Annotated in this window: 57 protein-coding genes and 2 pseudogenes (2 of these 59 cut by a window edge); 15 read left to right on the forward strand and 44 right to left on the reverse strand. The window is 45.4% G+C overall.

Annotated features, from left to right (window positions below; translation table 11 throughout):
- Nucleotides 1–333 carry the 5' portion of a 5-bromo-4-chloroindolyl phosphate hydrolysis family protein gene (locus tag GK047_RS24680; protein WP_163952779.1) on the reverse strand. It extends 264 nt beyond the left edge of the window, so 333 of the gene's 597 nt are visible here — the first part of the coding sequence; its start codon is at nucleotides 331–333; its stop codon lies beyond the left edge, outside the window.
- Nucleotides 330–1973: a VWA domain-containing protein gene (locus GK047_RS24685; RefSeq protein ID WP_163952781.1), complete on the reverse strand. Its 1644-nt coding sequence runs from the start codon at nucleotides 1971–1973 to the stop codon at nucleotides 330–332. The genes GK047_RS24680 and GK047_RS24685 overlap by 4 nt, the downstream gene beginning before the upstream one ends.
- A gap of 188 nt (nucleotides 1974–2161) precedes the next feature.
- On the opposite strand from GK047_RS24685, the gene GK047_RS24690 reads away from it, so the two are divergent.
- Entirely contained in the window at nucleotides 2162–2353 is a 192-nt protein-coding gene (locus GK047_RS24690) for a hypothetical protein (RefSeq protein ID WP_163952784.1), read from the forward strand.
- Nucleotides 2354–2644: 291 nt separating this feature from the next.
- Here GK047_RS24690 and GK047_RS24695 read toward each other — a convergent pair.
- From GK047_RS24695 to xylA, 7 genes and pseudogenes are all read right to left on the reverse strand, one after another.
- A pseudogene (locus GK047_RS24695) lies at nucleotides 2645–2899 on the reverse strand (sensor histidine kinase); the annotation flags it as partial.
- A gap of 20 nt (nucleotides 2900–2919) precedes the next feature.
- Complete coding sequence (locus GK047_RS24700; RefSeq protein ID WP_163952786.1) at nucleotides 2920–3861, reverse strand: alpha/beta hydrolase; 942 nt, start codon at nucleotides 3859–3861, stop codon at nucleotides 2920–2922.
- A gap of 199 nt (nucleotides 3862–4060) precedes the next feature.
- A pseudogene (locus GK047_RS24705) lies at nucleotides 4061–4300 on the reverse strand (sensor histidine kinase); the annotation flags it as partial.
- Nucleotides 4301–4562: 262 nt separating this feature from the next.
- A complete protein-coding gene (locus tag GK047_RS24710; RefSeq protein ID WP_240344200.1) occupies nucleotides 4563–5105 on the reverse strand; it encodes a DoxX family membrane protein in 543 nt (180 codons plus the stop codon).
- Nucleotides 5106–5614: 509 nt separating this feature from the next.
- The gene (locus tag GK047_RS24715; protein WP_163952788.1) at nucleotides 5615–5755 is read right to left on the reverse strand and encodes a hypothetical protein; all 141 of its coding nucleotides are present in this window, start codon (nucleotides 5753–5755) and stop codon (nucleotides 5615–5617) included.
- A 185-nt stretch (nucleotides 5756–5940) separates the two neighbouring features.
- Nucleotides 5941–7434, reverse strand: coding sequence for a xylulokinase (gene xylB, locus GK047_RS24720; protein WP_163952790.1), 1494 nt, complete (start codon nucleotides 7432–7434; stop codon nucleotides 5941–5943).
- 32 nt (nucleotides 7435–7466) lie between these two features.
- Complete coding sequence (xylA, locus tag GK047_RS24725; protein WP_163952792.1) at nucleotides 7467–8780, reverse strand: xylose isomerase; 1314 nt, start codon at nucleotides 8778–8780, stop codon at nucleotides 7467–7469.
- 160 nt (nucleotides 8781–8940) lie between these two features.
- Here xylA and GK047_RS24730 point away from each other — a divergent pair, with 160 nt between their 5' ends.
- On the forward strand, nucleotides 8941–10140 hold the full coding sequence (locus GK047_RS24730; RefSeq protein ID WP_163952794.1) for an ROK family transcriptional regulator: 1200 nt from the start codon (nucleotides 8941–8943) through the stop codon (nucleotides 10138–10140).
- A 164-nt stretch (nucleotides 10141–10304) separates the two neighbouring features.
- Here the strand turns inward: GK047_RS24730 and GK047_RS24735 are convergent, their stop codons facing one another.
- Nucleotides 10305–11639: a glycoside hydrolase family 30 protein gene (locus GK047_RS24735; protein ID WP_163952796.1), complete on the reverse strand. Its 1335-nt coding sequence runs from the start codon at nucleotides 11637–11639 to the stop codon at nucleotides 10305–10307.
- Nucleotides 11640–11760: 121 nt separating this feature from the next.
- Here GK047_RS24735 and GK047_RS24740 point away from each other — a divergent pair, with 121 nt between their 5' ends.
- Nucleotides 11761–12654, forward strand: coding sequence for an AraC family transcriptional regulator (locus GK047_RS24740; RefSeq protein WP_163952798.1), 894 nt, complete (start codon nucleotides 11761–11763; stop codon nucleotides 12652–12654).
- Between the two features lie 47 nt (nucleotides 12655–12701).
- Here the strand turns inward: GK047_RS24740 and GK047_RS24745 are convergent, their stop codons facing one another.
- The 15 genes from GK047_RS24745 to GK047_RS24815 form a co-directional block, all read right to left on the reverse strand.
- Nucleotides 12702–13526 carry an ABC transporter permease subunit gene (locus tag GK047_RS24745; protein ID WP_163952800.1) on the reverse strand — a complete coding sequence of 275 codons (825 nt, stop codon included), beginning with the start codon at nucleotides 13524–13526 and terminating at the stop codon, nucleotides 12702–12704.
- On the reverse strand, nucleotides 13523–14407 hold the full coding sequence (locus tag GK047_RS24750) for a carbohydrate ABC transporter permease (protein ID WP_163952802.1): 885 nt from the start codon (nucleotides 14405–14407) through the stop codon (nucleotides 13523–13525). Before GK047_RS24750 ends, GK047_RS24745 begins: the two co-directional genes overlap by 4 nt.
- An 88-nt stretch (nucleotides 14408–14495) precedes the next feature.
- A complete protein-coding gene (locus tag GK047_RS24755) occupies nucleotides 14496–15779 on the reverse strand; it encodes an ABC transporter substrate-binding protein (RefSeq protein ID WP_163952804.1) in 1284 nt (427 codons plus the stop codon).
- A gap of 113 nt (nucleotides 15780–15892) precedes the next feature.
- Nucleotides 15893–16963, reverse strand: coding sequence for a response regulator transcription factor (locus GK047_RS24760; RefSeq protein ID WP_163952806.1), 1071 nt, complete (start codon nucleotides 16961–16963; stop codon nucleotides 15893–15895).
- The gene (locus GK047_RS24765) at nucleotides 16960–18771 is read right to left on the reverse strand and encodes a sensor histidine kinase (protein ID WP_163952808.1); all 1812 of its coding nucleotides are present in this window, start codon (nucleotides 18769–18771) and stop codon (nucleotides 16960–16962) included. Before GK047_RS24765 ends, GK047_RS24760 begins: the two co-directional genes overlap by 4 nt.
- Nucleotides 18772–19604: 833 nt before the next feature.
- A complete protein-coding gene (locus GK047_RS24770; RefSeq protein ID WP_163952810.1) occupies nucleotides 19605–21020 on the reverse strand; it encodes a hypothetical protein in 1416 nt (471 codons plus the stop codon).
- A gap of 123 nt (nucleotides 21021–21143) precedes the next feature.
- Nucleotides 21144–21485 (reverse strand): DUF1801 domain-containing protein, encoded by a 342-nt coding sequence (locus tag GK047_RS24775; protein ID WP_163952812.1) that lies wholly within the window; start codon nucleotides 21483–21485, stop codon nucleotides 21144–21146.
- A gap of 30 nt (nucleotides 21486–21515) precedes the next feature.
- Nucleotides 21516–21923: a VOC family protein gene (locus GK047_RS24780; protein WP_163952814.1), complete on the reverse strand. Its 408-nt coding sequence runs from the start codon at nucleotides 21921–21923 to the stop codon at nucleotides 21516–21518.
- Between the two features lie 182 nt (nucleotides 21924–22105).
- Nucleotides 22106–23365: a sigma-70 family RNA polymerase sigma factor gene (locus GK047_RS24785; RefSeq protein ID WP_163952816.1), complete on the reverse strand. Its 1260-nt coding sequence runs from the start codon at nucleotides 23363–23365 to the stop codon at nucleotides 22106–22108.
- The gene (locus tag GK047_RS24790; protein ID WP_163952818.1) at nucleotides 23362–23796 is read right to left on the reverse strand and encodes a YciI family protein; all 435 of its coding nucleotides are present in this window, start codon (nucleotides 23794–23796) and stop codon (nucleotides 23362–23364) included. The genes GK047_RS24785 and GK047_RS24790 overlap by 4 nt, the downstream gene beginning before the upstream one ends.
- A 467-nt stretch (nucleotides 23797–24263) precedes the next feature.
- Entirely contained in the window at nucleotides 24264–24590 is a 327-nt protein-coding gene (locus GK047_RS24795; protein WP_163952820.1) for a hypothetical protein, read from the reverse strand.
- A 203-nt stretch (nucleotides 24591–24793) separates the two neighbouring features.
- On the reverse strand, nucleotides 24794–25417 hold the full coding sequence (locus GK047_RS24800; RefSeq protein WP_163952822.1) for an MBL fold metallo-hydrolase: 624 nt from the start codon (nucleotides 25415–25417) through the stop codon (nucleotides 24794–24796).
- A gap of 36 nt (nucleotides 25418–25453) precedes the next feature.
- Nucleotides 25454–26020: a thioredoxin family protein gene (locus GK047_RS24805; protein ID WP_163952824.1), complete on the reverse strand. Its 567-nt coding sequence runs from the start codon at nucleotides 26018–26020 to the stop codon at nucleotides 25454–25456.
- An 82-nt stretch (nucleotides 26021–26102) separates the two neighbouring features.
- On the reverse strand, nucleotides 26103–26708 hold the full coding sequence (gene uptA, locus GK047_RS24810) for an undecaprenyl phosphate transporter UptA (RefSeq protein ID WP_163952826.1): 606 nt from the start codon (nucleotides 26706–26708) through the stop codon (nucleotides 26103–26105).
- 69 nt (nucleotides 26709–26777) lie between these two features.
- Nucleotides 26778–27704: a LysR family transcriptional regulator gene (locus GK047_RS24815; RefSeq protein ID WP_163952828.1), complete on the reverse strand. Its 927-nt coding sequence runs from the start codon at nucleotides 27702–27704 to the stop codon at nucleotides 26778–26780.
- Nucleotides 27705–27802: 98 nt separating this feature from the next.
- Between GK047_RS24815 and GK047_RS24820 the strand changes: the two genes are divergently transcribed.
- From GK047_RS24820 to GK047_RS24845, 6 genes are all read left to right on the forward strand, one after another.
- A complete protein-coding gene (locus GK047_RS24820) occupies nucleotides 27803–28273 on the forward strand; it encodes an HPP family protein (protein ID WP_163952830.1) in 471 nt (156 codons plus the stop codon).
- A gap of 75 nt (nucleotides 28274–28348) precedes the next feature.
- Complete coding sequence (locus GK047_RS24825; RefSeq protein ID WP_163952832.1) at nucleotides 28349–28795, forward strand: cupredoxin domain-containing protein; 447 nt, start codon at nucleotides 28349–28351, stop codon at nucleotides 28793–28795.
- A 147-nt stretch (nucleotides 28796–28942) separates the two neighbouring features.
- A complete protein-coding gene (locus tag GK047_RS24830; RefSeq protein ID WP_163952834.1) occupies nucleotides 28943–29623 on the forward strand; it encodes a response regulator transcription factor in 681 nt (226 codons plus the stop codon).
- Entirely contained in the window at nucleotides 29620–30999 is a 1380-nt protein-coding gene (locus GK047_RS24835; protein ID WP_163952835.1) for an ATP-binding protein, read from the forward strand. Before GK047_RS24830 ends, GK047_RS24835 begins: the two co-directional genes overlap by 4 nt.
- A gap of 72 nt (nucleotides 31000–31071) precedes the next feature.
- A complete protein-coding gene (locus GK047_RS24840; protein WP_163952913.1) occupies nucleotides 31072–33291 on the forward strand; it encodes an MMPL family transporter in 2220 nt (739 codons plus the stop codon).
- A gap of 98 nt (nucleotides 33292–33389) precedes the next feature.
- Nucleotides 33390–33707 (forward strand): dehydrogenase, encoded by a 318-nt coding sequence (locus tag GK047_RS24845; RefSeq protein WP_163952837.1) that lies wholly within the window; start codon nucleotides 33390–33392, stop codon nucleotides 33705–33707.
- A 50-nt stretch (nucleotides 33708–33757) separates the two neighbouring features.
- Here GK047_RS24845 and melA read toward each other — a convergent pair whose 3' ends face one another.
- Nucleotides 33758–35056 carry an alpha-glucosidase/alpha-galactosidase gene (gene melA, locus GK047_RS24850; protein WP_163952839.1) on the reverse strand — a complete coding sequence of 433 codons (1299 nt, stop codon included), beginning with the start codon at nucleotides 35054–35056 and terminating at the stop codon, nucleotides 33758–33760.
- A gap of 147 nt (nucleotides 35057–35203) precedes the next feature.
- Here melA and GK047_RS24855 point away from each other — a divergent pair, with 147 nt between their 5' ends.
- Nucleotides 35204–36055: an AraC family transcriptional regulator gene (locus GK047_RS24855; RefSeq protein ID WP_163952841.1), complete on the forward strand. Its 852-nt coding sequence runs from the start codon at nucleotides 35204–35206 to the stop codon at nucleotides 36053–36055.
- Nucleotides 36056–36074: 19 nt separating this feature from the next.
- Here GK047_RS24855 and GK047_RS24860 read toward each other — a convergent pair whose 3' ends face one another.
- Nucleotides 36075–37292, reverse strand: a complete 1218-nt coding sequence (locus tag GK047_RS24860) for an MFS transporter (protein WP_163952842.1) — start codon at nucleotides 37290–37292, stop codon at nucleotides 36075–36077.
- A gap of 115 nt (nucleotides 37293–37407) precedes the next feature.
- A complete protein-coding gene (locus GK047_RS24865; protein ID WP_240344201.1) occupies nucleotides 37408–37980 on the reverse strand; it encodes a TetR/AcrR family transcriptional regulator in 573 nt (190 codons plus the stop codon).
- Between the two features lie 124 nt (nucleotides 37981–38104).
- On the opposite strand from GK047_RS24865, the gene GK047_RS24870 reads away from it, so the two are divergent.
- Nucleotides 38105–38464 (forward strand): peptidoglycan DD-metalloendopeptidase family protein, encoded by a 360-nt coding sequence (locus tag GK047_RS24870; RefSeq protein WP_163952844.1) that lies wholly within the window; start codon nucleotides 38105–38107, stop codon nucleotides 38462–38464.
- A gap of 83 nt (nucleotides 38465–38547) precedes the next feature.
- Here GK047_RS24870 and GK047_RS24875 read toward each other — a convergent pair whose 3' ends face one another.
- The 4 genes from GK047_RS24875 to GK047_RS24890 all read right to left on the reverse strand — a co-directional run bounded on the left by GK047_RS24875 (nucleotide 38548) and on the right by GK047_RS24890 (nucleotide 41644).
- Nucleotides 38548–38769: a spore germination protein gene (locus GK047_RS24875; protein WP_163952846.1), complete on the reverse strand. Its 222-nt coding sequence runs from the start codon at nucleotides 38767–38769 to the stop codon at nucleotides 38548–38550.
- Between the two features lie 67 nt (nucleotides 38770–38836).
- Nucleotides 38837–40036, reverse strand: coding sequence for an MFS transporter (locus GK047_RS24880; protein ID WP_163952848.1), 1200 nt, complete (start codon nucleotides 40034–40036; stop codon nucleotides 38837–38839).
- 71 nt (nucleotides 40037–40107) lie between these two features.
- Nucleotides 40108–40776 carry an NAD(P)H-binding protein gene (locus GK047_RS24885; RefSeq protein ID WP_163952850.1) on the reverse strand — a complete coding sequence of 223 codons (669 nt, stop codon included), beginning with the start codon at nucleotides 40774–40776 and terminating at the stop codon, nucleotides 40108–40110.
- A gap of 70 nt (nucleotides 40777–40846) precedes the next feature.
- Nucleotides 40847–41644, reverse strand: a complete 798-nt coding sequence (locus tag GK047_RS24890) for an RDD family protein (protein ID WP_163952852.1) — start codon at nucleotides 41642–41644, stop codon at nucleotides 40847–40849.
- A gap of 140 nt (nucleotides 41645–41784) precedes the next feature.
- On the opposite strand from GK047_RS24890, the gene GK047_RS24895 reads away from it, so the two are divergent.
- Nucleotides 41785–42759 carry a stage II sporulation protein M gene (locus tag GK047_RS24895; protein WP_163952854.1) on the forward strand — a complete coding sequence of 325 codons (975 nt, stop codon included), beginning with the start codon at nucleotides 41785–41787 and terminating at the stop codon, nucleotides 42757–42759.
- Here the strand turns inward: GK047_RS24895 and GK047_RS24900 are convergent.
- From GK047_RS24900 to GK047_RS24925, 6 genes are all read right to left on the reverse strand, one after another.
- A complete protein-coding gene (locus tag GK047_RS24900; RefSeq protein ID WP_163952856.1) occupies nucleotides 42719–44092 on the reverse strand; it encodes a DUF58 domain-containing protein in 1374 nt (457 codons plus the stop codon). The genes GK047_RS24895 and GK047_RS24900 overlap by 41 nt on opposite strands.
- Complete coding sequence (locus tag GK047_RS24905; protein WP_163952858.1) at nucleotides 44043–44963, reverse strand: AAA family ATPase; 921 nt, start codon at nucleotides 44961–44963, stop codon at nucleotides 44043–44045. Before GK047_RS24905 ends, GK047_RS24900 begins: the two co-directional genes overlap by 50 nt.
- Nucleotides 44964–44968: 5 nt before the next feature.
- The gene (locus GK047_RS24910) at nucleotides 44969–46171 is read right to left on the reverse strand and encodes a DUF4350 domain-containing protein (protein ID WP_163952860.1); all 1203 of its coding nucleotides are present in this window, start codon (nucleotides 46169–46171) and stop codon (nucleotides 44969–44971) included.
- Nucleotides 46155–46808, reverse strand: coding sequence for a DUF4129 domain-containing protein (locus GK047_RS24915; RefSeq protein WP_163952862.1), 654 nt, complete (start codon nucleotides 46806–46808; stop codon nucleotides 46155–46157). The genes GK047_RS24910 and GK047_RS24915 overlap by 17 nt, the downstream gene beginning before the upstream one ends.
- Complete coding sequence (locus tag GK047_RS24920) at nucleotides 46801–48054, reverse strand: hypothetical protein (protein WP_163952864.1); 1254 nt, start codon at nucleotides 48052–48054, stop codon at nucleotides 46801–46803. The genes GK047_RS24915 and GK047_RS24920 overlap by 8 nt, the downstream gene beginning before the upstream one ends.
- A gap of 117 nt (nucleotides 48055–48171) precedes the next feature.
- The gene (locus tag GK047_RS24925) at nucleotides 48172–49773 is read right to left on the reverse strand and encodes a sensor domain-containing diguanylate cyclase (protein ID WP_163952866.1); all 1602 of its coding nucleotides are present in this window, start codon (nucleotides 49771–49773) and stop codon (nucleotides 48172–48174) included.
- Between the two features lie 135 nt (nucleotides 49774–49908).
- On the opposite strand from GK047_RS24925, the gene GK047_RS24930 reads away from it, so the two are divergent.
- Together GK047_RS24930 and GK047_RS24935 are read left to right on the forward strand one after the other, a co-directional pair.
- Nucleotides 49909–50679, forward strand: coding sequence for a TSUP family transporter (locus tag GK047_RS24930; protein ID WP_163952869.1), 771 nt, complete (start codon nucleotides 49909–49911; stop codon nucleotides 50677–50679).
- Nucleotides 50680–50792: 113 nt separating this feature from the next.
- Nucleotides 50793–52937 (forward strand): DNA topoisomerase III, encoded by a 2145-nt coding sequence (locus GK047_RS24935; protein WP_163952871.1) that lies wholly within the window; start codon nucleotides 50793–50795, stop codon nucleotides 52935–52937.
- A gap of 53 nt (nucleotides 52938–52990) precedes the next feature.
- Here the strand turns inward: GK047_RS24935 and GK047_RS24940 are convergent, their stop codons facing one another.
- The 5 genes from GK047_RS24940 to GK047_RS24960 form a co-directional block, all read right to left on the reverse strand.
- Nucleotides 52991–53347: a hypothetical protein gene (locus GK047_RS24940; RefSeq protein WP_163952873.1), complete on the reverse strand. Its 357-nt coding sequence runs from the start codon at nucleotides 53345–53347 to the stop codon at nucleotides 52991–52993.
- 101 nt (nucleotides 53348–53448) lie between these two features.
- Nucleotides 53449–53913, reverse strand: a complete 465-nt coding sequence (lspA, locus tag GK047_RS24945) for a signal peptidase II (RefSeq protein WP_163952875.1) — start codon at nucleotides 53911–53913, stop codon at nucleotides 53449–53451.
- Between the two features lie 149 nt (nucleotides 53914–54062).
- The gene (locus tag GK047_RS24950) at nucleotides 54063–54671 is read right to left on the reverse strand and encodes an SAM-dependent methyltransferase (protein ID WP_163952877.1); all 609 of its coding nucleotides are present in this window, start codon (nucleotides 54669–54671) and stop codon (nucleotides 54063–54065) included.
- 74 nt (nucleotides 54672–54745) lie between these two features.
- Nucleotides 54746–55381, reverse strand: a complete 636-nt coding sequence (locus GK047_RS24955) for an HAD-IA family hydrolase (protein WP_163952879.1) — start codon at nucleotides 55379–55381, stop codon at nucleotides 54746–54748.
- Nucleotides 55381–55671, reverse strand: coding sequence for a hypothetical protein (locus GK047_RS24960; protein WP_163952881.1), 291 nt, complete (start codon nucleotides 55669–55671; stop codon nucleotides 55381–55383). The genes GK047_RS24955 and GK047_RS24960 overlap by 1 nt, the downstream gene beginning before the upstream one ends.
- Nucleotides 55672–55834: 163 nt before the next feature.
- Between GK047_RS24960 and GK047_RS24965 the strand changes: the two genes are divergently transcribed.
- Nucleotides 55835–56407, forward strand: coding sequence for a CcdC protein domain-containing protein (locus GK047_RS24965; protein WP_163952883.1), 573 nt, complete (start codon nucleotides 55835–55837; stop codon nucleotides 56405–56407).
- Nucleotides 56408–56560: 153 nt separating this feature from the next.
- On the opposite strand, the gene GK047_RS24970 is transcribed toward GK047_RS24965, so the two are convergent.
- Nucleotides 56561–57671: the 3' portion of an ABC transporter ATP-binding protein gene (locus GK047_RS24970; RefSeq protein ID WP_163952885.1), read on the reverse strand. Its footprint extends 695 nt past the window's final position; the window shows 1111 of its 1806 coding nt (coding positions 696–1806); the start codon falls outside the window, past its right edge — the gene reads right to left on this strand; it ends in the stop codon at nucleotides 56561–56563.

A 57671-nucleotide genomic window follows, 5' to 3' on the forward strand; every position in this document is an offset into this window, starting at 1 on the left:
ATTTTTCTTTTGGATGTATTTGAGTACTTGTTCCGTAATGTTGATGATCTCTGTTACCTGCGTTTTAATTCTTATGTCCGTAATGTAGAGAACAGAGTGTCGGATACCATTGAGCTTTCGATTAGCCTCCTTGATTGTCTGCTCATATAGGCTTACTTGAGGGTCATAAGTTACCAGCAGCAGGTGGATGCCCAAATAGAGGAGCCCGACCAATATGACGGAAAGCGGTATGTTCAATTCCAGGCCGAAAAGAAAGTATAGAAAGGCTAAGCTGCAAACTGCCGTAGAAACGATAATTTTAAACTGCGGAAGAGACGCGAGACGTTTGATCAATTATATCCCCTCACCTTCTTGAACGAAGCAACAAGATCTCCTCCACTTGGGAATACATCTGCTCTTGTTAAATCCGAAATGCTCTTCAATTGAGATTCATCGGCATCACCAAATGTGATTGAGAATACAGGAATATCTTTCTGGATTTTATTATACATGTTAGTGAAATCTTTGAGGCTTCCATTCGATATCCCATCCGTCATGAGGACGACAGACGTTACATACTTTTCTTGATCCACATCCTTCAAAATGTTTAGTGCTTCTATTGCAGGAAGATAGATATTAGTCCCACCATCAGCCGCAAGTTCTTTCACCCTTTTAAGCAGATCTGGGAATTGCTGCGGCCCAACGGCCGTCCACTTTGCAATGATATTCGAATTGAACGGAAGAACGACCACTACATCTTCAGATGATGACTGTAAAAGAGATTCTTTCGCCTTCGCTTGTGTAAGAAGCAGATCCATGGCAGATTTTACACCCTTCTCTCCACCATTCCCCGACATGCTGCCAGAGTAATCGATACAAAAGACCGTAAACGATGGTTTCTTGAAAGTGGTCTGATACAAGTTCAGTGCTTCCAAGGTCACTTCTGGCTCAGGGAAAACGATCGGTGATAGCAACCTAGTTGTATCGATTCCCCAATTTTTATTGAATACAGAAGGATCTGCTCCTGTAACAATTCCCCCCATACCTGTTCTTCGGCCGGTCGAGAGAATCTTCTTCTGTACATCACTCAACATCAGGTAATCCTGAAGTGCTTTAAATCGTGTTTCCTGTTCATCTTTACTGTTATTGATATAACCCAGAGAGTAATCGGCAACCGTCATTCCGTTCACTGGGTAGATCAGATAAAGTGGTTCTTTACCGCTGGCCACAAGGTTGTTATTTGTAGTGATCAAAACCGATTCATAGTTAACCATCGCGTCATAGTTGCTTTTTAAGAACAGATCCTTCAACCATTCAGAACTGCCACTGCCACGGTTGACACCAGATAGCAAACTTCGCATCTTCGGTGCAAGGTCAGATCGATGCAAGTCTTCCATCGTGATCGTTTGAGGGTTGTTTAGCAATGCATACAAGAAACCCATATACGCGGAGGCACCAGAATTAGATTGAGAAGCTGAGGTCATAGCGAACTTCAATTTCTTATTCTGCACCGCATCCGACAGCTGCTGAACCGTTACCTCCTTTCCGATAAAACCAAGTTGCTCGGCAACGCTCTTCTTGATACCCCAAACGACTGGAGAGGTCATGATCGATTTCTGATCCTTAACCTTTTTGTTTTTATCCCCCATGAGAATCCATTGAGAGTTCGCCAGCCAAACAGCATCATATGCCCCCGTGTTATTGGTTAACTCACTCATGCTGTCAACTGAACCCTTCAAGACAAATTGCACATCAAAGTCTTGAGTTTTCATGAAATCGGCAATAATGCCATTCCCGTTGGGATTTTGAGGATCGAAGTCTTTATTCTCAGAACTCGATAATATCCTTAAAACTGGCTTGCCCGAATTTTTGGTCTGGTTATTATCCGACGACATATTCGCGTCTTGCGACCCATTACATGCCGTTAGCAACGTGACAAAACTAATAAGCAGCAACATAATAAACGTCAGTATATTACGTGGTTTTGCTAACATTGATAATCCCCTCCATAAATTGGGTTTGTCTCTAATTATCTTTGATGAAATAGGCTTTCGCGATTTAAATTAGGGGAATATGACAAAAAAATCCTTAACCTCCCTGATTTCATAATAACTCCAAATTATAAAACGACGTATCAAGTTTTGTTATGGAATTGTAAATGGGTAGCTTGCAGTTCATATTCATGTTCAACAGCGCAGTGATCGGCGCACGCAAGCGTAACGAGGAGATAGTGGGTAATGTCCAACAAAAAAGGGATCACCAGCTTTCAGCTGAGAATCCCTTTTTTGTTGGACACGCGCATGTGTTCGAACCTTTTAGACTTGTAACGTATAGTTGTTCGTATGAGAAGTTAAATGCGATTCATACCGTCTAATGTTGGGCCGGATGACGTAACATTAGTACATCTTTCGGAGACAATCGGTTCACGCCCGTCGCTGGCGGCAGATCAGGCAACTGCAGTTGTGTTTTGGTCATAACGGATGCAGACCTTGCAGTGATCGGCGAAGGTGCTTATCCAGAACAGGCACATGACAATCTCTCCATGATCGATGAGCGCATATTGCAGACTTGTAGTGTCACATGCAAGGAAGCTTGCACATGATGCCGTAACATGGAAAATACGGGGACAGTGTTTAGAAATTCGAATAAGACAATAGGAATTTAATTACACTGTCAGCGTTATAATTGGCAAGGTGACAATAACGGTCGTTCCTCGGCCGAGTTCGCTTTCCACTCGAATGTCACCTTGATGAAGCGATACGATCTGCTTAACGATGGCGAGTCCCACACCGCTACCCTCATACTTACGACTGTGGGAACGATAGGCCTTAAAAAACCGCTCGAATATACGCTTCTGGTCCTCTGGGAAAATACCAATGCCAGTGTCTTTTTCAGTACACACATTTTTGGCGTCTTCTTTTTAAAAATCATCAACTTTTCTTATTTAATTTCTTGCATAAATCTCCTGAAATTTTCAACGATTTCTTTTGATCTGGTATGGTGTAAATAATGTCCCCCTTCAAATTTCATCACTTTTCCATGTACAGAATCTTTGACTTGCTCTTCATGCAGTGGTATCCAACCTTCAACGCCTGTATTATTCGATTGTATAAAGAAAATAATGGGAAGATTTTTTGGGAATTTTAACTTTTGAGCTGCTTTAAAATTAGGATAAATATGTTCCATTTCATTCAGGGTGCTGGGATTATACATGTTTTTGAGCGCAAGCATTCTCATTTGTTCTTTTGTTTTATCATCAAATGGTAGTGCAGCATATGGGTCAGCAGCTATTTTCATTAGCAATCTGGAGAAACCTGATTTTTTGAGTAGTTTAAACCTTTCTATTGGAAATTCAACATCCATACCGCCTTGCGTTGGAACACTGCTATCGATCCCGACAAATGCACTCACTTCGTTTTGATATTTGTTCACATAATCTAGTCCGTAAATGCCTGCAATGGAGTGACCCATTAGAATATAACGATCAATATTAAGCTTATGTAAAGCCTCATGAATTTCACTTACAATATTCTCTGTGCTTCGTTCCTTTTCGGTTACATCGCTTAATCCATAACCAAAAGGCTCAATCACGACTACTTTGTAAAATGGAGATAACTCTTCTACTAGCGGCTTAAAATCAAGTGCTGGTGCTGCTGTTCCATAACCGGTTAGGAGCACGACTGTTTCCTCGCCTTTCCCTTGAATCGTTACATTCATATTTTTCCCATCTACAGGTACTAACTGACCATAGGGTTGTATTTTTCCTTGGTCCGATTTGTTGCTGATCATATTAACTATAAAAACAACGGCTAGAAAAACTCCTATTGCTATAATTAATACTCCTATTGATTTAAGTATAAAAATCAGCCATTTTTTCATCATACATGCACCTCTCCTCATCTGTTTATCGGGCTACCATAACGGGTCACTAAGGAAAGCTTATACGATGAAGATGTACTGAGTATGAACAAGCAAAAAAAATGTTACGGCATCACATGCAAGGAAGCTTGCACATGATACCGTAACATGGAGAATACGGGGACAGCGTTTAGACAATCCGAATTATACAATATGATTCTAATTACTCTATCAGCGTTGTAATTGGCAAGTTGACAATAACGGTCGTTCCTCGTCCGGGTTCGCTTTCCACTCGGATGTCACCTTGATGAAGCGATACGATCTGTTTAACGATGGCAAGTCCCATACCACTACCGTCATATTTACGACTGTGGGAACGATCGGCCTTAAAAAACCGCTCGAATATACGCTTCTGATCCTCTAGGGAAATACCAATGCCAGTGTCGGATATTCGGACTGTCACGTATACGAGTTGGCGTTACTTTGGCACTACCTGCTCCTTGGATTCTTGAATGCAGAAGTACAATACGCTCAGCAGCAGCTTTCCTTGCAAGTTAATGATAATCAAGGACTAGTTGTTCATTTCCGTTGCCTCTTTCGTTGCGCAAGAACCTTTGATGAAGATATCCTATTTTTCATTTTCAAATAGCAAACATTGTCCTCAGCGTTCCCCATAATCAATTTACCGAGAGCTTACACGAAGTGCATAAGTCAAGCTAACACTATCAATCGTTTGGAGATGATGGTAAATATTTCGGCTTCACGCGAAGAGAAATTAGCAGGTTATCAAACCATCCGCGCAAAATAGGAAGGATCCAATAATCCATACCGAATTTTCCTGCGTTGGCTCCAGCTGCAATAACGATAAAACCAAGCAGTATAAACCATGGATTCGAACTAACAGTGCCAGAGAATATATACATAAAGTTCATAAACAAGCCAAAGAAAATAGCCGTAGTTGTCAATGCACCAAGCAGAAGACCCAAACCTACAAGAAATTCCCCCCAAGGTACGATAACATTAAAAATGCCAACATTCGGCAATGCAAAGTTTTTCAAAAAAGAAACGTAGCTAACATATAGCATGTCATTCGAGCCAGATGCAAGAACAGGTTTAGCAATGGCACCACTCAAAAATCCTGAGGCATCAAATGCTTTTTCGCCAGTAATCTTGTGCCAACCCGCCATTACCCATTTAACTCCAAGATACAATCGCATAAGCGTCAAAAACGCTGCCGCAAGTTTACTTCCTCGTAACCAATTCATCATAATAAATCATCTCCAATACCTATTTTTTTGTATATCTCCGTACGCTTGTTTGTTTATCCCTCCTATCTCAAAATAATATTCATGTGATGACTTATGCACTTCGTGTAAGCTCTCGGTAAACGGGATATGGGGAACCGCTATTTTCTACCGATTACTGTATCGTGCAAGTAACTATTCCTTCTGTTATATGGGCATAAAATATTCAACCCAAGTATAGCTATCCTCTTTCCAGTATATATTAGCCTATGGTAATTCCAAGGATAAATTCCCATTATATATAAGTTTAACTTGAGTTTTCATTGCTAATGAGGTAGGATTTTCAAGCTTTTCCCGTCGATTGAGAATGTACTACTAATTTAGAGAGGGGATGTGTTTTGGAAAATAAAGAAGCAGAATTACAGGAAGTTGAGGAAGGAATCAGGCACACGAAAGATCGGTGAATGTAAAAGGGTGGCTAGGCTCTATGGCGGAATATTAGGCAAGTGTGGAATAACTCGGTTCATCGCCTTTTATTTTTGTTTGTCTGTTCCGGCGCTTACTTGCAGCGTTGTAAATATATGCCTCAATTTATGAATATGCTTCAGGTTCTTCGTTAAAATCGGCGAGATGGGTTCTTTCACGATGGTACTCCTTGATTGAACTCCTGCCATAGAGGTTTCCTCTTTTCACAATTTCATTTTGGTTGGGATAACCAATATAAAAGGAATTTTCACTGGATAAAGCTATTAAAGCACATATAAAAGAGGTCAGCCAGTAAACTCTGGCTAACCTGATTTGGAAACGGACATTGATGATATTATTACCACAAAATATCGACCAATGCCTCCTATATGTCCTACCTGAAACAAGACAACTCATCACAAAGTTGTTTCGTCCGATCATATATACATTGATAAAGACGGTACAGCTGCTCATATCGTTCGACATTCGCCGGAATCGGCAGATAAGTTTGTGCTGGCTTCAAGAATACTTCGGCACACTCTTCCAGCGAATCGAACCACCCACAGCCCACTGCCGCTAGTATCGCTGCGCCCATGGCTGGTCCTTGTTCACTTTCAAGTCGAATCACATTTGTGTTAAACACATCCGCCTGCATCTGCAGCCATGTCTCATTTTTGGAACCACCGCCGATAGAAATGAGCATATCGATCCTTTTACCAGCCAAACGCAAAATATCAACTGATTCTCGCAGTGAGAATGTGATTCCTTCAACGACCGACCGGACAAGATGATCTCGAGTATGGGATCCATCCATTCCGATGAAGCTGGCGCGGATGGTTGCATCCGAATGCGGCGTCCGCTCACCTACCAAATACGGTGTGAATAAAAGTCCTTTCGAACCAATCGGCATTTTATCAATACCTTCGAGCAATTCGTTGAACGGCACGCCTGGTGCAAACGTATCGCGAAACCACTGCAGACTGTAGCCCGCAGCCAGCGTAACGCCCATCGCATAATAAGAATCCTGCTTGGCATGATTGAAAAAATGCGACTTGCCGGACACGTCGAGTTGTTTATTATCTTCATAAGCCAGGATCACCCCGGAAGTGCCAATGCTGCATAGCGTTTTGCCGTTGCTGAGAATGCCTGCACCAATCGCCCCACATGCATTGTCAGCTCCGCCAGCAAACACCTTTGTTGTAGGCTTCAATCCCGTTCTCGATGCAAAATCTGGCAATAACGTCCCGACAAATGAATGCGATTCCACGAGCGGCGGGCAAAGTCCCATGTCGATACCTGTTGCATCACAGATATCAGAGCTCCATTGCTTCTCGACTATGTCGAGAAGCAATGTACCTGCCGCATCCGAATATTCAGTTGAAATATGTCCCGTCATGCGAAAGCGCAAGTAGTCTTTTGGCAACAGGAATATGGCAGCCTGATGAAACAACTCCGGTTCGTGTTCTTTCACCCAAAGCAGCTTTGGTAAAGTAAATCCTTCTAACGCGGCATTCTTGGCGACTTCTAACAACTTATCTCCAAGCACCGCTTCAATATCCCGACACTGCTTGGTTGTCCTCAGGTCGTTCCATAATATTGCATTGCGAAGCACCTGACCATCTTTATTCAACAGTACTAATCCGTGCATTTGTCCGGAAAAGGAAATGCCCTCGATAGCCTCCCCAACAACGTTAGACTCTGTTAACAGTTTATGAAGTGCCAACTCCGTTTTCTCGACCCAATCCTCCGGATGTTGTTCGCTGTATCCCGATTGTTCATAAATTAGCGGATAGCTTTCAGATGCCTCATAGCAAACATTTCCACTCCGATCTACAAGCATCGTTTTGACGGAGCTTGTGCCTAAATCAATGCCTATAACATAATTCATCTTCATCTCTCCCAGTGAATTGCCTATACCTCCTATTCGGACAGTAGATATTCGTTAACGATCGATTTGATCAACTCATGGCGACCTGATTCGTTACGGATCGGATTGTTCTGAAGCGCGTATTGTTCTAAAGAGCGAAGCGTCGCTTTTCCACTAACGATTTCAGCACCAATGCCTTCTTTGAAACTGCGATAACGGTTATCGATTATATTCTCAAGTACGCGATCTTCCAAAAGCTTTGCTGCCACTTTTAACCCTTTGGAATAGCAGTCCATTCCGGCAATGTGCGCATAGAATAAATCCTCCGGATCGAAGGAAGCGCGGCGCACTTTCGCGTCGAAATTCACGCCTCCTTTACCTATGCCGCCGTTTTGCAGCACTTCGTACATTGCCAACACAGTAGAATACAGATCGGTCGGAAATTCGTCTGTATCCCATCCAAGCAGCAGATCCCCCTGATTAGCGTCTAACGAACCAAGCATGCCATGCATACGTGCTACGCGCAGTTCATGCTCAAACGTGTGTCCTGCAAGAGTAGCATGATTGGCTTCCAAATTCAGCTTAAAATGTTCCTTCAATCCATAGTTTTGCAGGAAAGCAATCGTTGTTGCCGCATCAAAATCGTACTGGTGCTTCGTAGGCTCTTTCGGTTTTGGTTCGATAAGAAACTGCGCGTCAAAGTCAATTTCTTTGGCATAATCAATTGCCATCCAATACAACTTGGCCAAGTTGTCAAGCTCCAGTTTCATATCTGTATTTAGCAATGTCTCATAACCTTCGCGGCCTCCCCAAAACACATAGTTTTCCGCGCCAAGCTCTTTCCCGACCTCTAACCCCTTTTTCACCTGCGCCGCTGAGTAAGCGTATACATCTGCATTACAGGTGGTCCCTGCACCATGGACAAAACGAGGGTTCGAAAACATATTTTGAGTGTTCCACAGTAGTTTCACACTACTTGTTCTCATGTTCTGTTTAATCAAATCTACGATAGTATCCAAATTCTTATTTGTTTCTTGCAGCGTAGCGCCTTCTGGTGCGATGTCGCGGTCATGAAAACAGAAATAAGGAATGTTCAATTTGGTTATTAGCTCAAAAGCAGCTTCTACGCGTGCTTTTGCCAGATCAAGTCCGCTAAAGTGATCCCAAGCGCGAATATTCGTTTGGGCTCCGAACGGGTCTGTTCCTTCACCTGTCAACGTGTGCCAATAGGACACAGCAAAGCGCAAGTGTTCCTCCATCGTTTTTCCTGCTATTATCTCGCTCGGATTATAATGTTTAAAAGCCAATGGATTTTTCGAACCCCTGCCTTCAAATTGAATGTTTTCGATGCCATCAAAATAAGTCATTGAAATTCCTCCCGTATGTTTAAAGTTACTTCTATATCATAATGCTTATTAGTTTGTTTGTCTATCGAATAAACAAACTTACTAATATAATCTTGCATTCTTAAACTTCCTCGCCTACACTAAGTAATTAATACATCCGTTAAACGAATTGAGGGGCAGTATGAAGACGACTGGAGATCAAAATCTCATTAAAAAAATTAATAAATCGATTGTATTGGATATGATCCGCGCTCATTCTCCTATATCAAGGGCTGCAGTCTCCGAAATGACAGGATTGAACAAAGGTACCGTTTCGAGCCTTGTGAATGAACTCATTGAAAGCGAACTCGTCTACGAAATCGGACCGGGCAAATCAAGCGGTGGTCGGAAACCGTTAATGCTGCTGTTCAATAAAATTGCTGGGTATGCAATTGGCGTTGAAATCGGATTGGCCAATATTTTTGCGGTGCTAACTAATTTGAATGGAGAGATTGTCGAAGAGAAAACCGTACCAATTCATCATACCGATGTAGACTACGTGATTCAAGAATTGAACGGAGCGATTCGCTCTATGATTGATCTCGCACCACAAAGCCCTTATGGCGTCGTGGGCATTGGCATTGGCGTACCAGGTATTGTTGATGAGCATGGAAATGTGCTTTTTGCACCGAATCTACAATGGGAGGGAATTCGTCTACAAGCGATCATTGCAGAAACGTTTGGATTGCCTGTCACGATCGATAATGAAGCAAATGCAGGCGTGCAAGGTGAGAAACAGTACGGGGCTGGCAAAGAAGCGACCAGCATCGTCTATATCAGTGTTGGGGATGGTATTGGTACAGGCATCATTTTAGGAAAGGAACTTTACAGAGGAGTATCTGGCCTTTCGGGAGAGATGGGACATATGACAATTGAGGCAAAGGGCAAGAAGTGCCGCTGTGGCAATAAAGGATGTTGGGAGCTGTATGCATCGCTTCGAGCACTATTGGAACAAGCTAAAGCATTGCCAACCCTTCAGCACGAACTAAGTCAACACTCGGACACTCTGTTTGATTTCGATAGCTTGCTTGGTTTTACCAAAGCGGGGAATCCCGATATGATTCAGTTGTTTCATGAAATCGGTGAATATTTGGGTATTGGCATTGCAAATATTATCAATACATTTAACCCGGATTTGATTCTTATCGGAAACCGAATTGTACAGGCACAAAGTTGGATCGAAAGCGCCATTCAACGAACCGTTTCAGCAAGATCGCTACCTTATCACCGCAATCAGGTAAAGGTACAATTCGCACATTTAGACAAGCACTCGACAGTGCTTGGAGCAGCATTCTATGCGATCTCCGGTTTCTTGTCTAAAGATCGTGTATCCATTGACTAAAGTCGGTTCGAATTAAAGATTATCTAACAGCCCAATCCATTCCCCGCCTCATCAGAGTCAGGACTTGAGGCATGCAGTTATGAAGCTATCTTTCGCTAATTTATACCTCGATCTACAAATGAAACAAACACCTCGAAATAGAAGTGTTTGTTTCATATAACTTATTATATGATTATTGTATTAAATGAGTTTGGTTCAAGCTCGCACTGAAGAGTGACCGTCCCGTTCGAAAGATTGAGTACGCGGTTATCTGAAAATGGATTAGCGACTACTACTACTTGCTCACCAGTCGGTGTTTCAAATGCAACAGCATTTCCGAACCAGGATCCTTTCAAACCTACCCGCTTCGAACCCGGGGGAACAAAGTGGGCAAAATGTTTCATTACATAGTATTCCGGATTCAATATCGACTTTTTGACGGCAGGATTAATGGTAATCATTGAATTTTGCTCCCATCCCCATGTACTCCGCCCCTTTGGTTCTAACACCATATTCCAATAAATATAAGAGTTGACTCCATTAGTGAAATAATGCTGGTATAAATTAAACACATACTTCGCGTAAAACCACGTATTCTCGCCATCTCCGCACTCATTTTCTGTTTGCATGTACCTAAGCTCCGGATAGCTTTGTACTGTACGTTGGATAGCGTACTTGCCAGCCCATTGATATCCGACTCCTTTGACATACTTGTATGCTTCAGGATCGCTGAGAACAGTATGTGCATAAGCATCGTGATCTGCAGTCTTTTTTTTGAGCCATTCATCCCACGGTTCCGGCGCATTAATCGTACCTAACCAAATTTCCGTTTCCAAACCATTTTTCTCGAATGCCGGGCCCAGATAATCGCGAATAAATTCGCGAAGCTGTTCCCCTGTCCAGACACAAGAAGGAAACTTCTGGTCGGCGACGACTTCATTCTGCACATGAACCTGATGAATAGTAATCCCTTCTGCTCTGTATGCTTGAACGAATTTAACAAAATAAAGAGCATAAGCTTCAAGAATATCCTTTTCCCAACGCAATGTTCCGTAATTATAAGCTTTCGGGAATTTCATCCAAGTTGGCGGACTCCACGGCGAAGCAAACAGCTTCAACTCCGGATTTAACTTCAATGCTTCTTTGATATAAGGTATCAAATACTTACGGTCCCGTTCGATGGTGAAATGCTCCATATCCAAATCGTCATCTGTTTCGTTAAGACTGTACCACTCCATCGCGTAATCGCTGGCGCCAATCGGCAAACGACAAATGCTGAATCTGTGTTCTCCCTCCGGATGGAACAAGCTATGGAGGACGTTCATCCGATCTTCTTCAGAAAGATGATGAAGCGCCGCGAAGCCCAATTCATTGAAGCAGCCTCCAAAACCTTCAATTGTTTGAAACATGTCATTCGTGATCAGGAGGTTCGAATCAGGTGTCTGAGTTTCAATGATTTGCTTTTCCTGCCATACCTGCTCTTCCGTGCTTGAGATCCAACGGTAATTAGAATTGATCATTACAATGTGTCCCTCCATAATTAGGCTTGATTTTCCTTACCGTCTTAGTATAGATTGAATTGAATAGGCAGAAGATTGTCCAAACAACGAGGTTTTTACCCAAATCAAAGGTGGTTCAACCATGAGCAAATTGACTCTTAAAGAGGGCTCGTCAGACCAAGTGCAATGGCTTCCGGCAATAGATTGGAATGTAAAGTTCTTTGGCGCACATGAACAAATGGTTAAGAATAATTGGAGCGCTCCAAAAGAATCTCACATCGGATTTGAAATCATCCTGATATTGGATGGTTGTCAAGAGACACTTATTGAAGGAAATCCGTATATTCTCCAAGCCGGTGATATGATTCTAATTCCGCCTGGCTTTAAACATCTTAATCGATGTATTTCAAAAAACGGGATGCACTATTTTTGTGCCCATTTTAATGTGGATGATCCGGATTTTCGGCAAGGAATGGCTAAGCTTGATCGATTGCTATTTCCAGCAGGTACAGAAGCAAACAACAAGATCAAACAAATATTGGATCATTGGATTTCAATGGTACGTAACCAAGGAGGCTACACAACGGCAGACAGGTTTCACATTCAGGTCCATTTGTTCGAGTTATTCGGTATTCTAGCTCAAATGGTATCAAAAGAGGTAAAGAAACACAGTGCTGTTGCCCCTGCAACTATACATTATGCTCAATTGATTGCTGAAGCGATCAAGGCAAGATTTAATCCCCATTTACCCCAGAACATAGAACTAACAATACAAATAGAAGATATCATCTCATCACTTGGAATTAGTCCTGGTTATGGTTTACAAGTATTTCGTAAAGTTTTCGGAGTATCGCCGCGTCAATATCTGTCTGAACTAAAACTGCACGAAGCCAAGGTATTGATCCAGCAGCCCGATCTTGCACTTAAAGAAATCGCATCCCGATTAGGCTATGCACATTTATCACATTTCAGCCGGCAGTTCAAGCGATGGACTGGAATAAGTCCGTTGCAGTACCGTCAGAAAAGTACATGGTAACCATCTATATTACGAAACTGTATAGGATCGTTACTTTCTCTTTGCATTTAGCCTTTTACTGCTCCATCCGTAATCCCTTGGATAATCCAACGTTGAAAGATCGCAAAGATCACGACAATCGGAATCGAAGACAAAATCAGGGAAGCAAGAATCATTGACCATTCCCTGCTGTATTTGCCAAAAAACATGTTGATCGTCAGTACAAGCGTATAATTACGGAAATCTGTAAGCAAAAGAACAGGAAGTAGGAAATCGTTCCATAGCCACAGCATATTCAAAATTACAATCGTAAAGGTAATAGGCAACAGCAACGGAAAAATAATTCTGAAAAAAGTCTTGAGTTCTCCGCAGCCATCCATCTGTGCAGATTCTTCCAATTCCCTCGGAATCCCCTTCACAAATCCGTGATATAAGAAAATGGCCATATTGACGCCTAATCCGGCGCAGACAACGCCCAGGCCAAACGGCGAACCTTGGAGCCCTAGGTCTTTGGCCATCTTGGTTAAAGTAACCATGATCGTTTGGAACGGAATCAGCGTGGACGCGACGAAAAGCATAAAGATGGTATTGCTCAATTTACCTGTCGTCCGAGACAACTTATAACCTGCCAAAGAGCTGAAAAACACAATACCAATTATTCCTGTTGCAGTAACAACAACCGTATTCCATGCGCTTCGGAGCATGTTCGCTTTTTGGAAGGCTTGAATGTAGTTATCTAACTGTAGTCGGGTCGGTAAGCTCAGAACGGAACGGAACATATCACTTTGCGTTTTAAAGGAATTGATGATTGCCATGTATATCGGAAACAGAAAATAAACGGACAGTATGGCAAGTACAACAAGAGACAATATGGAGTAAAGACGTCTGTTCACGCTTCCACCTCCCGCTTCTTCATAATTGTAACTTGTATAATCGTAATGATAAGAATCATTAAAAAGAGGATGATGGCCTTTGCACTTGCATATCCGTAACGATAGTTGAGTTGATAGGCCTCTTCCAAAATGTTCATGGTAATGACTTGTGTAGCTCGTGCGGGCCCTCCGCCAGTCAAGGCATAAATGAGATCGTACACCTTAAAGGAACTGTTCATCGTAAGGAAAATACAGATCGTAAGTGCGTGAGCGATCAGAGGCAGGGTAATGTAACGGAGCATATGAAATGGACTAGCGCCATCAATGATGGCCGCTTCTTTCAGATGCTGCGGAATCCCTTGAATAGCAGACATATAGATAATCATCAGCGTACCTACTCCGCCCCAAATAGATACCAGCATGATGGTCCAAAACGAAATGTTTGGATCACCAAGCCAAGAGATATTAAGAAATTTCAAAGCGGCAAACTGAGATAAGGCTGGCATCACCTTGGTAAACACGAATACCCACATGAAGGTGCTTATAATTATACTTAACATATTTGGCATGAAGAAGATTGTCCTGAAAAATCCCTTTGCTCTTTTCTGTGATTCAATCAGAAGGGCCAACAGAAGGGCTAGGGCGTTCTGCAATACCACAGCAAATATCACATACTTTAATGTAAACAAAATTGAATTTCTGAATCTAGCGTCATCACGGATAGCCTCAATGAAGTTTTGGATGCCCACAAGATTGTACGATTTATTCAAACCATCCCAGTCGGTGAAGCTGTAAAATGATCCTTGCAGCATCGGAATGACAAGAAATATAACATATAAGACAAAGGCAGGGAGCACAAAAAGGATCAACGACATTGTTGCTTTTTTGGATCGGTTCGACATGATTTCACTCCTTTATTGAAGTTATGCCCTGTATCGCCACGAAATTTGGCGACGGCAGGGCATAACACAAGTCTTTTACTAAATTATTTTATTTTTTATTTGTTGTTATATTGGCAACTTTCCAGGTCTTATCCAGATCTTTGATGAGTTCGTCCCTGGATATTTTTTTGTTAAAATAGGCTTGAAGCGCCTTTCCTGCTTCGTCTTTTACAGAAGCTGGGATCGATGGATCTTTATAGGACTGCCCTTTGTTTGCGTAGCTCAATGCTTCCTCTACCCATGGATATGGTTTAAAAGAATGGTTCATAGATACAGGATTAAATTTCAGATTTTGATATAGAACGTTGGATGCCTGATCGTCAAGGATATAATTCAATAGGTCAAGTGCGACTTCTTTATTTTTGCTGGTCGAAGCCAGAGCCAGTGATGTAGATACGGAGACATTGATCATCGTTGCTTTTGGATCGTCATTAATCGGTAATGGAGCTACACCGAAATCCAATTTTTCGTTTACTTTCAGAATGCTGTCGGCATCCCAAGGGCCCTGTACCCACATAGCCGCTTTACCGGATGCGAAGTCCGCTGCACCGTCATCGTTGCCGACTTCAAAAGCACGGTCCGTACCATTAGCGTTAACCAGATCAATGATGTCAAACATTTCTTTAATCTCCGAGAAGCTGCCCTGGTCATTGTTCATCTTGTCGATAAAGTCTTTATGGGCTGTGTTGACAAGTCCGCCCACTGTGAGAGGGAGGAACAACTGTGGAATCCAGCTTTCTTTGTAACTGAGTAAAAACGGCTTGACTTTGTTATCGTTCAACTTCTGTACAACCGCTTTCATTTCTGTCAATGTCGTTGGCGGTTTCAGTCCTAAATCGTTGAATATTTTCTTATTATATAAATATCCCCATTGCAAGCTTTCCATTGGAACCGCTACCACTTTATTGTCGATGGAGACAATGGGCTTGATCCCATCGGTTAGTTTCCCAGCAAAAGGTTGGCTGGATAAATCCGACAAATAGCCTGCCTTATAGAAATCCGGAATGTCATTCACCGCAATAAAGGAAAAAATATCCGGCGCATCTCCAGTGGCCAAACGAGTTTTCAAAATTTGAGGAGCAGTATCCGCGCCTGGGTACTCGGAGTTAAACGAGACCTCAATATTTTTCTCCTTCTTTTCTTTTTCAGCGAACTGCGCAAAATACTTGTCGAACTGGTCACGGAATCGGTCCACCCCGCCGAGAAATATTTTCAATTCCACCTTTTTCGGAGCAACTGCAGCATTGCTATCCTGTGCTTTTTCATTTGAAGAACAAGCGACTGTTGACCCCAACATAATCAAAGCTGCTAGTGTTGTAAGGGCTTTCTTCATTGTAATGACCTCCCTTTATATTTGGTTGCGCTTACAGAGCAAGTATATTATAGAAGGGAACATCGTACATTGGACTGAATTTGCGAATTTACTGGACGATTTTGATATAACGTTTAATTTTGATTGTCAGGCCTTGTTTGTCCGGGTGTCATTCCGGTTATTTTCTTAAACATTCGGTGAAAATAGGTCAGGTCGGAATATCCCACCATTTCCGCAGCATATTTTATCGAAATCAAAGGGTCTTGAAGAAGCTTCTTTGCTTTTTCAATTCGTTGGGTAATGATGTAATCCATGACGGTCGAACCGAATTTTTGCTTAAACGTTCTGGACAAATGCTCCTTACTAACAAAAAATTGGGTGGAAATTGATTCTAATGTGATAGGTTCCGTAAACGATCGGTCAATGTATTCCCGGATTTCCTCGATATCAAACCGACTCTTATTCTTTCTCCTATGAATTAATTCCTCCATTACGGAAATGTACGATTCCGATAAAACATCTATCCATTGCTCAATAGGCGTGTCGTCTGTGACTAAGAGTTCTCCCGCTTGAGCTGGAATTACACAACTTGAATCATCCGACATTTGGAAAGCATGCTCCTCGAGCAATAACATAAACAGCTTATATAACGAATTATTGACTCCAGGTTTTACTGGCTCCTGAGCCCTCAAAATGATCCCTAGTTCTCTAAATTTACTTCTAACTTCACCGATCTGTAGCTCTTGGAAATTCCGAATGATAGCTTGTTTATATCCCGTCATGATCTTTAAAACTTCTTTATCGAGCGGTTGGACAGTATGGAGCCCACGGGCGATCCGTAATTCTCTAACCGCCTTATCCAGAGCACGATTCAATTCTTTCGGGTTGATCGGTTTCAAAATGTATTCATCTACTTTAGATAGTATTGCCTGCTTTGTATAGGAAAAATCGTCGTAGCCGCTGATAACGATTTTACGGATGAACGGATAATCTTCCGATAGTTTTTGCAGAAGCTGAGTCCCATCCATACCACGCATCTTCATGTCAGTAATTACTATGTCTGGATGAATGTCACCGATGATACTCAATCCACTAAGCCCATCTTCAGCTTCTTCGATTTGATCGATACCAAGTCGGCCCCATTCGGCAAGCCGACGGATGCTGTCTCGCGTCCAATATTCATCGTCGATAATGACTACCTTCATAATAAAATCTCCTCCCCTCTCCGCAACAAAGGAATAACTAATTTGACCATTGTTCCTACTCCCTTATCGCTTGTAACAAATACACCGTATTCATCCCCAAAAATTAACTTGATACGGGAGTTAACATTACCCATTCCCATACTTTCTTCCAGCTCATGATCTTCCGACACTTGGTTCAATTGTTTGCGGATAGATTCTAATCGTTCTGTTTCTATGCCAATGCCGTTATCTTCAATAATGATCTCGACCTCATCCAAAATCACCTGTGCCCGAATTGTTATCGACCACATATCCATTTTGCCTTCAAGACCGTGAATGAAGCAATTTTCAACAATCGGCTGTAAAGAAAATTTGGGGAGTATGGACGTCCTACACTCATCATCCACATCCAAATGGATTTGGAGCATGTCTTGAAATCGGATTTTTTGAATATGTAAATAATTGCGAACATGTACAATCTCGTCACTGACCGTAACTAAATCAGATTTTATTTTTATCGTATAGCGAAATAAATCGCTTATTGCTCGTATATGTTCATAAATCTCGGGAACATTCTTGGAAAGGGCAATGCCACCTATGGCTTGAAGCGCATTATAGAGAAAATGCGGATTAATTTGCGCCTGCATTGCTTTCAACTGCGCAGTTCTTTTTTCGATCTTGCTCTTGTATTCAATCTGAATCAGTTCCTTAATCCTATAGAGCATAGAGTTAAAACGTCTCTCCAAAGTTCCAATTTCATCAATTCGAATCTCATTGACACCGACATCAAAATTTTGAAATTCCAATGCTTTCATCGATTTTGTTAGTCGAATAATCGGTTTGGTTATGAAATAAGCCATGAATACAGAAACCGTGATAGCTAAAAAAATAAAAATGATTGCGGTAACGAAACTGAAATTAACTGTAGAAGATGCACTGGACGTCACATAACTCAAGGGGATGAATTTGATCAGATAAAGTTGATTAGACACAACAGGCTGATAAAAAAGGAACCCTAGTTTAAATTTCTGATAGCCTGACTCCTTCGTGTCCGAAACGACCTTCCCCAGTAGCGGTTTATCTAAGTTTTCTTGCTCTGAACTATAATAAGGATCATACATCACGTCCCCCTTAGCATCCACAATAAACACTTGGCTATTCGGTTCAGAATGGAGCATTTCCAGAACACTGTTCATCATTTTCCATCGAACATCCAAAGATACTCCGCCGAGGACCTCCCTGTTCTGAAATCGATTCATGCTGCGGACAAGAGTGAACATATTACGATTGGAGGAGCTCTTAATCAAATTAACGCTTTCATCTGAATTTCCCATAGCCTGCCAGTTAACAGAAGGGGTATTCAGTTGTTCAGAAACACGAACAGCATCTTTATCGACAATAAATAATTGATGCATGGATTTCTTAAACAGAGTAATCTGAGCAATATTATTATTATTTGCGATATATAAGGAGTTCAACTTTTCAATAATATAAGAATTAAGTGCTGCATCGGGATTATTGTCATTGTTAGTGAAGGATGAATTTGCGGTTGGAAACAGATTGTTGTCTAACAAAAGAGAATAAGCAGTCGATTGCAATTGGTCGAACTTTTCATCAAAATATTTGCCAGCCCAATTTAGTCGGGACTCATTGGAACGAATGACTTCCATGCTTAATGTTTGTTGTGAGGTTTTGGTAGCGAAAAGGGTAACCAAACTTAACGGCATGACCGCAATGGCTACCATCATCAGCATAAGCTTGTACCTCAGACTCTTGCGAAAAGGATAAAAAAGTTGTCGAATCATATTTTTGGCTGGTTGTTGAGCCATGATACCCCCGCCTTTTCATTTCACAGTAGTATGCGTGGCAACTCGGGATAGTTAGTGCCCTACCTTCATTATGCCCGATGTTTCTATTGGCAATTTATAAAAACACACCAAACCGCCGTTATTTCACAATATAAAATGAGGGTAAGTAATCATCTGGCCCTCTTCAATGAGCCACATTCCAACCTCTGGAAATACACCGCGTACAAGAAAGTACTACATAAATGAACAAAGAGAAGCTTAGTCACTTCCGATTTCCTAGCAGGAAAGACGGAATGCCAACACCCAATACCATGTCCAATGAGTATAAAAGAATAATCGTTTTGATTATTTCTTTGTATACGAGGTCAACAGATGTTGGAGTTGCTGCATAACAAATCTAATATGTTTGTTATCTCGACTCAATCGGCTTGCCATAACTCCTCCTTCTAAGAGCCTCCATGTACGGATAGTAACAGTTCAGAGTATTGTAACATCTCTCTGGCTTCTAACTAAATAATTTGATAAGATGACAAAAAAAGATACCGAACGGTTCGGTATCTTTTTTGTCATCTTATGCTAATTACACCAGAGAGGGGTACTGATTATGGAAACAGTAAAAATCATCCGTACCCCAATTTTGCCCATCCAAATGGTAAACTCCCACTTGCTTGTGGGGACTGACGGATGCATTTCTTGTCGATGCAGGACTACCTGGGTCAGAGAGGAAGATTGAAAAGGCATTAACTAAAGCAAAACTAACATTCAAAGACATTAAGCTAGAACATGAAAATAATGTTTTAGACTACCGCCTCTGTCAGTTAATGCTGCTCTATGGTGAAACTTGCTACCGCTGCTCAATCGCCATTCAATGGTTGGGGTCTTCCTTTGGCCGCTTGGAACATCGTAATCTCGTTCAGCACGACGCTTTTCCCGCTGCTCAGCTTCGTAATCTGGTTATCCGCGTACGCTAGTACATATACTTCACCCGAATCGTCCTCGTAAATGCCGCCTTTCACGGATTCGTACATTTTCACGGCTTTGCCGTCCGATCCGATTCTGTATATATCGGCAGGCGACTGTTCATCCGAGGCATCTCCGGAAGCGGCCACGAGCAAAGTTCCGTCACTGAGCACGGACAAGATGCGCAGGTAATTCGATCCGAGCTGCTTGTTCATGGAGACGATATTACCGTCTTTGCCGATAAGCCACACGTGTTGCTCCAGCCATGAGGTATGATGCACATCGTAAGATACAGCGGCAGTCGTAATCCAAAACGAGCCGTCTAGATTGGCGAACTTGCGGTAAAGAGGCTGATTACGGTCCAGCAGTTCCGCGCGGTTGCCCGTCACAACATATACATCTGCAATGTTTCGATCCCGCGAAGACAGTGACACGGACACTAGCCGGAACGAACCGGCAGAAATAACGGTGTCTTCCGGCTTCACGTCTGCCGTCCGATCCGGCACGATCAGTTCGATATCACCGAGCATGAGCCGGCCGTTGTCCAGCCGAGTTTGGTTATGTTTGGCATCGGGGTCACTGCGTACGTTACCGACGGTTCGATGTTGCCTTGCTTGATCGACGCTGTCAGCGGCGGCGGCCTCCACGTTCCCTTGCAGCGATTTATTCAGCTTCAATGTGCCGTAAACGTTGGTGTGGATGTACAGATCATTTCCCATGTCCGCGGTAATGCTGCTAATGCCAAACACTTTGTTTCCAGTCAAAACGGTAAAGCCATCCGTATCGCTCCAATCCGTCATCCATTGGAATTCGTCGTGAGTAAATCGCCACGTCAGCGGGAAATACGTAATTTCTCTGAACGATAAGATCGGATACGTCTCTTTGGAGTTATCTATGGATTTACCGTTCACTGTAATCGGATAATCAGCGATCGTCGCCTCGTAAGTAGCATGTATGTCGTTATCATGCTCCGCCTGAGCCTCATTAGGATACATAGGGGCCCCGACTGTTTTTGGAGCGATCGTAAGCCCAGTCTGCCCGTTCCAATCGATTGACAGGTTAAGCCGCTGGCAGTTGTTCCAGGTCATCGCTATGTATGTAACGTCGTTATACACGATGGGCGGATACGATTCGTTCTGGGGGATCGGATTGTAATTATTCATCATGACCCGGAAGGTGGGAAGCTGGACATCCACGGTGTTTGAACTGCGCGCCGCTTCGGCAGAATGAGAGTCTGCTACCAACAAACCGAACATCAGGGCGACTCCCAAGACGGCAGTCGCAGCAGCTTTAATTTTATTTTTTCTCATCAGGGCATTGCCTCCAAACGGTGGATTGCAAAGCATATATCCTTCAGACGCCACAGAGTATATCCCGCTTTCTCTAAGTTAAGCGGTAACTATTTCTTCGAGCAACTCTACATAAAAGTGCACTTATAACGTCGAGGCCGCCTGACTTAACAGCTGCGACAGCTGATCCGTATCAACCGTTTGGCCCTGTCGCAGCTTTATTGTCTTTCTTTCAGGAGGACCGTCGAACAAGCCTTCCGGAAGCGCAAGCTCACTTGCGTTAAAAATCGTAAAACTTACCGCGTCTTTGGACGTTGAAATGACAGCGGCATATTTGCCATTTTTTAAAAAATGGGGTTTCTTGTACTGAATGCGCTCCTGTATGTCTGGAATCGTCTGGTAAACAACCTCGCGAAGGCGGGCGCACAGTTCCCCTTGCCAAGGTTCTTTTAGCGCTTCAATAAAATCAGTTACCTCTTGATTCATCTGTCATTCTCCTTTTAAGTAGATGGCTTTTTATTTGTTGTCTTGCTGCTTGACGATCTGCCACGTGACTCCGAATTTGTCCATGATTTCGCCGTAATAGGCTCCCCATGGTTGGAGGTCGAACGGAAACTTGATCGCCCCACCCTCACTGAGATTCGAGTATGCTTCTCGGGCTTCGGCTTCGTTGTCGTACGTCAGCGCAAGGCTGATGTCTCTGCTAACGTTTAGAGGTTCGAAGGAATCGGTCAGGAATAGCGTATTTGCTCCGGCAACTGTCAGAACCATGTGCATCACTTTATCCTTGACCGCTTCTGGTGTGTCCGGCATCTGACCAAAAGTCATGATGGATAGGGTGTCCCCTCCTAGCGCTCTCTTATAAAATTCAGCCTGTGTTCTTGCATCCTCCGACATGATATAGGGGTTTAGCTTCGCTCCCATGTTCAACAACCTTTCACTTTAGTTTTTTTGTAGTAAACCGCGTGTTTTCAAGAAGATAACCGATAAAATCAGCCTCTTATGAAGACGACGAATGGGAAATGACAAAATCGACAGTTTCGGCAAAATTATTTTAGCTTTTTTAGTAAATCGCATTTGTGTTTCTCTATTCACCCGTGATTACCTCATTCGCTTGAAACGCATTCAGCAGCGCGCTTCAATAGAAGTTCGCGCTCGCGTGCGTTGTGCGTCAGAGACGCAGCGCGTTCGAACTCTTCCTTCGCTTCATCCATGTGCCCCAATTTCACCAGAAGGTCGCCGCGAACGCTCGGCAGAAGGTGGTACTCCTTTAGCGACGGCTCGGAAGTTAGCTCATCAACGATTTGAAGACCGAAAGCCGGGCCGAATACCATAGCGATAGCCACCGCGCGGTTCAGCTCGACGACCGGGGAAGGTGCAATCTGGGCCAATGCTTCGTAGAGCGCGGCGATACGCGTCCAGTCGGTCTCCGACGCGGTACGCGCTCGCGCATGGCACGCGGAGATCGCGGCCTGCAGCGCATATGGGCCCAGTGGTCGTCCGAGCTTCTGGGCAAACTCAAGTGCAGCCAAACCCCGGCGGATCAGCAGATGATCCCATAGCGCACGGTTTTGGTCCATAAGAAGTATGGGTTCGCCCATTGGGCTTACCCGGGTTTTAAAACGTGACGATTGGATCTCCATCAGAGCAACCAAACCATGGACCTCCGGCTCCGTAGATGCAATCTCAGCAAGAATCCGCCCGAGTCTAAGCGCCTCCCGGCAGAGGAGCGGGCGGATCCAGTTACCGCCAGAAGTCGCCGTATACCCCTCATTGAACATGAGATAAATAACTTCGAGCACCGTTGACAAACGCTCCTTGAGCTCTTCCCCCACAGGAACCTCGAAGAGAACTCGAGCAGAGCTAAGCGTCCGCTTCGCCCGAACGATCCGCTGTGCGATGGTAGATTCCGCGACGAGGAAAGCGTGCGCGATTTCCTCGGTCGTGAGCCCACCGAGTAAACGCAGCGTCAGCGCTACTCGCGCTTCCCGGGATAAGACCGGATGGCAAGTCGTAAAGATCAATCGCAGGAGATCGTCGCCAATCTCCCCATCCATCGCATTTTCCAGGTCGTGTTCGGTGTACAAATCACTGCTGTGGCCAAGTTCTTTATATTTCTGGTCGCTCAGTTTGCTCCTGCGCATCAGATCGATCGCACGACGTTTTGCTGTAGTCATCAACCAAGCCCCGGGATTGTCCGGGATGCCGGTTTCTGGCCACCGTTCTAAGGCGATGACAAGCGCATCCTGTGCAATATCTTCTGCAAGACCGATGTCGCGAACCATCCGTGCCAGTCTAGCGATAAGATTAGCCGACTCGATTCGCCAGATTGCATCGATTGTACGCTCAGTTGCGGAAAACGTCACGATTTCTTTAGCCTCTCCATCTGTTCACGAAGCGCAGCTTCCTTCGCTAGCGTTTCCTGATTCTGAGTCAAATCTTGCGCCTCGAACACCTGCCGAAGCTCGATTTCCCCTCCGCCATAACCGTGAGGATCCGGCATACGCATCGCCCATTCGATCGCTTCTTCCCTAGAGTTGACCTCTATGAGCGTATATCCGGCTATTAATTCTTTCGCCTCGGTGAAAGGGCCATCGGTTATTTTCGGCTTGCTTCCAGGCTCGGGATAGGAGATCCGAATTCCGTTCGAGCTTGGGTGTAGACCATCCGCAGCGAGCAGCACGCCAGCCCTAGCCAACTCTTCGTTGTACCGCAACATGGCTTCGACGAGCTCCTGACTAGGCATAACACCCGTCTCAGAATCCTTTGTAGCTTTGACAATCATCATGAATCGCATATGTGTTGCTCCTCCTGAAATCATTGTAGAGACGCGTTTATCAGTTCTAATCAGACTGATAAATTCGCCTCAATATGGACGACGAATAGATCTCGATTAAATCGACATGGCGAGATATTTTTTTAGATTTGCCATTATCCCTGGCTACGAGAAATTTCCCGAGCATATTCCCGTGTTCCTTGATATCTGCAATAGGAGCAATGCTTGATAATTTTTCCTATTCTTGTAGCCCATTTAGTCATTCGTCATCTATAAATAAAACTCCTTTTTCTCCTTTACCCAAGCATTGAACCAATGGACTCTTTATCCGCGATTCTGTTCCCTTAAGCGATTCCCTATAATGTTTGACGTTTGATCTTTTATGGCCATAAAAAACACACCCCCTAGAACTCATCAGATTAACCTCAGGGTTTCTCCGATGTTTATTCTAAGGGGCGCATTTCATAAGGGTTTCATCAATTACTTAACTAACATTTGTGGTGGATAAGGCCACGAGAGATAATAACGAGTAGAATAAACAGAACGAGAATACTGCCTGCTGAACTGCAAGGTTTAACAGCCGCTGGAGCTGAGACAGCAGCAACGACAGCAGGTTTAGGAAATACGACCGAAGTGTGTTGGTACGATGCATGCAGGTGAATGTCATTGTGTACGGGTTTGTGCATGATTGGAGCTGGTGGCTGAGCGATTGGCATCGGCATTGGCATTGGAGCTGGCATAGGAGCCGGCATTGGCATTGGCATTGGTTGCACGGGATACATTGGGGCTACATAACCTGGTTTTACGTGTTCCATGGATAAGCACCTCCTTTATGTCTTGTGCTAATGTTGTTGTTACCGTCAAGGTTAGGTTAATTGCTTACAACGTTAGTCTATGGGAGAGCACCCATATAGAACACGGTAAATACCCAGATGACTTAAAAATGGTTAGCTGTCATGATCGAACGAGCTTATTCATGCAAAAAGGACCGCCCCACTTGCTCGGGCAGTCCCTTCCTTTACACATAAGGATTATTATCTCGTTCAAAGCCTATCGTCGTCTTGCCGCCATGTCCCGGATAAACAACCACGTCATCATCCAAAACGAACAGCTTATCTTGAATGGAATCGAGTAGCGCATTCGAATCGCCGCCTGGTAGATCGGTCCGACCTACCGACAGTCTAAACAATACGTCTCCCCCGAAAAGGTGCTTCTCATAAAGGAAACTCACACTCCCAGGTGAATGACCTGGGGTATGGAACACCTTAAGCTTGATACCGAGGAATTCAAGCACTTGTCCCTCGTCCAGCGCAAATTCCGCCGGCTCTACTTCAATTCCAGCGCCTAGCTCAGGCCAGCGCGCGGAGCCGTTCTTCTTCGGATTGCTCAACCAATCCGCCTCCAGATCGTGGATATACACCGGACAGCCCTTCAGTTTGCGGATTTCATCCACACCACCGATATGATCGAAGTGAGCATGCGTCAGCAATATGGCCAGAATGTCCAAGTCTGCGATCCTTTTGATGAGCGGCTTGGGATTCATGCCTGGATCTATGATAATAGCCTGCTTTGTATCAGGGTTCGATAGCAAATAGGCGTTCGTGCCTAATGGACCTAAAGCAAAGGATTCGATCTTAATCATATGCATTCGCTCTCAATCTTTTTTGAAGTAATGGAATTAGAACGTAGATATCAACTCTCGCAATTCTTTGGCGATAACGGCATGATAGCCATTGCCTTCCCCGTATTGACGAACCATTTCCGCTCTAGCTACTTGAATTTTATCATTATAATCCGCAGCTTCACGATCAGGATTTTCTTTCTTGAACTGATTCATAACGGCCTGTACCTTCTCAGGACGAGGACCCCAGTGACCTAATACGAAACCGCCCGTATCGGTGAAAATAACGATTGGAATCGCTCTTCCGCCACCAGTTAGAAACTGGTCAATAACGTCATAGTTTTGCTCGATAATAAGCACTTCCACAGGAATTCCGCTGTTCTCAAGCGCTTTGAATACAACTGGTACATTACGAACCACATCTCCGCACCATTCTGCTGCAACTATGAGGCAGCGCAGATCGTCGCGATTGTTCAACGATTCGAAGAACTCTTTATCCTCTTCGTTATCCCACTCGAACCCATTGTAATAGGCCAGAAATTGCTCTTGGTTTTTGGTCATACTCTCAATGAACTGTTGTGGCTTTAAGCCTGTACGCAGCTTGTTTGAAAGATTTGTACTCATTAATCTCAACCTCCTATGAATCATGAATAGTTCTTCTATGTATTGTAGCAAATGCAGGCAAAAGCTCCAAATCGACGCTTACTTATTTATTCAATTTTGCTTTTCTTTTTAAATAGAATTGGTAGGCTACGTAAAGAATTGTCAGCACAACCGCAGCAATAATCAATGGCTTGATATAAGGCCCCGCCTTTTCGTCAATCGTTTCCCAGTTATCCTTGAGCAGCATCCCGAGATACACATATAAAAATGAATAAGGAATCAAAGCCAGCGCCGTATAAAGTGTAAATTTACCTAACGGCATCTTCGCCATACCGCCTGGAAGCGATATTGCGTGACGAACAATAGGAATGAATCGGGCTGTGAATATCATGCCAGTTCCATAGCGGTTAAACCAAGCTTCCGCCACATCAATATGATGCTTGCTGATCAGCAAGTATTTGCCGTACTTCTCTAAGAAGGGTCTGCCTCCATATCGGCCAATCCAATAAAGCACGATTTGTGCTAGGGTACCGCCTACTACAGCGCAAATAACGGCACCATAAAAATTGATATCTCCTTTCGATACCAAATAGCCCGCATAGGCAAGAAGCAGTTCATTCGGAATAACCTCCAGCATCAGTCCAAGGAAAATCCCCCAGTACCCAAGTCCTTCCAAGTATAACAAAACATTGTGAATCAACTCACCCATCCATGAACCCTCTCTCCACTAAAATATCCATATCTTGTCTACGTTTATTCTACCATAGACAGGCTAATGTCAACCAGTTTCACGACTTAGCTCCTCGTCAAAAAAAGAGATAAGAAGCTCTTTGCAAGCTTGAACGGGAGCGCTTAGTTCTTTGCCTTTGACATAAATCAAACCGTGTTCAAGTGGGATCGGCTTCTCAGCTGTTAATCTCGCTAGCCTGCCTTCTCTTATTTCCGCATCCACAGTTGTAAGAGGCAATAGGGCTATTCCCATCCCGCAAATGACCGTTTGTTTGATTATCTCGGAGCTATCGAATTCAAGCGATTGAACATTGGAAATCCCTTTCTCAGACAGGAGTTGTCCAGCCATTGTTTGGTAAATGCAGCGACCGCCGAAACCAATGATCGGGGTTTGTTCACAAGCATGCCAGCCTTTTGATTCAATGTTATGAACAAGCTCAGGGGTACCTATCCAAACGAGTTCATCTTGTAGGAGCGCTACAAATTCAATATTTTTCATTTGCGGGTTGCGAGGAACAATGCCCAGATCCACGCGATGGCCGGCTACTTCTTGCGTAATGTCACGTTGAAAACCTGTTTCGAGATGAAGTTGAATTTGTGGATATTGTTGAAATAAAGTCGGCAGCAGCTTAGGCAGCTGCGAGACGCAAAAGGACTCCAAGGCTCTTAAACGCACAGGACCCTTGGGCTCATCGAGTCCAGTTAATTTAGCTTGAAGCGATTCGCCTAACCGTAAAAATCGGTACGCATAAGGCGCTACTTCTTTTCCCGCTTCTGTAAGTTCAACGCCACGAGGCAAGCGGCGGAACAGGGATTTTCCAAGCAATTGCTCTAGCTGGTGTATGTGCATCGTAACCGTTGACTGCACGTAACCTAGCCGGAGTGCCGCCTTACTTATGCTTTTCTCTTCCATGACTGTCACAAACGTTTTCATACTTCGCCCATCCATATGTTCAATCACAGCGGCTCCACCCATCGATTATACAAATATTTGATATCGTAATCATTCGCTTTTCAAATAGATATGCCCATGATATCATCAGAAACAGCTTAAGAAAAGAGGAGTTTTGTGAGATGAAACCTACCCTACAATCAGTCTTCAAAATACTCATACCCGGCGTCGGCGGTTTCCTTGCCATCCTGATCTGCAGCCTGTTCGGCGATGCGGCGAAAATTTCACTGCTGATGGCGCCTTTCGGCGCTTCCTGCGTCATCGCTTTTGCGCTCCCGCAGAGCCCGCTTGCGCAACCGCGCAGTCTGGTCGGCGGTCACGTGCTTAGCACGCTCATCGGGTTAAGCGCATTAACCGCGTTCGGTACGCATGCTTGGAGCATGGCGCTCGCTGTCGGCGCGGCGATTACGCTTATGCAGCTAACGCGCACGCTGCATCCTCCTGCGGGCGCAGACCCTCTGCTCGTCATGCTCACAGGCGCGAAGTGGAGCTTTCTTTTTACCCCGGTGCTGCTTGGCGCTCTAGTGCTTGTGCTCGTTGCTCTTTGCTATCACCGAGTGACGAAAGTAGCTTATCCCAATAAATGGTGGTAAGCGGCTCACTTATTCATGTGCTGACAAGCCTCTGCATATGATGTACAAGAACCTTGTACAGGAGGCGGAGCCGTCATGTCCCGAATTATTATGATAAAAAGAAAACATCTTGTTGTTGCAGCCGCAGCGCTGCTGTTAGCCCTCTCCGGTTTGCTGTATGGGAACCGGGACCACATCATTCCCGCGTTAGCGCAGACGCCAGCTGAAAGGACGATCCACATGGTCGTCGGCGAATACAAATCCACAACCATTGAGGGAAAAACCATTGAAGCCTATCGGTGGGATCCTGGAACCGTTGTCGTCCGCAAGGGAGAGAGGATCAAACTCAGCATCTTCGGCGTGAACGGCGACAGTCATCCTTTTCTCATTGAAGGATTGAACATAAGCGGAGAAGTTAAGAAAGGGAAAGAGACGGTCGTCAGCTTTATAGCCGATCAGGAAGGTACATATCGCCTTATCTGCATGACGCATGCCGACAGTGCGCATGGTGGCCCCATGATTGGCTATATTGTCGTGGACTAACCCCCTAATCCGAATCAACATCCCTTGTTTTCCTTATAGACCAAGAGCGAGCCCTTATCCGCTTTGGAACTAGAAGTGGAAATAAGGGTATTTTTCGTTTACACTGTTCCCAAGTTGTACGATTTCAATGGAGAAGGTGTCTGAAGCTTGAAAACTAATATTCTCGTTGTTGATGATGACGTTCATATTCGCGAACTGCTACGGTTCTTATTCTCAAAGGAAGGCTACACCGTATTTGAAGCCGATAATGGCGAACAAGCTTCTCTAATTATGGAAGCCGAGCAAGTCCATCTGGCCGTAGTCGACGTCATGATGCCTGTGAAGGACGGACTGGCGTTATGCTCCGAAATTCGGGAGCACTTTGATATCCCTGTCATTCTGCTCACAGCAAAGGGGGAACTCGAAGATAAGGAGAAAGGCTTTATCTCCGGTACCGATGACTACATGGTCAAGCCTTTCGAGCCTAAGGAGCTGTTATTTCGGGCTAGAGCCTTGCTTCGCCGCTATCAGCTCGTCTCCTCTGAGGTTATTAAATTAAACCAAACCATTATTAATCGTAAAAGCTATGAAGTGCATATTGGCGAAGAGACGCTGCTCCTGCCGCTCAAAGAATTTCAATTGCTTGCTCAATTGGCCAGCAACCCAGGAAGAATTTTTACACGAGAACAGCTCATCCAAATGCTGTGGGGCTCTGACTATGAAGGCGACAGCCGAACGATTGATGTGCATATCAAACGTCTGCGAGAGCGGTTTCACGAGAGATCGCATGATTTCGTCATTACGACCGTACGCGGTCTTGGTTATAAGCTTGAGGTGAGCGAAGGGTGAAAACACTGTATCTACGTATCGTTATCACCTTCATTGTCATTGCCATGGTCAGCAGTATGTTAGCGTTAATCCTCTCTAACGGATATTATCTGATCAAGCTGCGCGGAGAGAACGAACAGAAAGTATGGACGATTACAAATGAAATTCGGACCCTATATGAGCAAATGCCGGATCTTGAGCCGTCAACCTATTTCACGCACATCGCTAACATGGGCTTTCAAATTTATGCCGTGAATGATCAATTAGCCGGGACCTTCTATGGAACTCCATTCAAACATACATTCATCGATCCTGAGCAAATTCGCAGCGTACTGGCGGGGGAAACGTACCGAGGCATTTTGAAAGAGCGTCATTTCCTCATGGCTACAGGTTTTTTTGAAAATAGTATTCAAAATTCCATCGGGGTTCCCATTCAGTTGAAAGGAAAGCCCTATGCGCTTTTCGTAAGGCCTAATCTAGAACAACAGATTGGCGGCGTACGCATCTTAATGGCCTTTCTCTTAGGTCTTACCTTTCTGTTCAGTATTATCCTGATCGTCATTCTCTCTCAATTTATTGTAAAACCCGTCAAAAAGTTAACCGAAGCGACGAAGCGAATTGTCAGCGGGGATTATGAAATCATGATGGACGTGTCACGGCGAGACGAGCTTGGCGACTTGGCCCGAGATTTCACGCATATGGCACAGTCTTTAAAGCAGTTGGATGACATGAGACAGGAGTTTGTTGCCAACGTTTCGCATGAAATTCAATCCCCTTTAACGTCTATTCAAGGATTTGCTGGGTCTATCTTAGATGACAAAACATCCGACGAGGAAAAAGAACGCTATCTCCATATTATTTTGGAAGAAAGCCAGCGTATGTCTTCCTTAAGCAAGCAACTGCTGACCCTAGCATCGCTAGACAAAGAAGAGCATGTTGTGAAACCCTCCGTCTATCGATTGGATGAGCAGCTCCGACAACTTTTAATTGTGATTGAATGGCAGTGGAGTCAGAAACAGCTAGAGATCGAACTGGACTTACCCGAGTTGGAAATCACTGCTGATGCTGAGCTACTTTATCAAGTTTGGCTTAATTTGATCACCAACAGCATCAAGTTTTCTCGGCCTGGCGACACGCTAGGTATTGAAATTAGAAATCTTCAGAATGAGCTCGTGGTTCAGATTCGCGATACAGGCATTGGCATACCGGACTCAGAGCTGCCTCATATTTTTGAGCGGTTCTATAAAGCTGATAAAGCAAGGAATCGCACTCGCTCGGGGAGTGGACTCGGCCTATCCATCACCAAGAAAATTATTGAGCTGCATCATGGAACCATTCAAGTGCATAGTATAATTGGCGAAGGCACAACCTTTGCCGTACACTTACCTCGTTTGTAATCCAACATTCATCGTCCGTTCATATTCCTTTTCTACAATTCAATTAGAATTAGGAGAGGGGATTTGAACAAAATGAATCCATTTTCACATAAATGGGCTAGCTGGGTTAGCAGCTCTAAAGGGGCCAAAATCGTTCTTACCAGCTGGCTTCTCGTCATCATTATCTTAAGCGCCGTTGCGCCTTCATCTAAGCAAGTTGCACAAAGCGGCGGGGAAGGCAGCATTCATGAGGATACGCTATCCGCGGCTGCTCAACAAATTTTAAAAGAGCAATACCCATTCCAGGACGGATTAACCGCCTTACTCGTCTTCCATGGACAAAGCGCACTATCAGAAGCTGAGCGCGTCAATATCCAAAAAATCAGTGAATGGCTTTCCTCCGATCAGAAGCCAACCTTGATCAGCAGTGCAGTTCCTTTCCATAAGCTGCCTAAACCGCAGCAGGATAAGTTATTTTCGCAGGATCAATCCACCCTTCTTCTAACCGTTTCCTTACAGAAGGGCCTAGAGTCAGGTCAAATTTATGACACCCTGCAGCAGATTCGCAAGTATGCCGAGCAAGTAGGAACAGGGACGGTCAAGCTTGAAATTACAGGACCTGCCGGTATCTCTTCCGATACGATTCTGCTTTTCAAGAAGGCAGACTTCGTCTTAATGCTTGCCACTATTGTTTTGATTTTAGTTATTTTAATTGTTATTTATCGTTCCCCGCTTCTGGCTCTGCTGCCGTTAGTCCTTGCAGGCCTTGTCTATGAAGTCGTGGATCGGCTGATCGGACTGGCGGGTAAGCTCGGTTGGTTCTTCGTAGAGAAGCAATCGCTTTCCATCATGATGATCCTCCTCTTTGCCGTACTCACCGATTATTGCTTATTTATCGTCGCTCGTTATCGTACTGAGCTCAAGAAATCTGTCTCAAAGTATGACGCCATGACAGCCGCATTATCTACGGTTGCTGAGCCTATCCTCTTCAGCGGTGGCACCGTGTTAATCGCCATGCTCACCTTATTCACGGCTGTGTTCAAACCATACAATCACTTTGCTCCTGTGTTTTCTGTTGCTATGGTCATCATTCTGCTCGGTGGTTTAACGCTTATTCCAGCCGCGTTCGCACTAGTCGGACGCAAGGCCTTCTGGCCGTTGGTTCCAAAGGTGCAGTTGGTGAAGGCAGAGGAACAACCTAAGGGATTCTGGACAAAAGTAAGTGCATTTGTGACAAAAAAGCCTGGTATTACTGCTATAGTATTGCTCGCACTCTTAGTCGGATCTTCCCTTTCTTCGCTAACAATGAGCTATTCGTTTAATTTAATGAAATCCTTTCCTAGTGATATCTCCTCGCGGCAAGGATTCGATATTTTGCAGGAACGCTTCCCGCAAGGGCAATTAGCTCCGGTCACTGTCGTTTTGACATCGGAGAGAGAGATCGCGCTGGATGCCTCATTTATCGATAAAGCCGGCGTCCTGGTACGTGCTATCAAAGAAAGAAAAGGCGTTAGCGCGATTACACCGGAGATCGCCCCAGAGCTGCTAGCCGCGAATAACCCAACGGCTGCTTCGATGCTCGGACAACAAAAGCACACGGTTAAATTCCAGTTAACGTTACAGCAAAATCCTTATGATCAAGAGGCCCTTGATTTCATTCGTCAGTTACGCACGGATAGCGACCAATTATTGAGAGACAGCGGATTCGATCCTGCGCAATATGCACTTCATTATGCAGGACAAACGGCTGAGCAATTGGACGTAAGAACGATGAATAGGCGTGATACAATCGTACTCTTCTCGCTTATTACGCTCTTCATTACGGCTATGCTCGTATGGCAAGCTCGATCCTTCCGATTAGCTCTGACGATGATGGCGACGATGCTGTTATCCTATGCGGCCACCATGGGGCTTGTATGGGGCGTATGCCATTACGGATTTGGCTATGATGCCTTCAGTTATCGTTTGCCCGTTTACACCTTTGTATTCCTAATCGCACTAGGTGTGGATTATAACATCATCTTAGTCTCTCGGATAAAAGAAGAAGCGCGAAAGTACGAATGGCGTGAAGCCATTCAACGCGGTGTCGCTTTGACAGGCGGTGTTATTTCTTCAGCAGGGATTGTCCTGGCTGCTACCTTCTGCGTATTAATGACACAACCCCTGCAAGAGCTGATGTTGTTCGGCTTCGCCATGGCGGCCGGTATCTTGATCGATACGTTCCTTGTTCGGGGAATGCTGTTGCCCGCCCTGATGACTTATCTGGGACGAAGCACGAAATTTCACCCGGCCAAATCATCAGCTAAGCTCTGAGCGTTCACCCAACTTGGGCGCTTAGGTTCCTTATCTACAGTAGCTCTGCAGCCTCTCTATGCATACATATAGGATAGAGAGGAGCGTGGGTGCTGGTCATGTTGAACAACAAACCAAGCGAGAAGCATAAGCAGCAGCTCCCCAGCGCACGGGGCATCCGCCGAGCATGCAGCAAGGAGTTATATCGCACAGCGAAACGCTTGAAGGTTTGGATTTCTCCCGAACAAATGAAGCAGGCCGAGGAGCTTTACGTGAAGAAGGTCATGCTCAATCTCCCCTTCATCGTTGATAGTGGCAGTAATCGTAAAGCACTTTCCGATTGGTTCGACGAAAATGTCGGTCCCGATATTGCTCCACTGTGGAACGTTGAACGAGATGTACTGAATCTTGCGTTTCGAAACGCATTCGGCGGTTGAGAAGAAAAAGAAGGCCATGGGCACGACAACTACCCATCGACCTTCTTTTTTTAGTTGTAGGCAGGCAGCCACTTGCCGTGTGCCTCGATCAATTCGTCGCACATAGCAATAATATCGTCCATGGAAAGCTCAGCCGATGTATGCGGGTCCAGCATTGCCGCATGATAAATATGCTCGCGTTTGTGTGTAATAGCCGCTTCAATCGTAAGCAGCTGTGTATTAATGTTCGTACGATTAAGTGCCGCGCACTGTGGAGGCAGGTCCCCAACATAGGTAGGGGTGATGCCGCTGCGATCAACTAAACAGGGGACTTCTACGCATGCTTCGCGTGGTAAATTCGTTATTAATCCGGTATTCATAACGTTGCCGCCAATTTTGAACGGTTTATCCGTTTCCATAGCTTCGAAAATATACGAGGCGTATTCATGGGAACGCTCGTGTTTCAAATTCGCGTCATTCACAAGATCATTACGCATTTGTTTCCATCTCGATATTTGCTCGATGCATCGGCGGGGATACTCATCTAACGGAATGTTGAAGCGGTCGATTAGCGCTGGATAATTCCGTTTGATGAAGTACGGATGGTATTCGGCATTGTGCTCGGAGGACTCCGTAATGTAGTAGCCGAACTTCAGCATCATTTCATAGCGGACCATATCCCAGTGCTTCTCATTTTGCTTCTCCGCTGCCCGTTTCTTGATCTCTGGATATAGATCAACACCATCCTTAGTCACTTCAAGCAGCCAAGCCATATGGTTGATTCCGGCGATTTTGCTCTTAACGCCTTCCTGATCGAGGCCGAGACTTTTGAACAAATGCGGCAGGCAGGCCTGTACGCTGTGGCATAACCCAACTGTACGCACGCCGCCATACGTGTTCATGACATTCGTTAGCACAGCCATTGGATTGGTGTAATTCAGAAACCATGCATCAGGACAAACTTCACGTATATCCGCAGCAAATTCGAGCATCACTGGAATCGTGCGTAAGCTGCGGAATATCCCACCAATACCGACGGTATCCGCGATGGTTTGACGCAAACCGTATTTTTTTGGTATTTCAAAATCGGTCATTGTACAAGGATCATAGCCCCCGACTTGAATCGCATTAACTACATATTTAGCTCCGCGCAGCGCTTCTTTTCGATCCGTATACGCTTTCACAATAGAGGCGCTTCCACTTGTTTTCTTGATATGATTGAGCATATTGGCCGAATCCTGCAATCGCTCGCGGTCAATATCGAACAGCGCTAATTCAAAGCCCTGAAGTGCAGGGGTCAGCAAACAGTCACCCAGTACATTTTTAGCAAAAATGGTGCTTCCTGCCCCTAGAAATGTAATCTTGGACATCGACTAATCTCCTCCATATGGTCGTGTTTAATCTCCATTTCACTATAGCCCAGGAGTGCTTTGCTGCATATGGATTGAACGAACACCTATATGGACATTTGTAGTTTATTATCGTACGCTATTAGCAAAAATAAAAAAGAGGATCCTATGAACCCGGACCACTCCTTCTTTACAATAAGCATCAATCAGCTTACAAATCATACCGAATTATCCGTGCTTTTTAGTGGAGAAGGCAAGCCTATCCCCCTACACAAGATGGGTCCTGCTGTGCACGATTATTATCTCATTCATACCGTTCTATCAGGTAAAGGCACGTTTGAAATACGCGAGCGCACGTATACTTGCAGCGCGGGGGATACTTTTGTCATTTTTCCTGGAGAGCTTTTTACTTATACCGCAGATGCCGATCAACCTTGGCACTACGCGTGGGTTGCTTTTACAGGTCGGGCAGCGAGTACGACTTTGTCCGCAATCGGCGTTACCCCTGAGCATCCTATTATTTCAAGAAATCGCATACGCTCCATACGTCACTTTTATCGTCGAATCCGTTCCAGCTTTCAGCAGTCCGAGTATGCAGCGCTTGAGGATTTACAAGGCAGCGGTTGGCTTCGCCTACTGCTTAGTGAGCTCGGACAAGTGAATCGCAATCGGCTGACGGTTAAGCCCGCACATGAATCGGACATTCAACGCCAAGTCGGTCAAGCCATCCGTTATTTGGAGCTGCAGTACACTCAGCTTGTTTCCATCGATGAGCTTGCTCATATGTTAGGCTACCATCGTACGTACTTATGCAAAATGTTCAAAAAATCCACGGGCTTGTCTCCCATGCAATACTTGTTCAAAATTCGAATGGAACGCGCCCAGCAGTTACTTGCGACGTCCATGACGATTGATCAAGTAGCCTCATCTGTCGGCTTTAACGATGCCCTTTATTTCTCCAAGCAATTCCGAAAATGGCGTGGGATCGCGCCCTCCGTTTACCGCAAAAATTACATCTGAGCCCTGCGGTAACCTTCATTTATTTTCTTGCGGGTAATTGAATGTTGGCTTTCGCCCTATTGATCGAACTCAACATTCCGAACAGCATCACGGTAAACGCCAAGATGATGATACTTACGGCTATTATGGCTGTCGGAATCGTTATCAAATCCGTAAGGACGCCACCGATGAGAGGGCCTATGATCATTCCGATAGCATGAAACATGTTAAACAAAGCATAAGCTGATCCGTAATCTCCGCTTTCTCCGCCTTCATCCACGATCGACCCCAAAGAGGATAGCGCTGGAGACAAGGTAAAACCAATCATCCCTCCTACTACCACAAGCACGGCGACCTCTTGCCAGAAGGACTGCGATAATACAATGAATGGCATGGATACCGCCAAGCCTGCTAAGCCGAGCAGCATCATGGCTAAAGGGTTAAATCTGCTGGTCATCGCCCCTGAAATCGGTGCCATCGCACCGTAAGCCAGCGTCATAGCGCCAATCAATAAGCCTATTTCTAGTGGGGTGACAGCCAATCGTTCGGTAAGAAATACAGGAAGAAGCGGTTCTAACAACGTAAGAGAGATTTCTGCTAACAGAACGACTGCCGCAATATAAAGTACGGAACGATTTCGTAGAAGGCTGCTTCCTTCCTTCGTACCCGTGCTTTTCGTACGAGCCGACTCTTTTAAAAATAAGAATGAAGCTGCGATCGTTACTAGTATTAAAGTGGCCGCGCAGAAAAACGGCATGCGGAACCCGCCTAATTCGAATAGCCAGCCACCTATCGGCGCGCCTAGCAAAGAACCTGTAGATATCCCCGTCATGGCTATTCCCATAACTGGACCTCGTGATTTGCCTGGAAACAAGTCAGCCAACAATGCAAGTGCTGCCGTCCATGAGGCTGCTGCTGCTATGCCTTGTATGAAGCGAGCGCTTATAAGCAGCGTCATATTTTCTGCGTAAACAAATAGACAAGTGGACAGAGCAAGTCCAAGTAATCCCATAATCATTGGCGTTTTTCTTCCGATTCGATCAGATAACCAACCAAACAAAGGGGTCGTTATGAATAAGGCTACTGCATAACTGCTAAATAATATGCCCATCATAGTGGAGGATGGGTTTAATTTTTCGGTGAAATAAGGAATCATAGGGATCAACAGACTATACAACAGCATATCGATAAACAAAATCGCAATTACTAGACTCAGACCGATTCGTTGGGCTTTACTCATATTTTGAAACATATTCATGATATCTGACCTCGCATTTTCTTAATTTCACTAATAAAATTTTACTAATAAAACTATTTTTGTTTTATTAGTTTTCTTAGACAAAAGAAAAGAATAAAAGCCGTTTCATCGACTTTCATTCGACCTTCTCGTTCCTTGGCACCAATCCAAACATTAACACTTCCACAATTGACGATAGCGCTTCGGCAACCGTAATCTGATTCTTCATAAAAAATCGCTGATCCAGCGTCGAATTCATCGCATCTATAATCATCTTCATTAATAACGCTATATTTTTATTAACAATGATTCCTTCACGAATTCCTTGTTCGATTAGCACATGAAGCGTATGCCAGTCATCTTTGAGCGCGGAATCAATTCGACTCCATTGCTCAGGGTAATACCGCTTCATCTGCTCTAGAATTCTTAAGTCATACAGCTCGTAATGGTTGGGCAGAACGGTCATAACACCTTTGATTTTATCTAATAAAGACAAGCTCTCATCTTGGATAATAGCTTCCGTTTTCTCATCCGCTTCACGCAAGGTTTGTTCAATAATCGCTTCCAAGAGCTCCACTTTGGAGGAAAAGTTCTCATACAGCGTGCGTTTGCTAATGCCTAGCCGTTTGGCTAGATCATCCATTGTAAATTTCATGCCTTTATCATGAATCTCTTCGATAAATGCACTCATTATTCGATCTTTCTTCATTATCAATCCCCCAGTCGGGTTTGGAAACTAGTTAAACAAAAAAAGTTTTCACAGTATCGATCTATTCATTTTACCTCGGTTCTTCTGAAAGTGCAAGATGACTCCTTGATTTTTCGGTCAGGGCGTGCTTGCTCCTGCAGATGGTACCGTCATCGAGGTTGTTAGTGACATTGCGGATAACTCCCCTGTCGGCACCATGAATGCCAAGCAGCCCGCAGGCAACCGAGTGGTCATCGACCACGGCAATGGCGAATACAGCCTGCTGCTGGCTCATCTGAAGATGGGCTCAGCCAAGGTGCAGAAGGGAGCTATCGTTAAGAAAGGAGACCTTGTAGGCTTATGCGGTAATTCAGGCAATTCCAGTGAAGCGCATATTCATTTCCAAGTTTCCAACAATCCGACCCTGGATTTGGGCAAAGCGCTGCCTGTTCGCTATGAGGGTGACGTGAAGGTCCTGCAAGGACAGACCCTAGTTGGATCTTAAAAATTGAGGAACGGCCTTCTCGCATCTCCTGCCTACGAAAAAGCCGCTCTTTATTTTCTTTCAATGTCTTATCTATGCAACCGTCATACAACACTTGCCCCATCGATCAAATCAGGATCATTGGTATTTGTGCTGCTGTTCTGATTATTAGTTAGCGTTCCGAAGCTGTCTCCTGGTGTAAACGAGTTTGCACCCGCATTCATCTTGGAGTTGCTTGACATCACAATGAAACCGACATCTCCGACTTGGACATTAGAACTGTTTGCTACGCTGTTAATTCTAATGCTTCCGACTATTGAATTCATCCGTTGGCTCCCTCCCGCCACAAAACGTCCCATAGCCATCGTATGTAAGTGTTAGCCCAAACGTCACCTAACTCCCGATCTTTTCCACGCTTGCAGCTTTCCCATAAATTCTATGCAAGACGAAACTAAGAAGTAAGCCCACAAAAGACATGCAGGAAATCAACAAGTATAGGGTCCTTGCCCCTAAGGATTCATACGCCCAGCCGCCAAGATACGACGCCACGATGCCCGATACGCCAAAGAAAAGTAAAGCAAGCACCGTCTGACCTGTGGCTTTCCACTCTTCTGGGACAATTCGATACAAGTATTGAATTGCTGCTGAGTAGAAAACAGGGAAAGTAAAGACTTGAAGCAGCTGCAAATACGTTAGTAATTGAGGATCCGTAATCCATGCCGATAGGAAAAATCGCAACACATAAAAAAGGCTGGCAAACGAGATGATCAACATCTCTTTCCCTTTTCGAAGCCACCAGAAGCTCAAAGCGAAAACGAGAATTTCACTCCCCGCAGCCAGAAACCAAGCTTGACCAACCAAATCGGCAGTGCCGCCTAATTTACGAATATAGACACCAAGATAAGTATCATTGATACGTTGAGGAACAGCTGTAACAAAAATTAGGATCAGAAACCAGACCGTTTCCTTATAACTGAGAAAGTCCCGTAAACTTTTCAGCGTAACTGGCTTCCCTGTTGCAGGCGCATCCGGTAATCCCAGGCAAACAACAACACTGAGAACCCCAATACCGGCAAATAGCAAAGCCAAGCTGTGTATACCAAAATAGAGCATCGCATAACCTACAGCAAGGGACGTAACCGCATACCCTAGTGCGCCGAACGTGCGTATAGAACCGTAACTCACACCATTTGCTTCTGCCGTTTGGAAATTAAGGCTTTCCGTCAACGGATCCAACGGCATTAAGAAGAAATATAACAACATCGCAAAAAGAAGAAGAACGAAGAAACTGCCAGATGCATACAAAAAGTAGCCAGTTACGGCAGAACACGCCAATAGAAGGATCATAATTTTCTTAATCGTCCGAGTCCGGTCGCTAATCATTCCCCATAAAGGCTGGGAAAAAATCGTAATAATACCGCCAGTTCCGATAATGAGGCCAATCTTCGTCGTTGGAAGTCCCTGCGCATCCAGATAAACAGGGAGGAAGGAAACGAACATAGCAAGCAGAGCAAAATAAAGAAAATTAAACGTGCGTAATAAATTAGATGAATTCATTGCATACCTTAACCTTTCACTGATCTTGGTCCCCATTGTAACACGTCAAACAATCGTTCCCAATATAAATCCTTTTCCTCGCCCAATTTAATTAAATTGGGCTGCTCCTAAGCATTAGAGCGTTTAACAATCTCATCTGAGGACAGCACCTCTACACCAGCTATGCCTGACTTTGCAGAATTAATCAATCCAAGTGCGATTGTTTTCGCATGAATCGGCCGATAAGCCCGCATACCTCCTAGCATGAGGGGAGCAATCGCTTTCGATACCCATGCCCCCACACGTTCACCCAGGCGAACATCTTCGCGATCACCTAGAATCAAGGAGGGCCTGAGCAGAAATAAATAAGGAAGACCAAGCGCTATCAGCTCATCCTCAACTTCGCCCTTGACCTGATTATAAAAAAAAGCCGAACTGCGACTAGCGCCCATCGCTGTCACAATGGCAAATACATCAGCCTCAAACTTACGAGCAAGCTGCCCCAGGATCTTCGGGTATTCAAAATCAACTCGGCGAAACTGCTCCTTCGTCTTCGCTTTCTTTATGGTCGTACCTAGCGTACAAAAAACATGTGCTTGCTTCCAATCCGATCCATCCAACACCTCGGTGAGATTCGAATAGTCAGTCACCACTTGATACAATTTGTCATGCTCTAGATGCATCCTTTTGCGCACCAGGGCTACGACCTTGTCATAGAAGTGATCGTTCAGCAGCAGTTGGATCAATTCACGGCCCACAAGCCCTGTTCCGCCCGCTACAATAGCTGTAGTCCCCACAAAAATCCCTCCCTGAAAGCCTTCCGTCAGCAAACTTGCGCCTACTCATACTTAAAGGCATTAACTACTTTCAAATTTCCCAGTCTTCCCGAAGGTGTTCATAGATCCTAATTAAATAAGAGGCCGGATTAGACTGAATAGTTACATCATGCCCTAGTTTACGGGTAAAATGTTGAGCTATCGGAAAAGCAAGCTGTTGAAGCCTCGAACTATGCATTGTAGGAATCCGCTCTATCCACGCTTGTAAAAGCTGCCAATCTTCTGACGTAACCGCCTGCTTTGCAGCGTCATCGAACTCGATTAGAGGGATATCAAGCTTCCATTTGGATATCGCTTTGTCAATCTGTCGTCTAAGCTTCAAGCGTTCGCTTCTAGCTTCAATGACCACGATGGTGCCAGCTACCATATCCCCGACGCGCTTATCTCTTGCGGTAAGAAAAATGGCAAGGGCTCCAAGAAAATAAAAGCTTGGCAGCATGTCCAGGAGACGAAATAAGTTACGAATGATGATTGATAACAGTGTAGCGGATTGGCCGTTATTTTGAAGAACCCGGATTCCGATCTTCTTCTTGCCTGGTGTTTGCCCACCCATATAAGCTTCCGTACACACAAAGTAGCCTAAATTTATAACGATGAAAAGCACAATCACAAGCACAATCAAATAGTCGGCAATGTCAGGCAGCCATTCCCCCGCATACAGTCTGCCAAAACCGAGTGCAGCTACAAACAAAATCGTATTTACTATACTTAAAATGACGGCATCAATTAGATGCGCAAGCGCTCTAGTACCTAGTCCTGCTGTTTGAAACTGCAACTGCACCTGCTCAGGGGTAATAATCGTTACTTCCTTATCCAGAGATTCGTTCATAGCATCTCCTCAACATTTCAAAATTATGGTAATATGAACAAAACCAATATACGTATGCTTACCTTGCAGGTTTTTCATAAGAAAACTCAAAGCTAATCTTACGATGCCAGTTTTGCTACAGCAAACTCTGAGGAGGCCCCATGGAAATATCGCGATTCATTAAAGAAAACAAAGCGCAATGGACTGAACTTGAACAGCTTCTTCTTCAACTAGGTAAACGAAAGAACAAATTACAAGCCAGCCATTTGAATCGATTCACGGAATTATATAAAATCGCATCGGCGCATCTGGCCACGATGCAAACCCACAAGCCGAATGATGAAACGACGCTCTATTTGAACCACCTCGTATCCGGAGCTCATAATGCGATGCATAAAGAAAATAACAAAAGCAGCACGCAGTTGAAAACGTTCTTCCTTCATTACTTCCCTTCGCTCATTCAAGCCAGAAGTATGTTCATCGGCTTTGCCCTTCTTCTGTTCGTGCTAGGCGGATTACTCGGTTTCTTGTCCGTGTGGAAAGACCCGCTCAATCTCCATCTAATCTTGCCTGGCGGCATGGCAGATAGCATTGACCCGTCCAAGACAGCTGACGCCCGTGAGAATCTCCACAGTCCACTCGTCTCGACAGCCATTATGACGAACAATATTCGGGTTGCTGTGCTTGCCTTTATCAGTGGCGTGACACTAGGCATCGGCACCGTTTATCTGATGATAAGCAATGGCCTTTTAGTAGGCGCATTAGCGGCTGTATTCATGCAATCGGGAAAAAGCTATGTCTTCTGGGCCTATATATTGCCACATGGTATCATCGAGTTGACCGCCATTTTCATCGCAGGAGGCGCCGGACTGTACATGGGCTACCGTTTCTTCGTGCCTGGGCCGTTTCCTCGCAAGCTGCGTTTTCTGGAATCCGCGAAGGAATCTGCCCAACTGTTAATTGGCACGATTCCCCTGTTCATCATCGCAGGCATTATTGAAGGTTACATTACACCTTCCACACTTTCATTGGAGATTAAATACCTCATTGCAGGAATCACATTAATTCTTCTAGCGCTCTACTATATATTTGGCATTAGAGTACGTCCCGAGATTTCAAATCCATATACACGTTAACCGCGCTAAGGGTCAATTGGTCGGCGGGGACATCCATAACAGGGATGCCTCGGCTGGCCATTTTAGTTACATAAGCATAACGATCCCTTGTAAATTTGTGGGCAATACTCTGCCTGTAAGCCTGTCGGCTATCCGCTGCCCGAATTCGAGTCCAATAATGAAGAAGTGGATCTTGAAGGGAAAGGAGGAGCACGTGGTGCCCTTTACGCAGCCGCTGTACGTAAGGCAGCAGTTCTCGATCATGCAAATAACTTTCCATATCCGAAAACAGAATAACAAGCGATCGTTTCTTTAGAAACCGAAGCATGTGTGACATCGCAATCTGTGTGTTAGATTCCACGAAATCGGTTCTCAAATCATAGACAGCTCTGGTCAATTCCTGCAGATGAGAAAGCCCCTTGCCGGGAGGAACATACACCTTCACCTGACTGGAATAGGCAAGCAACGCCACCTGATCCCCCTGTTTTAGGGCGACAGCAGCAAGCGTTAAAGCCGCTTCCAATGTACGGTCAAGCTTCACTTGTTCCTCCAGTTCAATTCCCATTTGGCGGCCGCAGTCAAGCACCAGCGTAACGATCTTTCCTTTCTCTGGTTGAAAAAGGTTCGTCATTAGCTTAGCGGTGCGCGCAGACGCTTTCCAGTTCATGTGCCGAATATCGTCTCCCTGTACGTAGTCCCGGATATAGTGAAATTCGGAACCGCTGCGCTGCTTTTTGAACAACCGATGCCCTTCCAAAATCAAAGCATCCTGCACAGCCCCCAGCACACCTCTCACTTGGGTTAAATCAGGATAAATGTCAATCGTATCTGCTTGTGCCAATTGAACTTGCTTTTTCCACAGCCCTAGTCCCCCCCAATAACGAAGGAACACATGCGCAAATACATATCTCCCTCGTTCGAGGGCCGTAGTCGTATAAAAGAATGACGCTTCTGTTCCTTCGAAGCTGCCGCTCAAGTGGTTGCGTACCGCACTGAATACAGCGGGTAAGTCGTCGCAAAGCTCAATGTGAACCCTCTGACGGCTCCCTGCATGCAGCTCAAGCACCACTTCGAAACCGTTCCTGACATCCATTCGAACCGGTAGCTGCCGTTGAACAGTCCACACACTGCGTTTAGGCAGCAGAAGAAGATCTACGCCGCTAAGAACAACTAGCAGCGCATTGTAACTCCAGAAAATGGGTAGACCGATTCCAAATACAGAGCCCACCAAAGCAGCAACTGCCCCTACCGATAAGAGCGCAATAAACCGACTTGTCGGTACGATAAAATCTTGAAACAAAATTCTAGCGAGGAACCGGAATGGAGCCGAGCGTCTCTTGGATGATTTGGTCACTGGTTCCGCCCTCCAATTCCGCTTGAGGCGTCAATAGCAGCCTATGCCTCAGCGCTGGTCTCGCTACAAGCTTGATATCATCAGGCGTTACATACGTCCGCCCCTCCAACAGCGCCCAGGCTTTACTGGCCATCAACACCGCGATGCCTGCCCGTGGACTTGCTCCTAACTGCACACGCTTGGATTCGCGCGTTTTACGAATTAACGTGGCAATGTAGGCATATAACGACTCCTCCACAACGACATTTACCAACTGTCGCTGAAGCTCAGCAATCCGCTCAGGGGTCAAAATTGCCTGTATCGTTTGTTCTTGCTCCTGGCGGAATGGCACGTGACGGCGCAGAATTTCCACTTCCGCTTCTTCACCTGGATAATCAAGGACAAGCTTAAACATGAAGCGATCCAACTGCGCTTCCGGCAATGGATAGGTACCTTCATACTCAACTGGGTTTTGCGTCGCTACAACGAAGAATGGATCTGGAAGCTTGTACGTATTTCCTTGAATTGTCACTTGCCGCTCCTCCATCGCTTCGAGCAGCGCAGCTTGCGTCTTTGGTCCCGAGCGGTTGATTTCATCCGCTAGCAGGACATTGGCGAAGATCGGGCCTTTAATCGTTGTAAAGCTATGATCCTGCATATGATAAATGACACTGCCGGTAATATCACCGGGCATCAAATCTGGCGTAAATTGAATACGACGATACTCTCCGCCGGACAGCTCAGCGAGTGTTCGAGCCATCCTCGTTTTTCCAAGACCCGGCACCCCTTCCAGCAACACATGCCCTCCAGCCAACATAGCAGTTACGAGTAGTCGGATGTTGAGCTTTTGCCCAAACAGGCGCTGCTCCATCGTTTCGATTAATTGATTCATTTCGCTCACTCCTTCTCCAAATAGGCGATCATGTCACCCATCTCACGCGTTCGTTCCACGAATTCTTTAGCAGATAGGCCCCGCTGCTTCGCAGCGCGGGGCGCATCGTCGCTGCCGCCGTCCTCTGCCCGCGGCACATCCACAAGCAGGCGCGCAAGCTGCGCCACTTGCGCCTCAGGCCAACGGCCGCGCGCAGCTTGCGCGGCCTCCTCTCGGCTTGCGTTGGGGCTAAGCCCCCAACGCTGAGCGAGCAGCTGCCGCAGGAGCTGCTGCTGGTGCGCAAGCGCCTCCTCGCGGTAGCCGAGGCGCTCATACCACGCCGCGAGCGCTTGCAGCGTCTCGTCGCCGCGCCTTACCGTCCACGCCCTCGGGGTGTGGACAGGCCCAAAGCGCTTGCCGCGCAGCCAGAGCCACAGCAGCAGCGCAAGAGCGAGCTGCACGCTGGCAAGCACCAGCCACGTAGGGTAAATGGCCAATAATCCAGGCTTGGTACCTAAGCCGTGATGGGTCTCATCGACCCACACGGCCCCCCAAGACTTCGCGAACAACGGCCAGATCAATTCGAAATGAGACTCTTTATTAATCGTCTCATTTTGCATCCAGTTCGGTGTCAGCACCACGGTGATGCTGCCCGCTCCCACTTCCAGGCGTCTAGCGAGTATGCCGCGTTCATCAGCGAACAAACCATTCCCTTGGCCGTCCGACTTGAGTCGAAAGGACGTGTCCACTTCTCCCCTGAGGATACCCGGAGTTCCCGGAAATTCCTGCCCCGTTGTAATGGTCATGATCTCATTCAGCCGATTGTCAACCGTTGAAACCTCATCCTTCTTGGCCGCATTAGCAACATCTTCAATCGACCATTGCGTCCAGCCGACAGGTTGACGATCGAATAGGATGAAGTCATTTCCTTTCCGCACCCAATTCAGCAATTGTTCCCTATCCGCCTTAGTAACCGCCGTAGGCTCGATGGCAACAAGCAACATTGACCGTTCGTTAGGCAAGTTTTTCCAATCTAGACGCCATTCTTTAACAGATGGTTGCTTGCTGCTTAAGAGCTCTTTCCAAGCTCTGGTTCCATCGGCATCAGCTGAAAAAGACAAGTAAGGCGGTTGATCCACCAATTTCGGCTTTACAATCCAATAACCTAGCAGGAGGAACAATAGGATACTGAGTACTAACCCCACATTCAGCTTATTCAGCCTTCTCATGGGTAAAGTCCCCCTCTCTGCCGATTACTTGAGCCACTTGCTCGTACATCGTATCGAACAGTTCCTCCGTTACTTCTTCTTTTCCATACCAGATTCGCTCGAAAACCAACGAGCTTTCCTGGAAAAGGGGGACTATCGAAGGTGCTTTACCGATCAGCTCCTCCGTATATTCCCAATTTGTTTTCCACTTCTCTACGCGAATCGAACGTTTTTCTTCTAAATAAAAGAGCAAGGAGAGGAAGACAGAACGCACACCCTCTCGCCAGTCGCTTGTTTCCCGCAAAAGAGCTGCTTGCTGCCAATAATAATCGTATGAACGGCTCGAATCCCCGGTAGGTAAATAGGCCTTCTTGCGAATCCGTTTTTGCCAAATCATCTGCTTCGAGAACCAATAAATCGCGAAGATGGCAATTGCAAACAACAGGACGATCAAGCCCAATGTAAACAAGTCCGCCGTACCTTCGGACATCTTGAAATCGGGCAGCCAACTGCGAATTTTACGAAATAACGGCTTTAGCCATTCCCTTAACGAACCATGCTCTTTTATAGCATACGCCGTATATTCATCTTGATTTAAAATGTTTTGCAGTTGCTCTTTATCTTGCTGCACAGAAGAAATCGCACCGAGACTATTCATTCTTTTTATCCGAGTCCTCTGGCTTGCCATCTTTCTGAGATGCTTCGTTTTGATTCTGCGGCTCGCGATCCTCCGCTTTGTTCAAAGCTTGCTGATTTTCCTGTTCATCAAAAGGGTCGAAAGGATCAGGCTCCAAAAAGGCTTCTTGCTGTTCCCTCCCTTGAGATTCTTCTCGTGGCAACGACTGCTCTTCGAGTTGGTTCGGTAGTTCTGATTCCACTACCCGCGGGAGCGCTGGTTCAATTCGTTCTGGTTGATATAATTGCTCTGATCCACTAGGGTTAATCGTGTTATGAATCATGGTTTCAAGACCTAAGCCATCGTTGCGCACTTTCAAATCAAAAAAACTAATAGCATAAGATAGAATCCCAAGTGGAGCGATTAAAATGCTTACTAGGCTAAGAAGCAATTGAGCACCCAGTCCCAAGCCGAAAGCAGCCGTAACAATCAATTGGATGACCGCTTGGAAAAGATACAAAATAATGATGAGTACGAAGAACATTAAGAACAAACGCCAGAAGTTGCCACGCGTCAATCTCCAGCTACGACTTAATCCAATGGAATCTTCCCCGAGGGCAACAATCGGTAAATAATAGCCCCAGCGGAGGAAGAAATAAGCCCCTGTCAATAAACCAGCTATCGTAAGAAGAATAAAAAAGATAATACCAATTACTACTCCTGTTCCCATGCCTGAGCCGCTAAGCGTCCCTGATAGACCTGCTCCCAACGCAAAAACAATCACAAAAATACCGAAAATAAAGAAAAAAACAACGTACATTCCCAAAACGATGAGTCCATCCAGCGCCGTGCTTCCAGCTAATGGCCAAAAGCGACGAAACGATTTTTTGAGCATATCGCCTACGCCCGGTACTTTTTCTCCCAACAAGTGAGCCTTCACCAGATGAACGACCGAAGCTACTGATGCCGGCATCATGCCAAGTAAAAATAAAGGAAAGAGGACAAGGAGGAAAACGAGCGATTTCCATACATCAATGTCAGGCGAAGTTCCTCTAAATGCAGCACCTGATGTAACAATATCCTGCCAAGAGCCGCCATTCCTAATTTGATCCAAAATAGAAGCGGACGCGCTTGCCGCCTCTTGATACAAAAGCAAATGCTGGAGCAAGTAAAACGGACCGTATAAGATCAACATGACTAGTGTCAGCTTCACAAAGTGTTTGCGGTATAAAAGGAAGCTTCGATCCAAGATTCTTCCAATTCCCATCGGCCTTATTGGCGTATTCAACACGAAAATCCCCCTAAATGTTGGTAATTTAAATTTTACTCTGCTTATTATACACTAAAGCTTTAATTTTCTGACCACATTTTATAAAAACAAAAAGCTAGATTAATGAAAAATTCATCAATCTAGCTCTACTCTATTACGTCCCCCAGATTTCGCTCGATACAATGCATGATCGGCACGGGAAACCATATCCTCCAGCACCGTTGTACCATACTCTGGACTAGCCGAGTACTCCGCTACCCCGATACTTACGGTTAAGGGCACTTTGACACGCTCATCTTTATAAGGTTCTTCCATCAAACGTTTCCTCAATTTATTAGCTAAGCTTGCTGTCTCTTCCGCATTTTTATGAAGAGCCAGAATTATAAATTCTTCTCCGCCATATCGAGCGACAATTGTATCCAGGTCAGCCTCCTCTTTGAATAGGAAAGCCACGTGATGAAGCACCCGATCCCCCACTAAATGACCATAAGTGTCGTTAATTCGTTTAAAATGATCGATATCCAGCATCATCAAGGAGCAAGGTTGTCCTGCTACGATGCATGTCTGCAATTGCTCACTGCCTTCCAGCATCATAAACCGTCTATTATGAATCTGCGTCAACTGGTCAACCAAAGCGGAATGCTCCAGCAGCGCTATGTTTGTTTTCAGCTTGCTTGACATCATATTGAACGTGGAGCACAACTGTTTCAACTCAACAGGAGCCAGTTTAATCTTGTCCACATCGATTTGATAGTCATAATTCCCGCTCTGTATAATCTTCGTCCCTCGAAGCAGATAGCGGATGGGTCGCTCAATGCGGGAAGTAATAGAGACCGTAGCAATAAAGCTAAGCAGCAGAGCTATCAAGCTAATGATGATAATAGTAACAATTAATCGGTTTAATTTCTGGAAAATTTCTTTCTTTGCTATTTCCCCGACTACAATCCAGTTTTCCCCTGTGGACCATTGGTATTGACCGTAGACTTTATCACCATGAAAGCCGATATAGGAATCGTTTGAGTCGATATTCTCATAAGCTCTTTGGATAATTTTTGTAGTCATCATGACATCAGCTTGCGGGCGGCTTAGGGATCGAGAAGACGTTATTACTTTACCTGTCTTATCGACTACGAATACTTCACCCGTTTTCCCAAAACTAAGCTGCTCCATGAGCTTATCCAGCATATCCAGCGAAACCGATCCAACCACAACTCCCTGGAAATCCCCTTCATCCCCTAGTACAGGTGCAGAAAAGGTAATCATTTGCTTACCCGAAAGATTTGAAAATAAGACATCAGATATGTGCTCTTTTTTCTGAAGGGCCTCTGTAAAATAAGAGCGATCTCCAACAAAAATCGCAGCATTCGAATCCGCCTCCGATCGGTAATACCCCTCCTTATCTACGAAAAAAATACCATCAAACTCAGAATGGACACGAGAGTAATCCGCGATATCCTTATATAACTCAGATATTTGAAGAAGTTTTGCAGGGTCAGATTTCGCGAACCTTTTAATCGTATCTAGTTTCTCTTCGCTCCATCTTTCAATATATAAGCTCTGCAAAGCAATGATCTGCTTCAGCTGGCTTTCGGCTTCATTTAAACGATCGTGTTTCTCCGTAAAATAAAAAGGAACAATAATACAAAATTCGAGCGCAATAATAATAGTCCCAATCCATAAACGGAACCTTTGCTTTATCGTCTGGCTCAAAAAATAGGAATGTATTCCTCGCCTCAAGATGTTATGCTCCTCTTCATCCTTAATGCCATTATTATACCCCTCCTATCCATTTTTGTCGTTGAAAAGAGTCCTTTTTTGGCTTATGCTAACTTGTATCATCCTAAGTGAATGTTCAATTAAGGAGCCGACAACATGGAATACCCAAGTTTAGAGATGCTCTTCTTTTTAATCGGTGCCGGTTTTTTAGCTGCTTTCATTGATGCTGTCGTCGGCGGCGGTGGTCTCATCTCGCTCCCTGCCTTGCTATTTGCCGGTCTTCCCCCTGTGTTTGGTCTGGGAACGAACAAGCTTGGCGGAACCATGTCTTCGCTGACAAGCACGAGTTCCTTTTTGCTATCCAAAAAAGTTAATATGCGGTTAGCCGCTTGGCTATTCCCGCTCTCTTTTATCGGCGCCATCTTAGGCACCTATACGGTGAAACAGGTGCCCTCGGATTTTCTGAAGCCACTCGTCGTCTGTATGCTCGTCGTCGTCACCATCTATACGTTAATGAAAAAAAACTGGGGCGCTACCTCCACCTTCAGTGGCCTAACCGCCAAAACCATAACGCTGCTTATATGCGGCGCTTTCGCCATCGGTTTCTATGACGGATTTTTCGGACCAGGCGCAGGATCATTCCTGATCTTCCTGTTTCTCATGGTCGGCTTTGATTTCGTCGGTGCCTCCGCCAATGCCAAGGTGCTGAACTTGGCGAGTAATGCAGCTAGCCTAGGCACCTTTTTCTTGATGAAATCCGTCAATTGGTATTACGGATTGCCCATGGGTATAGCAATGATTGCAGGTGCGCTAATTGGCTCTCAGGTTGCTATTCGCAAAGGCAGCACCTTCGTTAAGCCACTGTTCATTCTCGTAACCGTGCTGCTTATTGGCAAGCAGGTTTGGACATTGATTTTCCATGCTTAATCTAACCGAAGCCTTCCCACAACATGTCGGGGAGGCTTCGCTTCCTTACAGCAGCCAAAAACCATATAATGAATAAAGCTTATTAGCCTGTTGGAAATGAGGATGTTATGCCGATGAAAATACTTGTATTAACCGAAAAACCTAGCGTTGCCAAAGAAATTGCCCGTGTGCTTGGCTGTACCCACAAACAGAAGCACCATTTCGAAGGACCTAAATATGTCGTTACTTGGGCGCTTGGCCATCTTGTTACGCTTGCCGAGCCTGACGATTACGATTCCAAATACAAAACCTGGAACCTCGAAGATCTTCCGATCATTCCAGATAAAATGAAGCTTAAGGTCATTAAAGAAACCTCGCAGCAGTATCGTGGGATTGAGCAGCTAAGCCGCCGTACAGACCTCGCGGAGCTGGTCGTTGCAACCGATGCGGGGCGCGAAGGCGAGCTCGTCGCGCGCTGGATCATGGAGCTGATCCGTTGGAAAAAGCCGTTCAAGCGGCTCTGGATCTCTTCGCAGACGGATCAGGCCATTCGTGAAGGCTTCGCGCAGCTGAAGCCGGGTACGGACTATAACAGGCTGTATCAAGCAGCCGTGTGCCGTTCAGAGGCCGATTGGCTCATCGGCCTCAATGTAACCCGCGCGTTAACCAGCAAGTTCGGCGCGTCACTGTCTGCGGGGCGCGTACAGACGCCCACACTCGCGATGATGATTAACCGTGAAACGGAAATCCGTGAATTCCGCTCCGTCGACTACTGGCTTATCGAAGCGGATCTAGGTCCTTTCCGCGCTAGCTGGCGAGATCCAAAAACAGGGGATTCGCGTATTTTTGATCTTGAGCGCGCCAACGCGCTCAAGACGAAACTCCAAGGCCAGAATGGGAAGATCGTTCAGGTTCAGCAAACGGAGAAGCAGATTCCGCATCCGCTGGCCTATGATCTAACCGAGCTGCAGCGAGATGCCAACCGCAAATTCGGCTTTTCAGCTAAACAGACATCGAATGTGCTGCAGCGATTGTATGAGCAGTACAAGCTCGTTACTTATCCGCGAACCGATTCGCGATACTTAACTTCCGATATGGTACCTACCTTGCTTGGCAGACTTAAAGGGGCAGCCATTGGACCGTATGCGCCGCTTGCCGCTCCGTTTATCCGCAAGCCTTTAACGATAACTAAACGCATCGTTGACGATAGTAAGGTCAGCGATCATCATGCCATCATCCCGACTGGCGAGGCCATTTCACTAGCCACCCTTAGTGCCGATGAACGTCGCCTTTATGACCTTATTGTTCGAAGATTTCTTGCTTTATTTTATGGACCGTGCCGTTATGACGAGACGAAGCTAACGGTGGAAATCGCCGGCGAGAAGCTTTACGCCTCAGGTAAGGTGGTTAAGCAGGCTGGCTGGAAAGAAGTATATGGCGCTTCGGATTTCTCTGATCCAGATCGTGAAGAGGCTGAAACCGATGACGATGCTTCTCAACTATTGCCACAGGCCAAAGCGATGGACCCAGTGACCGTCAAAAACAGCCGTCAATTAGGCCGTCAGACGAAGCCTCCTGCTCGCTATAACGAGGCTTCCTTACTCTCTCAGATGGAGAAACATAATCTGGGTACGCCAGCAACGCGCGCAGACATTATTGAAAAATTAGTTTCCTCGGACACCATTGAACGTCAAGGTTCTGTCTTAATGCCGACTGGTAAAGGCACACAGCTTATCGAGCTAGCCTCCGAAGAATTGCGTTCACCAGAACTTACAGCTCGTTGGGAACTCGAGCTTGAACAAATTGCCAAGGGCAAGGGAAGTATGGACAAGTTTTTGAGCGGGATTCGCTCCAAAGCGGCAGAACTCGTTAGTGAGGTCAAAAAGAGTGACGCGGCGTACAAGCCGCATAATTTAACGGGAAGCAAATGTCCGGACTGTGGGGAATATCTCCAGGAAGTGAAGGGGAAACGCGGTCGTTATCTCGTTTGTTCTAGTCGGGAGTGTTCGTATAAACGTGAAGCAGACGGCCAACTTTCGAATCGTCGTTGTCCGCAATGTCATAAGAAGATGGAGATTCACACAGGAAAGTCAGGTAAATATTTCCAATGTCGTCCGTGTAATGTGGTCGAAAAGTTGGAAAATGAAGGGGCTGGCGGCCGCCGTGCATCAGCAAAAGCCAATCGGCAAATGATCGAGAAATTTTCGGATAACTCTCAGTTGAACAACAGCCTTGCTGACAAACTGCTCGCAGCGCTGCAAGAGAAGAAAAACAGTTAGTTCGTTAGTTCAAACCTACTTCTATCCAACCCATGCTTACTGCGTGGGTTTTTTTATATTTTAGAACATGTATCTGCTTTTGGGGGCTGCACAGAACCTTTAATTGCTAATTGCAGCTCTTCAACACTCGTAATCCCTAAACTGATGAGCGCTTCACCCGCTTCCATGTAAACGCCGGCCAGCAGATGCATGCTTGTGTTGGGAACAAGTGACTTTTTGAATTCATGGAATAACACAGCATTATACGTTCTAAGCACAGACATGAATTCCACTGTCGGAGGAACGATATTTCGAATCGCTGAAACTTCCCAGAAGAAGTCTCTCACCTGTATAATATCCGTACCCGTACGATTCAATCTACGGATCATAGCAAAAAACTCATCAATTAATTCTTTTCTTTCTGGTGACATGCAATCATCTCCTAATTGCCTAAACTAGGGATCCTACCCTTTCTATATAGAATATCATAAGTAGTTCTTTTGATCTATTTTCATAGGGTTACAGACTCATTCTATTGTACATTTTTAGCAACGGTTCTTTTGCGTAAAGAAAAAAACATATCTAATACGATCAACAACACACCTAGATTAATAGCTAAATCTGCAAGATTCATTACACCATTACCTGAATAAAAGACGAGGAAATCTGTTACCTTTCCATAAAGCAGTCTCTCCACGCCATTACCAATGGCCCCGCCTACGAATAGAGCCGCCCCGGATTCCTTCAGGAATCCACGAATAAGACCCTTTTTTCGGTAATACATGACAGCGATGATAAAAAGAACGGCGAGAATGCCCAAATAACGAGCCCCTCCTTGCAGCGTGCTTCCTGCCGCTCCCGTATTTTGGTAATAAGTAAAGGAAATGAAATCCTTATAAAAAGGCATCGATTCGCCCACCTCCAGCATGGAGCGAATGGCATATTTAGAAAGCTGGTCAGCCGCTGTCACAACCAAAACAATGAGATAGAATAACATCTATACGCCTCCTTCGCTTGAATCTACTATAACTATTTTACATGATTTCAGATCCATACGGCTAATGCTGCAAAATAAAGAGACAGCAGCTTACGCTACTATCTCAAAAAACAAATCTGTTTTTTACATACTATTCATCAACATGTCTTTTAAGCAAAGGGCTTACGTGCAATTAACATACTTGCAGCATGCTGGTGAGGAATTCCGGAAGAGCTGCAGTCGAAAATGTATGCCTCGGTGTAGAGCAATTCCCAATCGATATAATAGGATTGGAGCTCTTCCCTTTGGTATAAATACTCATTACGTCCCCAATCGGGGGCTAATGCGACATCTGGGTGCTCGTTGAAAGCAAATAGGACGTGCATTCCTCCCACGCTTGTATTCTTTTTCCACAAACGAAATTGTTCACTTCGTCTGTTCGGTTGGACATACTGAAGGGCTCCTATCGAATATAGTAAATCTACAGGCTGAGGAGGCTGGAAGTCGTTGATGTCGCCTTCCTGTACGTCGATTGTGACACCCGACTCCTTAGCGAGACGAATGGCCTTGTCTAGTCCAGACGTTGCTAAATCAACAGCCAATACGTTGTAACCTTGCTGAGCCAAATACACGCTGTCTCGACCTTCCCCAGCGCCCAAATCCACTGCATGACCCGCTGCAGGAGCATAGAAGCGGATTTTCCGAGCAAGTTGATTCGCTTCCTTCCCCCAGTAGTACGCATCTTGTTGGTATAGCTCTTGTAATTCTTCTTTATCCATCGTATACATCCTCACTTTCAATTCAACATACAAGGCCAAATACAAAGCCTATATAAGCAAAATAAACCTTAACGTTACGTTAAGGTCAAGAGTGTTTTCACTAATTCTCCCGGTGAATGAACGACATAGTCGGGACTACCGCTTCGTAAGAGTCCTGGGGCATCATAACCCCAAGTCACTGCAATAATCGGAACGCCTAGCTTTCTGCAGGCCTCAATGTCCCGCAGTTCGTCGCCGACATAAATAATTTGCGATGGGGTAACCCCCCATTGCTTCATAACTTTACGAATAGACTGATGCTTACCAAAAACATGCTTAGCAGATATAATTTCTTTGAAAGCGCCATCGAGCTTATTGTTCTTGAGGAAGAGTCGGATATTGCTCGCCGAATTCGAAGAAAGGATAGAGCACTTTATTCCTTTCCCCGATAGACGCGCAATCACCTCCTTCATCCCAGGCACGATTTGCAGCATACGGATGTTCTCCTGATAGCGTTGCCTTCCATCCATGGCAAGCTTGGGGATTTGCAGTACCGGAACGCCCAATCGTTCCACTCGTTCAAGAATAGAGAGAGACCGGAGAGCAGCAAGATCATGCTCCTGGATGATTCGGAAGCGATGCTGCACCGCCATTTCGTTATACAGCTTCACAAGCAAGGCACGGGAATCGACCAATGTTCCATCGAAATCAAAAAGTATGTGCTTCGCCATCAGGACGTATATAGAAACAAGGCCGGACCCTCGGGCGGCACTTGACGGATTTGATTGTGGATAAACTCCTCAAGGGGGTCTAAGGCATAATGGGGATTGCTCACAACGCGCAGATCTTCCCAGATACACATCATGCTCTGCTCGTGGCCTTCCATACTACCTGCAAACATTTTACAGCCACTGCAGAACTGCTCCTTCTGCTGGCCATCGAGCTTCACTATTTTATTGCGTAGACAGCAGTAAATTTCATGATCGGCATTACATACATTAACATGTGTAATTAGAGCCATCGTTTATCAACTCCTTGCGGCACATTTTGTGTGTAATAGTAAGTGTATCGACGTACTATAAAGTGTATGACAGTTTTTTAAAAACGCGAGAATTTTTATCATGACAAGCAGCCTAAATTTGCTACAATTAAGGAAAACTTACGAAATCTGAGGAGGAAACCGCATGCAAAACTGGTCTCATTATGTGATTCCATTTCTTATCATCGGCTTTGTTATTTATCGTCGCACGAAGCGAACGATCGGCTTTCAACGGCTTTCCCCCCGCAGGTTGAAATTCCGTCTCATCCTGTTCAGTCTCATTGGTCTGATCATCTTCATGCTTGGATTCGTTCATCCGATTCACTTTATCAGCTACGCGATTGGTTTAGCGGCAGGCGTTGCTCTCGGACTTACCGCCATTCGTCATACTCGCTTCGAGCAGCGTCCAGACGGTTGGTATTACCGGACCCACCTGTGGGTCGAAATCGCTGTGTTAGTGCTTTTTCTCAGCCGGATTGCCTATCGACTGGTTTTCATCACCGTTGTCTCCAATTCAGCTAGCATGAATCCCGCCGATCTATCGCAATTTACTAAAGACCCCCTAACAGCCGGCGTCTTTTTCGTCATCGTTTCTTACTACATTTTATTTTTGAGCTATTTGCTGCGTGAAGAGGTCAAGCTTGAGAAGAATCCGCCCTCCTTGGATGATAAAAACAGCTCCAGCTCCGTATCGAATGCGACACTTGATAATGTGTAGACTACTGAGCCTTGGCACTTAAGACCTCAAATTCAACAAAACCTCCAACCCCACTGTCCTAGTGGTTTTGGAGGTTTTGTTATTCAGCTTCTGTTATTTTCTCATCGGATACTACCTTCTGAAGACTGCCCCTTCTTCGCATCTCGCGTCGCCCTAAGCCTCGCTCACCTTCGCGAACTGTGTGTGGTACAGTCGTGCGTACAATCCTTCTTGCTCGAGGAGTTCGCTGTGCGTACCTCGCTCAACGACACTGCCTGCTTCAATCACAAGAATGTGATCGGCCGCAAGTACCGTAGAGAGCCGATGCGCGATCACAAGCGTCGTGCGCCCCTGCATCAGCTCCTCTAGCGCCGCCTGCACATAGGACTCGGATTCCGAGTCCAAGTGTGAGGTTGCCTCATCGAGGATGAGGATGCGCGGGCGCTTGAGGATCGCGCGCGCGATCGCGATCCGCTGACGTTCGCCGCCCGAGAGTCGGTGTCCGCGCTCGCCTACCATCGTGTCGTACCCTTCAGGGAGCGACGCGATGAAATCATGGATGTAGGCCTGACGGCAGGCCTCCTCCATCTCCTCACGCGTGGCGTCTGGCTTCGCGAAGCGCAAGTTATCGCCGATCGTCGCATGAAACAGGAACGACTCCTGCGTCACGTAAGCGATTGTGCTGCGGAGCGAAGCTAACTGAACGTCGCGTACGTTCACACCATCCACTTCGACGTCACCCGAAGTTGGATCATACAATCGAGCGATCATCCCGATCAAAGTTGATTTCCCCGCGCCACTTGGCCCGACGAGCGCAACCATTTCTCCTGGCTGCGCCTCGAACGTCACATCGCGCAGCGCATACTGTCCGGGCTGATAAGCAAAGGAAACCTGCTTATACGCCACAGCGCCTGCGACTTGTGTCAGCTGCCGCGCGTCAGGGGCATCTTGGACATCGGGAACCATGTCCTGATACTCGAAAATACGCTGAAATACACCCAGCGCCGTAGCAAGCTCCACCTGCAGGTTCAGCAGCGTGGCGACAGGCATGTACAAACGGCCGAGATAGGCCGCGAAAGCAACAATCGCGCCAAGCGTCATATTTCCGCTTATGACGGAGTAACCCCCGTACATGTAAATAATTGCTGTACCTAGCGGTCCAAGCGTATTCGTTGCCATACCGAACCAACGGCCTACCAGATTAAGCCGCAGCTCCAAATCCATAACCTTTTGATTCATGGCTTTGAATTCCACTTCCTGCTGGCGCTCTCTACCGAAGATACGC

Source organism: Paenibacillus sp. SYP-B3998 (assembly GCF_010820665.1).
Taxonomy (GTDB): domain Bacteria; phylum Bacillota; class Bacilli; order Paenibacillales; family NBRC-103111; genus Paenibacillus_E.

Bases quoted from the DNA above. Each gene is read 5' to 3' on its own strand.
- GK047_RS24685 (WP_163952781.1), bottom strand. From the start codon at position 1,973: ATGTTAGCAAAACCACGTAATATACTGACGTTTATTATGTTGCTGCTT.
- GK047_RS24690 (WP_163952784.1), top strand. From the start codon at position 2,162: ATGTTCAACAGCGCAGTGATCGGCGCACGCAAGCGTAACGAGGAGATA.
- GK047_RS24700 (WP_163952786.1), bottom strand. From the start codon at position 3,861: ATGATGAAAAAATGGCTGATTTTTATACTTAAATCAATAGGAGTATTA.
- GK047_RS24710 (WP_240344200.1), bottom strand. From the start codon at position 5,105: ATGATGAATTGGTTACGAGGAAGTAAACTTGCGGCAGCGTTTTTGACG.
- GK047_RS24715 (WP_163952788.1), bottom strand. From the start codon at position 5,755: ATGGCAGGAGTTCAATCAAGGAGTACCATCGTGAAAGAACCCATCTCG.
- xylB (WP_163952790.1), bottom strand. From the start codon at position 7,434: ATGAATTATGTTATAGGCATTGATTTAGGCACAAGCTCCGTCAAAACG.
- xylA (WP_163952792.1), bottom strand. From the start codon at position 8,780: ATGACTTATTTTGATGGCATCGAAAACATTCAATTTGAAGGCAGGGGT.
- GK047_RS24730 (WP_163952794.1), top strand. From the start codon at position 8,941: ATGAAGACGACTGGAGATCAAAATCTCATTAAAAAAATTAATAAATCG.
- GK047_RS24735 (WP_163952796.1), bottom strand. From the start codon at position 11,639: ATGATCAATTCTAATTACCGTTGGATCTCAAGCACGGAAGAGCAGGTA.
- GK047_RS24740 (WP_163952798.1), top strand. From the start codon at position 11,761: ATGAGCAAATTGACTCTTAAAGAGGGCTCGTCAGACCAAGTGCAATGG.
- GK047_RS24750 (WP_163952802.1), bottom strand. From the start codon at position 14,407: ATGTCGAACCGATCCAAAAAAGCAACAATGTCGTTGATCCTTTTTGTG.
- GK047_RS24755 (WP_163952804.1), bottom strand. From the start codon at position 15,779: ATGAAGAAAGCCCTTACAACACTAGCAGCTTTGATTATGTTGGGGTCA.
- GK047_RS24760 (WP_163952806.1), bottom strand. From the start codon at position 16,963: ATGAAGGTAGTCATTATCGACGATGAATATTGGACGCGAGACAGCATC.
- GK047_RS24765 (WP_163952808.1), bottom strand. From the start codon at position 18,771: ATGGCTCAACAACCAGCCAAAAATATGATTCGACAACTTTTTTATCCT.
- GK047_RS24770 (WP_163952810.1), bottom strand. From the start codon at position 21,020: ATGAGAAAAAATAAAATTAAAGCTGCTGCGACTGCCGTCTTGGGAGTC.
- GK047_RS24775 (WP_163952812.1), bottom strand. From the start codon at position 21,485: ATGAATCAAGAGGTAACTGATTTTATTGAAGCGCTAAAAGAACCTTGG.
- GK047_RS24780 (WP_163952814.1), bottom strand. From the start codon at position 21,923: ATGGGAGCGAAGCTAAACCCCTATATCATGTCGGAGGATGCAAGAACA.
- GK047_RS24790 (WP_163952818.1), bottom strand. From the start codon at position 23,796: ATGCGATTCATGATGATTGTCAAAGCTACAAAGGATTCTGAGACGGGT.
- GK047_RS24795 (WP_163952820.1), bottom strand. From the start codon at position 24,590: ATGGAACACGTAAAACCAGGTTATGTAGCCCCAATGTATCCCGTGCAA.
- GK047_RS24800 (WP_163952822.1), bottom strand. From the start codon at position 25,417: ATGATTAAGATCGAATCCTTTGCTTTAGGTCCATTAGGCACGAACGCC.
- GK047_RS24805 (WP_163952824.1), bottom strand. From the start codon at position 26,020: ATGAGTACAAATCTTTCAAACAAGCTGCGTACAGGCTTAAAGCCACAA.
- uptA (WP_163952826.1), bottom strand. From the start codon at position 26,708: ATGGGTGAGTTGATTCACAATGTTTTGTTATACTTGGAAGGACTTGGG.
- GK047_RS24815 (WP_163952828.1), bottom strand. From the start codon at position 27,704: ATGGGTGGAGCCGCTGTGATTGAACATATGGATGGGCGAAGTATGAAA.
- GK047_RS24820 (WP_163952830.1), top strand. From the start codon at position 27,803: ATGAAACCTACCCTACAATCAGTCTTCAAAATACTCATACCCGGCGTC.
- GK047_RS24825 (WP_163952832.1), top strand. From the start codon at position 28,349: ATGTCCCGAATTATTATGATAAAAAGAAAACATCTTGTTGTTGCAGCC.
- GK047_RS24840 (WP_163952913.1), top strand. From the start codon at position 31,072: ATGAATCCATTTTCACATAAATGGGCTAGCTGGGTTAGCAGCTCTAAA.
- GK047_RS24845 (WP_163952837.1), top strand. From the start codon at position 33,390: ATGTTGAACAACAAACCAAGCGAGAAGCATAAGCAGCAGCTCCCCAGC.
- melA (WP_163952839.1), bottom strand. From the start codon at position 35,056: ATGTCCAAGATTACATTTCTAGGGGCAGGAAGCACCATTTTTGCTAAA.
- GK047_RS24855 (WP_163952841.1), top strand. From the start codon at position 35,204: ATGAACCCGGACCACTCCTTCTTTACAATAAGCATCAATCAGCTTACA.
- GK047_RS24860 (WP_163952842.1), bottom strand. From the start codon at position 37,292: ATGAATATGTTTCAAAATATGAGTAAAGCCCAACGAATCGGTCTGAGT.
- GK047_RS24865 (WP_240344201.1), bottom strand. From the start codon at position 37,980: ATGAAGAAAGATCGAATAATGAGTGCATTTATCGAAGAGATTCATGAT.
- GK047_RS24875 (WP_163952846.1), bottom strand. From the start codon at position 38,769: ATGAATTCAATAGTCGGAAGCATTAGAATTAACAGCGTAGCAAACAGT.
- GK047_RS24880 (WP_163952848.1), bottom strand. From the start codon at position 40,036: ATGGGGACCAAGATCAGTGAAAGGTTAAGGTATGCAATGAATTCATCT.
- GK047_RS24890 (WP_163952852.1), bottom strand. From the start codon at position 41,644: ATGAACGAATCTCTGGATAAGGAAGTAACGATTATTACCCCTGAGCAG.
- GK047_RS24895 (WP_163952854.1), top strand. From the start codon at position 41,785: ATGGAAATATCGCGATTCATTAAAGAAAACAAAGCGCAATGGACTGAA.
- GK047_RS24905 (WP_163952858.1), bottom strand. From the start codon at position 44,963: ATGAATCAATTAATCGAAACGATGGAGCAGCGCCTGTTTGGGCAAAAG.
- GK047_RS24910 (WP_163952860.1), bottom strand. From the start codon at position 46,171: ATGAGAAGGCTGAATAAGCTGAATGTGGGGTTAGTACTCAGTATCCTA.
- GK047_RS24915 (WP_163952862.1), bottom strand. From the start codon at position 46,808: ATGAATAGTCTCGGTGCGATTTCTTCTGTGCAGCAAGATAAAGAGCAA.
- GK047_RS24930 (WP_163952869.1), top strand. From the start codon at position 49,909: ATGGAATACCCAAGTTTAGAGATGCTCTTCTTTTTAATCGGTGCCGGT.
- GK047_RS24935 (WP_163952871.1), top strand. From the start codon at position 50,793: ATGAAAATACTTGTATTAACCGAAAAACCTAGCGTTGCCAAAGAAATT.
- GK047_RS24940 (WP_163952873.1), bottom strand. From the start codon at position 53,347: ATGTCACCAGAAAGAAAAGAATTAATTGATGAGTTTTTTGCTATGATC.
- lspA (WP_163952875.1), bottom strand. From the start codon at position 53,913: ATGTTATTCTATCTCATTGTTTTGGTTGTGACAGCGGCTGACCAGCTT.
- GK047_RS24950 (WP_163952877.1), bottom strand. From the start codon at position 54,671: ATGGATAAAGAAGAATTACAAGAGCTATACCAACAAGATGCGTACTAC.
- GK047_RS24955 (WP_163952879.1), bottom strand. From the start codon at position 55,381: ATGGCGAAGCACATACTTTTTGATTTCGATGGAACATTGGTCGATTCC.
- GK047_RS24960 (WP_163952881.1), bottom strand. From the start codon at position 55,671: ATGGCTCTAATTACACATGTTAATGTATGTAATGCCGATCATGAAATT.
- GK047_RS24965 (WP_163952883.1), top strand. From the start codon at position 55,835: ATGCAAAACTGGTCTCATTATGTGATTCCATTTCTTATCATCGGCTTT.